The following is a 57,671-nucleotide window of genomic DNA, read 5'->3' as shown; positions in this document are numbered from 1 at the left end:
ATCAAAGAACCAGCGCCGCGCGGGGTCCGTCTCCGTCGCTTCGTAGTCTTGCTTGAGCGCACGGATCTTCTTGCGCATCTCGATCCCGAGCTTGATCGTGTCGTCCCACAGCACCTCGCCAGCGCGGCCCTTCATCATTTGCGCGCCCACATCGAGCGAGGCGAACAGCGGATAGAACGGCGACGTGGATGAGTGCTGCATGAAGGTCTCGTTGAAGCGCCGGTGGCTTACCTGACGGCGCTGGCCGTCAAGGTGAGCATCCCTCACGTGGATCTGCGACGCCTGCGAGAAGCCAGCGAGCTGCTTGTGCGTAGACTGCGTGGCAAGGATGCCGGGTGCGCTGGCATCCAGTCCCTCGATGCCCATCGCGAAACGTCCCTTGAACAACGGATGGAACTTCATGAACCCGGCCCAGGCTTCATCGAAAAGAATGTATTCGCACAGATGCCCGATCTTCTCGATCAGCATTTGCGCGTTGTAGATCGTGCCGTCGTAGGTGCATTGCTCGATCACCGCAACACGAAATGGCCGCTCGCGCTGCCACGCCTTGGGATCGGTTATGAGCTTGTTGTAACGAATGCCGTCGCGGATGCGGTCCTCGTCGAGCGCGTCGAAATCGATCGGGCCGATCAGCCCGTGCGCATTGCGCTGCGTCTGTAAATAAACGGGGATTCCGCCGCCTAGCAGCAGCGCGCCGTGATGCGCCGCCTTGTGGTTATTTCGATCGAAGAGCACCAGGTCACCCGGCGTCACCAGCGCAGTCAATGCAATCTTGTTGGACGTGGACGTACCGTTCAGCACAAAGTAAGTGCGCTCCGCGCCGAAGATCCGCGCGGCCGCTTTTTGCGCAGCGAGCGCAGGGCCTTCGTGAACCAGCAGGTCACCCAGTTCGACGACGGAGTTATCCAGGTCGTTGCGGAATACCGCTTCGCCCAGATGCTTGACGAACGCGCGGCCGACCGGGCTCTTCTGGTAAAACACACCGCCGTTGTGCCCCGGACAGGTCCACATCTGGTTCGCCTGTTCCGCGTAGTCGACCATCGCGCCGAAAAACGGCGTCTTGAGCGAGTCCGCGTACGTCCGCAAATGACTCACCAGATTGCGCGCCACGAACTCGGGCGTATCTTCTTCGATGAACACATAACCCGTCACATGCCCCAGCACCGCAACCGGAATTTCCGCGAGCAGATGGCGCTCGACCAGAATGAAGATGGGTACATCGAGCCCCCGCTCTCGTACAAAACGTACAAAGACCTCAACGTCGGTCTCTGATTCGGTCAGCGACCATTCGACGATCACACAGCCAACCGCAGCCTCGCTGCGGATGGCGGAGGACGCTTCTGCCACCGTGACGGTGACCGTGGTGGCGTACCCCATCCGTTCGAGTTCGTCGACGAGGCGCCGAAAGCGTGACGACGGCAGCGCGGGCGGCAGCGGTAACGCACAACAAAACAGGAAGCCGAACATCTGGTCATACAGCATCTTGATCCTTGTATCGGGAATCGCGACGGGTCGTCCGCGATCTCAGCTGATCTTCACCAGGCCCCGGCTGAACAGGACGACAGCAACACCGGCCACGACGACGAGCAAGCCCGCGACCGACGCCTCCCGTCCCGTGAACACCCGCTCGCCGGCCGCATGTTCACGCCGTGCCCACCAGAAGACGGGGAAGCCGAGTGCGAAAAGAATGGTGGACATCAAAAGGAACTGCAGTCCGGCGGCATAGACGAGCCAGAGGGAATAGACCGTCGCCAACACGCCGGTCCAGATCGATTCTTTCGAGGTTTCGCCCGTGGTCGGTGCGTACTTTGACTGTGTCGCGAAACGCCACAGGAAGACCGTGCTCGCCAGATACGGCGGCAGGATCATGATCCCGGTGATCGAGATCAGCCACATCCACGCGTCGTTGGCGAACAGCACCACGAAGATCACGAGCTGCATGGTTGCGCTTGATATCCACAGCGACGGCGCCGCGGCATGGTGACGGTTTTCCTTAGCCAGGAACTTGGGGAATACACCGTCCTTCGCCCCTTCGAACGGCAACTCCGCGACAAGGATGGTCCAGGCAAGCCAGCAACTCAGCAGTGACACCAGCAGCGAGACGACGATGAACACCGCACCCCAATCGCCCACCGCGGCCTTCAGCACATAAGCCGCCGACGGTGAAGCGAGCCCCGCGAGCTGGGCCTGGTGCATCACGCCAAACGGCAGCGCCGACAACAGGAAATAGAGGATCGTGCAGACGGTCAGCCCGAGAAAAGTCGCGACGCCCACCTGCGAGGTCTTGCTGGCGCGGTCCGACACCACCACCGCGCCCTCGATGCCGATGAACACCCACAAAGTGACGAGCATCGTGCTCTTGACCTGTGCGAGGAGGCTGCCCAAATGCTCCTGGGCACCCCAGAAGTCGTAGGAGAACATTCCGCCCTTGATTGCGACCGCCATCGCACAGAGGGCCACGGTGATGGTCCCTATATTCAATACGCTCGAAATGACGCTCAGGATTGCTGCCCGTTTGACGCCGTACAGAACGACAAAATGCATGACCCAGATCAGCAGTGACGCGCCAACGATCGACGGCCAGGTGTTGCCCGCCGCGAATACTGGAAAGAAATAGCCGACCGTCTTCATGATCAGCACGGCGAACGCGACATTGCCGAAGGCGGCGGACAGCCAGTAGCCCCAGGCCATCTCGAAGCCCGCGAGCGCGCCGAAGCCTTCTTTCGCATACGAGTAGATACCGGCCTTCAGATCAGGGCGTTTATCGGCCAGCGTGCGGAACGTATTCGACAGGAAGAACATGCCGACAAGCGTGATCGTCCATGCGATCACGACTGCCGCCAATCCTGCGCCCTGGGCCATATTCTGCGGCAGATTGAAGGCACCGCCGCCGATCATCGACGCGATCACAACACCCGTGAGGAGCGGCAAGCTGAGCTTGCGGCTACCCTGTTGAGTGGCGGGTAGACCGACGACCGCATCCGCGGCAGCGGGCTTCAGCGGCAAACTGCTATGCGTCTGGTCCATGAAGCGTTTTCTCCCTGCTGCTGGTGTGCCGGCGATATTGCATCTGCGCGCGTGCCAAGGTTCTTCGGCGTTTGACCTGTTTCAGCATAGGGACTGCATGGGCCCGCTCGTTGATCTGTATCAACCCCGGTTTAAGTGAGAACGCTACCTTTCAAAGCGGTGCTTTCATGCCCATCGGTCAACATCGCTCAACACAACTTCGACGAGGGTGATTTCATGCAACGTGCGTACACGGGCGGCTCGGCCAAGCCGTTCTCCTCCGAAGACAGCAAGTTCTATCTGGTGGGGGGCGGCATTGCATCGCTGGCCGCGGCCGCCTTCCTGATCCGCGATGCCGATGTTCCGGGCCGCAATATCACGATATTCGAAGCGCTAGGCGTGGCAGGCGGAAGTCTGGACGCAGCGGGCTCGGCGCAAGAAGGTTATGTACTGCGGGGCGGCCGCATGCTCGAGAGCAAGTACGTGTGTACGTTTGATCTTTTCTCATCGATCCCGACGCTCGATGAAAACAAGACGGTCACGCAGGAAATCCTGGACTGGAATGAAACGATGAAGACTTCATCGAAGTCTCGTCTGGTACGCGATGGCCACCGGATCGACAAACCCGAGTTCGGGCTTACTGAAAGCGACATCCTTACGCTCGAACGCCTCGCGATCGAACCGGAGCACATGCTCGGCCGCAGCCGCATAGCCGACCACTTCGACCCGGACTTCTTCAAGACCCACTTCTGGCTGATGTGGTGCACGACCTTCGCGTTCCAGCCATGGCATAGCGCGGTCGAATTCAAACGTTACCTGCTGCGCTTCGTGCACATGGTGTCGGGATTCAACCAGTTGCACGGGATCATGCGCACGGTCTACAACCAATACGACTCGATGGTCCGGCCGCTGAGCAAATGGCTCGACGACCGTGGTGTCCAGTTCCAGTTCGGCACGCGTGTGAGCGATCTGATGCTCAACGAAGCCAACAGCGAAACGCGCGTGGAGGGAATCGTCTGCGAGCGCGAGGGACACAGCAAAACCATCGAGGTCGGGCCGCGCGACGCGGTGATCGTCACGCTGGGTTCAATGACCGAAGGCTCGACGCTCGGCGGTATGGATCGCGCCGCCGTGCGGGACAACAGTGCAGGCACCGGTTCCTGGGCACTCTGGAACAAAATCGCGCTGAACCGCCCCACTTTCGGCCACCCGACGGTATTCGCCGATCACGTCGATGAATCAAAGTGGCTGTCGTTCACGACTACATTGCATGATCCGGTGTTCTTCAACCTGGTCCGGGATTTCACCGGCAATGTGCCCGGCGAAGGTGGCCTCATCACCTTCGCGGATTCGAACTGGCTCATGTCGATCGTCCTGCCGCATCAACCGCATTTCGTCGATCAGCCAAGCGACGTCCAGGTGTTCTGGGGATACGGCCTCTATATCGATCGCCCAGGCGACTTCGTGAAGAAACCGATGGTCGACTGTACGGGCCGCGAGATCATGACCGAGGTACTGTGGCATCTAAGGGCTGACAACGCAACTCCGGTTCTCGACCACGCCGTGTGCATCCCATGCCTGATGCCCTTCATTACCAGCCAGTTCATGCCGCGCGAACACGGCGACCGGCCGGAAGTCGTGCCGCAGGGATCGATGAATCTGGCTTTTACCGGCCAGTTTTGCGAATTGCCGGACGACGTTGTCTTCACCGTGGAGTATTCGATTCGATCGGCGCAGGCAGCGGTCTATCGTCTTCTTGACATCGCCCAGACCCCGCCGGCAGTCTATAAGGGCAAGTTCGATCCGCGCGTCCTGTTCAAGGCGTTCGAGGCCCTGCACGACCTGTAGGGACCAGCTGCCGCGTTCATCACCGCACTACACACGGCAGGCACTGAGTAGTTTCCGAGCCTGCGCGCGTGCGGGCCATGTGGGTACCATCGAAACACACTGGCGCAGAAGGGTTTGCACCCGCGAACCTTTCTGCGCCCTATTCAACGCGTTAAAAGGAGAAGCAAATGACTGGCAACGACGTTCTGATCGCCACGTTCAATGACCACACCGAAGCCGATGCGGCTGTCCGAAAGCTCATTGAAAACGGTTTTGATATGAAACATTTCAGCGTGGTCGGCAAGGGCTATCACACTGAAGAAAAAGTGGTCGGTTTCTACAACACCGGCGACCGCATGAAGATATGGGGCAAGTACGGTGCGTTCTGGGGAGCGCTTTGGGGCGCCCTGTTCGGTGGTGTCTTCCTGACGCTGCCGATCATCGGACCGGTTGTCGTAGTGGGTTATCTTGCCTCCATCGTCGTATCCGCGCTCGAAGGGGCGGTTGTAGTCGGCGGGGTCGGCGCCCTGAGCGCCGCGCTCTTCAACGCGGGTGTTCCAAAGGATCACGTGATCCATTACGAGACCGCATTGCAGGCTAATGGATTTATTGTCATGGCGAACGGTTCGGCCGAAGAGATGGCGCGCGCCCGTGCAATTCTGCAAACGCACACGCCGGCACGCCTGGACCTTCACGAAGGCGCCGCGCCTGCGAACGAAGTGCCGGCCACAGCGGCCCTCTGATGTAACTCGACTTCCGTCGGCACATTGGATGGGGAATTAGTAGCTAGCTGTAAGACCGAAAGATCAAGGCCTCGCCTTAGATACTTTCGGTGCCGTCGTTCAGGCGCATACAGGAAGCTCACATCTAAAGATCTTGTTTGCAGCAACGGGCGTTCTGCTGATCTGCAACAGTCGGTCGTTTCGCAGGGCTTGTCGGCTTCTGACTATGACAATGCGATGTCATTTTGCCAAGCTTTCCTCATGATATCGACAACACCCCAGGCACTAAAAATGACTACCGCCGCGACCGCCCTGGAAATTCGCGACATTCTTGCGTTCATGCCTCATCGATATCCATTTTTGCTCGTGGATCGCGTGCTTGAGCTTGAGCCAGCCAAGCGGATCAAGGCCCTGAAGAATGTATCTGTAGACGAACTGTTCTTCACAGGTCATTTCCCAGGACATCCCGTAATGCCTGGCGTTCTGATCCTTGAGGCGCTTGCTCAGGCTGCGGCTTTGCTCACTATCGCACGAGAGCCCCACAAGCCAGAGAGCACACGCTACTACTTTTTAGGTATCGACAACGCGCGCTTCAAACGCATCGTCGAACCAGGCGACCAATTGATTCTTGAAGTAACAGCGGGTCGAAACATGCGTGGAGTTTGGAAGTTTGACGCGCGCGCCGATGTAAATGGCGTTCTGGCTGCCAAAGCGAATCTGATGTGCTCGGTGACCCACATCGAGGTAGAGTCCAAATGAAGGGGCAACTTGCCCCTGACTGGATCGAGCCGCTAACGTCGGTGTGGACCACACTTGTTTGCCGTACGGGTTTCATTGCAATATGCTTGAAATACGGTTTCGATTCTCAATGGACGGCTGCTTGTTGTAATTCTGTTGCATCCGTCTTACGTGTTGAGTCAGATTCAAACCTGTGGTTGCCTTTATGGCTTTTGCTCGAACGTAGAAATCCTCCCACTTCGGAATGTCGTCCTGCTTGACGCCAAAAGCGATGGTGTTTCCCCCACTCCATGCGATGCTTTGAAACATCTGGCCGCGGCAACTTGCTCTTATCCTTTGCAGGTAGCTCCGCAGTAGCAAATCATTGTTAAGCAAGTTGGCTACAATTACGCCCTGCTCACGCAACGCGACGTAGCAATTTTCATAGAAACGCTGATTCGATAGACTCATGGGTAAGCCGAACGTATCAAATCCGTCCAATAAAATGACGTCCGCAATGGACTCCGCGTCCAACATGTACTGCTCGGCATCGGCATGTACGACCTGAAATAGGTCGGAATCCTTCGGAATGTAAAAATCTTCGCGAAGCGCGATGACTCTCTCATCAATCTCGACCGTCGTTATGCGGGCCTTCGGAAATTTATCATGGCAGTACTTCGATAGTGATCCGCCGCCTAGCCCGACAATTAGAATGTCTTTTGGGTCACTGATAAATAGCTGAAACGCCATCATGGCGCGTGTGTATGACAGGTCCAGCTCGAACGGTGCACCCTTCCTCATTGAACTCTGCACCGCGAATGGATCGAATTGCAGGGAGCGAATATGTTGCTCTTCATATACAGCTGGTTCATGGCGAAAAGTCCCCCACTCCTGAATGACCTTTCGCATATTCGTGTAGTTGGCTGACAATTAGATATCCTGTATAAAATTTTCTAAATCGTGATGAGCCGCAATCACGTTGGCGTGCACCCATTTTTACTGGTGCGTACATGCAGAAAGTGCGTCCCCTTGCAAACAGATAGCCCTCGACGACTCATCTTGAAAGCGTTGCAAGGAGACTTCCAATAGCTCGGTCGCGCTTTCAAACAAGGATTCTGGCTCAAGCAGCGCCGCGGCATCGGATAGCCGCCCCTCTTCAACGGCAATGGCAACAATGAGGGCCGCCGTGTGAAAACTGGCGTGTGCAACCTGCAGATGTAAAAACGCTGGAAGACTGCTCCAGGTTTTCTCGTGAGCATCGATCCATCGTCCGAGCATGCAAGCACGATCCTTGGCAAACGCGGGCGTGATGAGATGAAGCTGCTGGTGCAAACCACCGCGCAACGAAGCGCCGGCCATCTGATGCTCTTCCAGGGTCTCCTTGAAAGGCATGTATTTTCCTTTGCGTTGCGCCGGCACTAGCCCCTCCGTGCGCCCCGACCGAGGTTGACCCGAAACATCAACCCGAAACGGCGACCAATTCTTGCGCGCGAGTCCGACGTAACGAACACGGAAACTTGTCTCTGGGAGTGCGGCTGAAGGTGCGGAAAAAGTCCAGTCCAAGCATAGCATCAAGTTACAAGCATATGGTAATTCTATTACCATAAAAGATGCGTTCCCTCGCCAACCACCACGCGGATCTCCGTCACGCTGAGCCGCGAAAACTTGCTCTTTCTGAACAGAAATCACCCATTCGGAGAGAATTGTCCGGACGCTCTCTCAGAGGTGAGGTGCGAGGCGGCGCCCACCAATGATCCTAAGAATGACTCTTGATCAACCCCATGCAAGATGATAATTTCATTATCATTGACTTATGTTTTTATTGTAATAGCATGGTCATCTTAACTGAGTTCGGCCATCGGTCGGAATACGCTGCTGTTGCATAACCAAGCATCGCCAGACGCTGGCAGGGGAATGGACGTGATCGACACGAACGTGGACCTGAGGTCGCACGATTACAAACGTCTGTACCTTGACGACGTAATGGGTTCGCGCGGTCTGATCGTAGTCGGTGTGGGGCGCGGCGGTGAACGAGGATTTCAGATGTTGTATCGGTTTTCCGATATCTGCGACCGCCTCGAGAATCAAGGGGTGAACGCCGTGTTCGTCTATCGAAAAGAGTCTGCTAGACATGTCTTCGACACTACATCGTTGTTTGGTGCCCGGTTTCGTTTGAAACCTTGTTTGCTCCTGGACGATGCAGGCCTGTTTTTCCGCGGGTCTCCGCAAGATAGATCGCTTCGCGCGGTGCACTTCAATCGCAAGATGGAACCCATCGATACGGCGATTATTCCCTTGGGTAAAGAATCGTGGGATCCGCTTTTGCGCGTTTTCCTTGCCCAGGTAATCTCCGGTTGTCTACATTGACCCATAGGTCCTTGCCACAGGCCTGGACGAAACAGAGGCGCTTAAGGTTCCGGCTGCTGCACTAATTGCGATGGAAACTGCTTGGCTCAAATGACGCAACAAAACATGTATGCAATGCGGCAACACGGCGACGTCGACTCCGAAATACTGTCGGCACCGCGAAAGAAGCGGAAAACGGCAGCCCCAATCGTCATTGAAAATGACGTTGTCGTATCCTTGTACTTTGATGCGCGAGGTGTGCAGAGCTCCATGCTTATCGCCGATCCGTATGCACTTGCGTTGGGCTACACCCGTACCATGGTCGGCTTTTTCCTGTTTCAACCTGCTCCGCGTCGCATTTCAATGATCGGGTTGGGCGGCGGATCGCTTGCGAAATATTGCCATCGCCATTCACCGGACGCGCGACTGGCTGTCGTAGAAATCAATCGTGATGTTATCAACCTGCGTGATCGATTCCATTTGCCGCCCGACAGTGAACGCCTCGAGGTGGTATGGGCAAATGGCGCGAACTACGTCAAAGGATCAGATCATCGACCGGACGTCATCCTCGTAGACGGATTTACTGCCGATGGTTTACCGCCTGAATTGGCCAGCACGGCCTTTTACTCGGATTGCAGAGCTCGAATGAGCGACGACGGCATATTCGTGGCGAATCTGGTAACCGACGAGCCCAACTTCCATCGAAATTTGCGGACGCTGAAACAGGTGTTTGGTGAGACTGTTGTCCTGGCTCCATCAGAGGGCAGTCCGAACAACATCACCGCATTCGCATGGAAAAATGATACCCCTGTTCCGTCCTACGAAGAGATGCTTAGCAGAGCGACGGTTCTCGATTCCTGTCACACAGTAAACATGCACGCTACGGCAACCCGCATCGAGAGAGGAAAGCGTTTCGACTGGTCTCGTTACCAGGAAGGTCGCTAGCCCGCTCCGAGCGCGCCGGTTGTGAACGACCTGAAAAGCAACCACAAGGAACTACCATGTACGACCGCATCCCCACCAAGCCAATCACTCTCAGTCACTCCGCAACGTGGGCACTTGAAGTTTTGTCCAGGCCACGATATGGGCGTACGCATCCTGCGTTGAGCTGGTCGGTAACGCAAGAACTCACGAGAGCCGGATTCGTGAACAATCCAGTGCAGGGCCGCCGTATCATGTCGATCACCGCTGCAGGTCAACAATTCCTGCGTACGCACGCGTTGCGTCGAGCCCTTTCCTGATTGACGTAAGCGAATAAAGAAGCGGGGCTGTGACAGGGCGAACGTCAACCCGTATGCACAGGATGATTGAAAGTGCATTGCACGCCGCGATGCATTATAATTTGATTATCATATCTACTGTTGCTTGCTGCCATGGAAACGAAAAGCGCTCGACTCACAATTCTGATCGACCCGGTGAAAAAGGAAGCGTTTGAAAAACTGTGCTCGTCTCAGGATCTGACACCGTCGCAAGTGGTCCGTCAACTGATCCGTGACTACCTTGAAGAGCACGGTGTCACCTACAAAACGCAAAGCGCGGCCAGCACGCGCAGCCGTCGTAAAACTGCGTAGATTGTGGGCACCCTGGATTGAGGACACGGGCAGGCATACTGGTCTGAAATCCGCAGTAGCGCCTGCAACAACAGCGCATGGAAAAACGTTTTTTTGCCCGGCTCTGGGCTAACGCGTCACCCCTCTTGCACATACCAGAACAGGTTGCTGAGTGCGCTGGTATTTCAGGTTTCCGCAAAGCCTGCGTGATATCGAAGAACTGTTGTTCGAGCTCGGGGTTAGCGTCAGTTACGCCTCGAAGAAAGTCACGTAGGGACGAAACTGTCCGACTCCGTTGCAATAAGTTCGGTGCGTGCTTCGCACATCATGTGAAAGCGACGCCGTTATTGAACGTTTTACGCAGGAGCGCGGGTTGTCGCTCACGCTCCTTCCGACGACTCACCAAGCTTCGGTTAGAACATCGGGTACTCCACCGGGTAGAGTGCCGCTCTCAAAGCAAGTCCGCCAAGCACGACAAACAAGGTAGAGGCGAGAATATGAACGGCTCTGGTCGGCATACGGTTGGCTAACGTGTGACCGAGGTAAATAACAGGGACGTTTGCCAGCATCATGCCCAGTGTTGTTCCTGCGACAACCCAATAAAATTCGTGAAAGCGCGCCGCCAGTGCGATCGTGACGATCTGGGTCTTATCGCCCATTTCAGCAAGAAAGAACGTAAGCGCCGTTGTACCGAAAATGCCCAACGGAAGCTTGGTCGACACCACGTCCGCGTCACTCAGTTTGTCGGGAACGAGGATCCAACCCGCCATCATCACAAACGAAGCAACAACCGCCCACGTCAGGATGGACGGTGACAATACCCTTGCCAGCAAGACTCCCAGTGCCCCGGAACCCGCGTGATTGGCGAGCGTCGCAACGAAGGCTCCCAGAACAATGGGAACTGGCTTGCGATATCGCGCGGCGAGCACCAAGGACAAGAGTTGCGTCTTATCCCCGATTTCGGCAAGGCCCACCACACTGGTTGAAACGAGGAAGGTTTGCATGATTTATTGTGGCTGGGCCTCACCGTTAAGAACATGCCGACACGCGTTCCAGCGCGGCGTGGGATCTATGGAAGAGCGGGAATTTCTTCCATGCAAATGCTCGATTGCACTTTGCTTCGTCAATGCAGACCTCAATGCACTACGGCCACGCGATCCCGCATTGCAACGTCGGTATCGTTTCGCGCCTGCTGCTCTCCTGTCGGCCTCTGGTTCTGCCGATAAAAGACCTCGAAATTTATCCCGGACAAGTGCACCGGCGGAAAACCCGCGCGGGTAATGACGTCCGCGATATTCGCGCGAAGGTACGGATACACGATGTTGGGGCAGCCAACACCGAGAAGAGAATCAAGCTGCGTGGAAGGTATATTCCGCACTTCAAAAATCCCGGCTTGTTTTGCTTCAATGAGAAAGGCCACCTTGCCGTCGATCTTCGCCGTGATCGTGATGGTGACCATGCTCTCATAGATATGTTCGTCGTGTTTCTCGGCAATCGTGGAAACAGCAACTTCAATATCCGGGGATGCTTGTTCAAGAAAAATTGCGGGCGAGTTCGGTTGCTCAAGCGACAAGCCCTTGAGATACACACGTTGTATCTGAAATAGGGGCTGCAAGTTCTGGTCAGACATGGCGTCCTCTCATCAGAGTTGGAGATAAACGGAAAGCCGTTTAGTGAAATGGTATGCGTGGCGTTTTCGCATAGATGCGCATGCGAGGCTTGAGTTTAAGAAGCCAGCTCCGATCACATCGACGCAAACCAGTTGCGTGTCCTGATTGCAAGGAGCTGGGGAAGGTTCCAGCCCCTCGCGTGACTCAGTTGGTTTTTTCGGGCAATGGCAGGTGGACCCAATCGTTGTAGAACGCTTCAATATCCGGTTCGAATTCGTGAATCACCGGATACCAGGGAGTGGGCGCCTCGACGTCATGCATGGTTCCGCACTCAGGGCAATAATATTCGCGGTATACCTGCCAGTTCGTATCCGGCGCCATGAGTGTCGGATATACCTCGTGCATTGCTTCGGGCGTGTCACGAACGTAGACCAGGGCTTCCAGTTTCCAGTTCTTGCGATAGTCACCAAACTCGTGACCGCAGCTGCATTTGGTGACCCAATTCTTGGTCGCCTTATTTTGGGCGACATAAAGATGCAAGCTGATCGGCAGAATAATCTTGTCATCCCATGGCACCTTGGACTGAAGCGCATTCAAATACATGCGGAAACGGTCGTCGTCCTTGGGCATGGAAAGCATCCGCATGGTGGTCTCCCAGTCCAGCTTGCCCTCCACCAGATAGTTCACTTGCTCTTGCGTATAAACAGACATTTGATATCTCCGATAATTTTTGCGTCGACCGGGGCCACGCCCCGGCATCAAATCACTCCTCGACCAGCGTGACGGTGCGGACATCCGGCAGCTTCGACAGGTCCATCCGATATTTGGAACCGAATGAAGGAACGCCTAACTCAGACTCCGGCAGATCCCACGCGTCCGGCAGGTCCCAGAACGCCTTGAACTCGTTCTTGAACTTGACGCTAAGGTCAAAGCTGGTTGCGAACATATGACGCACCTGAATCGACGCATGTTTGGTCAGGATGCGCGCGCGCTCTTCCTTCATCCACTCGCGTGTCGGAACGGCTCTTGCAATACGTTCCTTTCTGACCTGCTTGCGGCGGACAGCTGTCTTTTCAACGTCGACTTCCCATACCTGATTGCTGTCTTGCGCGATCACCACGCCGTAGACCTTTTCAGCGAACTCGGGCAACACGAAACGATTGTTGAGATCGTGTTCCAGCGCAGCACAATCACGATCCAACGGATCACCAAAGCCTGGACCACCTCGCATGTAGTTCAAATACAGGTCATGGTTTTCGAAAATTGCTTCAGTCGTTGTACATTGCTGATCACGCTTTACACGAGCGGTGGCACTGATGTGACGCTCGTACTCCGTATTCTCCGGATTACGATCGGCGCCCAGTGGCAGCGACAAGCCCTCGCGGATACGGTTCTGGAGATCGGTTTTATGGGCTTCGAAACGATAGCCGGTCGCCGAGGGGTAACCACCCATCAAGCCCCAGTCGCTGTTCATGTAGCCATTGCCCATGAAATACATGCTCCAGTCTTGCGCTTTCCATACCATGCGCAAGGTCTCGAAACCACAGCCGCCACGGAACTTGCCGTAGCCACCAGAGTTGGTCTTGACGTTGCGGCCCAGATACAGCAACGGCTCCGCCATTTCCCAAATTTCGATGTCACCCATGTCGCCCTCAGGATTCCACACGGCAGCGGCGTGGTTCAGGCCATCCTTGATCGCGCATGCGCCGGTCCCGCATGCGGCAGGTTCAAAACTGTTCACTGCATGCGCTTCGCCATCCTGATTGATCCCTCCACCCTGTAGCCAATTGGAGGTGTTGGCATTCCCAGCGTTGACTTCCTCGAGATAGCCACGCGCGAAGTAGGATTGGCTCATGCCGCGCCAGATACCGCTCCATCCCGAAACCAGAAAGTGCCATGCGTATGCATGCGCAGTACGACGGTCGTCCGGATTCATCCACGTGCCCTTCGGCAGTTTGAATTCGGTCGCGTAGTAGGCACCGTCGTTGATACGCGCAGTCGGAACCAGAGTCTGTGTCAGCATGACCCAGATGCCGCTTGTGAAGGCCACCTGGTTGGCATTGAAGCTGTGCCATCCCCATCGACTGGCCCCCTCGAAATTGAGTCTCCAGGTCGCGTCCGGGCGAATCGTCATTTCACACGGTGCATGCATGATGCTATTCATCTTGCCAAACTCTGAAGCAAGGCTCATGTCCTCATGATCATAAGGAATGTCGACAAACGCGACCCTGCGGTACACACCTGGAACGGTCATCGCCTTGATCCGAGCCTGCAGGCCGCGGCGCCCTTCTTCAATGATCTCGTGCGCAAATTTCGTGTAGTTCTCGATCCCTTCTGCTGCAAGGACTTCCTCCACGAGCGCACGAATCATATGGCAACCGGCAATGCGGGTACATTCGTCCAGGATCCAGTATTTGGTCGTACGTACATTGCGCTGGCTTTCGTGGAGCCAGTCGCGCAGGGGGGTGTCGTTAATGCCGGTCTTGCGGCATGTCACCTGCAGGCCATCGCCGAAACGCGAGACCTGGCCTGTCGACATGGAACCTGGTGTCATTGCACCGAGATCGATGACGTGGGTTACCCCCCCCTACCCAGCCGATCAGATTCCCTTCCCAAAAGATTGGCACGATCGTCGCAATATCGCAGGGGTGCACATTGCCGATCGAGCAATCGTTGTTGGTGAACATATCGCCGGGGTTGATGCCTGGATTGATCTCCCAGGCATTTTCAATCATGTACTTGATCGCCGCACCCATGGTGCCCACGTGGATGATGATCCCCGTGGACGTCAGTATGCAGTCTCCTGCTGCGTTATACAGCGTGAAGCACAATTCGCCTTCTTGTTCGACGATAGGAGAGGCAGCAATTTTCTTCGCAGTCTCGCGGGCATGCACCAAGCCCCCACGAATCCTCGAAAATAGCTTTTCGTAGGTAATCGGATCGGCTTCCTTGAATTCGAGCTTTTCGAGACCGTTATAAAAGCCAGTTGTCTTCGTGCGTTCGAGAACCTCGTCGCGATGCTCCTTGAGGGTCTTTCCATTGCCGAGCAGATCGGCCAAACCCATTTCTCTTCTGGACATTTCCGTCATGATCAGTCTCCTTACTTGACTTCTTTGAGATGGAATAAGCGATGCGTGTCACAGTAGGTTTCGAATCCAAAAGGCACGATGAAGGTGGTCGAAGGCGACTCCACAATTGCCGGACCCACCACCCGGTTGCCCGCCTTCAGCGCTTCCATTGACCATATTTGTGCATCCTGCCATTTCTTATGGCGATAGAAAGGACGGCTACCGATATGCGCTTCCTTCGGCGGGACGGGACCTGCATCCGGTTCTTCAGGAAGTTCCGGCTTGGACGACACCACACTGCCGCGCATGATTGCGCCGGTCACGCCAAAACCCAACTCGGGCGAACTCGCTGAACTGGCATATACGCGTGCATATGTCTCGTCGAAGGCATGCGCCATCCTCTCCCAATCCGCCAGCGTGGATGCATTGGTTACGGGTGAATTGATCTCGAGATCATTCAATTGCCCCATGAATTGCATGCGATAGCCCGGACGCAGCAACACATCTTCCGGCTTGAAGCCGTTGATGATGAATTCTTCGATGACCTTTTCGCTCAACTCCGCCCATGCTTCGGTCAGCGTCGCGCATGCCTGGACCTTCTCTGCGTCCGTGGCTTTCGGACCAACGCCAATGTCGACGCTCTTGTCGTACCGATATTCGTATTCCGCGCAGGCACAGCCGAAGGCGGAGAAGCCGGCAGCCCATGCGGGCACAACCACGTCCTTGAAACCGAGACCCTCCGTATACCCGTAGGTATGAACGGGACCCGCGCCTCCATACGAAAAGCAAACGAAGTCAGCCGGGTTGTACCCCTTGGCGCTGATGACGGAGCGCATGTATTCGCGCAAGTTCAAGTCCAGCAGTTCGATCACCCCGGCGGCGGCATCTTCGACCGTCAAGTTAAGCGGATCGGCAATTTGCTCCTTCAGATACTTGCGGGCACGATTGACGTCGAGCTTGATCGCACCGCCGAGGAAATTGTCAGGGTTGAGGTAACCCAGCACGACGTGGCAATCCGAAACCGACACTGTGTCCAGGCCGCTGTCCGCCCAGCACATGCCAACGCGATAACCCGCGCTGTCCGGACCAAGTTTTATCGCTTTGCTGTACGGATCAATGCGGATAAAACTGCCTGCACCGGCACCGACCGAATCCATTGCGACCAATGGCAACGAAAGTACCAGCCGCGCCATGTCCGGGTCGGACTGGATCGCAAAGTTGCCCTTGGTGATGATCGCCATGTCGAAGCTGGTGCCGCCGATATCGCTGCACGCGATATTCTCGTACCCCAGTTTCTCGCCCAGGAACTTTGAGCCGATCACGCCGCCGATGGGACCGGAAACAATAGTACGGGCAAGCTCCTTGGCTTTCCAGCCGATGGTGCCGCCATGGGTGGCCATCACGCGGAGATCGAACTTCGCGCCATGCTTCTTGAAGCGGTCGCTCACCTTTTTCAGCGTTTCGCGTGAAGGCTCGGCTGCGTAGGCTTCAAGAATGGTCGTGTTAGTGCGGTGACTTTCCTTGCGCGACGGATAGTAGTCGACGGTAGCGAACACCGGGATATCCGCGCCAATCTTCTTCAGTTCTTCGCGGCAGATATCGCGTGCACGTTGCTCGCTCTTTTCGTTCTTGTGCGATTGCAACAGGCTGATAACGATCGCTTTTGAACCACGCGCCACCAACTCACGAGTCGCCACCCGAACTTCCTCTTCGCGCAGCGGAATCACGACCTGCCCCTGGACGTCGGTACGCTCGGTGACTCCGCGTGTGCGGGAAAGCGGTACCAATGGTTCGTCGTAGCGATGACAGTTCAAATGGATGCGTTCTTCGAGCGCATATCCAAGGTAGCTCTGAACTGCACGCCCCATCGAATGAATATCCTCGAAGCCGCGATTGCACATCAAACCCACGTCGAGCCCCTTGCGCTGCACCACCCGGTTCAGCATGGCAGTACCTGAATAGACGCAGGTCAAAAGCTCCGGAAAAACATCATCGACATTACGCTGCCATTCGGCGAGGGCATCGACAGACGACTCGTAGATTGCTTGCGACTCATCCCCCGGATTACTCTGTGCTTTGCCAACGACGAATGACCCATCCTCCCTGACGAAGAAGGTGTCAGTCATCGTGCCGCCGGCATCGATGCCCATCACCTGTACTCGTGACTGTTGAACTTGCATGTTTGTCTCCTCGATGAATAACTGGTTTCTCAAATGCAGTCACCTGCCGTCAACTCGACAGTGGGTAGCCGCGCATCTTGTAGCGAAAATAACAAGAGTGACCGCACACCGGATAGTGCAAGGAGCATGCCAATTTTATGTTTAGCGTTAAATTAGTACGTTATACGAATCAAATAGATCATTGAACATGACTCGATTTTTTGGTGATAAGAAGAGTCAAATGGCCAGCCGTACATCACGCATCTTCAGCTCGACCGGCGCGATGCATGAGGTACGTTCAAATCGCCCGGCGTCCCGTCCCAACTGCCACAGGCGTGTTTGATTGTACTTGCCGGAGGCGATTCTGATACTTGGGTTGGCACATCGAAACCGACATATAAGCCTGTCGATAGCGTCCTCGCAGCGGTGTTAGCCATGTCGCCTGCCCCCGCAAGAAACTGGATAATTCGATCGATCGCCATAAGGCGGCAACTCACGACACCGTTCGCTTTTCGGACGGTCATCCCGAATGCGACCGAGAATCACACGCCTCTCGGCGGCGACATGATGAATCATTCTTGCGTAGGTAAGAACCCGCATGCCAAAGCAATCCACATGGACTGTACGACAGTCTGGACGGGACAAGACTGCAATCAACTTTTGGTATCGACTTCGAACATCGCTACCAGGTGAACGGGCAGCAGACGTGATTGAAACGCGCAATGACGCGAAGATGGCGACGGCACTATGGGCCCGGCGTTCCCAACGTTGCGCCATCATTGAAAGGCCTAGTCAGCTAAACCTCTGACACCATCGAGAACCTGATTCAGACCGTATTTCTTGAGCTTGACGTACAGCGTGCTCTTCGCAATCCCGAGATGCTTGGCCACCAGGGTAAGGTTGCCTCGGTCCGCTTCGAGCGTGTCGCGGATGAACGCCCGTTCCACGCCTTCCAGCTTTCCGATGGCTGCGTGACAGTTCGCTTCCGTTTGCCCGTTACCGTGAACCGGCAGTCGTTCAATTTCAGGTGGCAGATCATCCATGCCAAGCGAATCCGCGCTACTCGTCAAGAGCATGCTTTCGACCACGTTGCGCAACTCGCGTACGTTTCCCGGCCACGCGTGGCTTTCCAGCGTAGCAATGACTTCCGGCGAAATCTGCTTCGCGTCAGCAGCGTACTGATCGGAAAACTTACGGAGAAAATGCGCTACCAGTGGCCCGATATCTTCTCTACGCTCTCGCAGCGGAGGGATACGGATGCTGGTCACCGATACCCGATAAAAGAGATCCATGCGAAATCGCCCCTCGACAACCTCGTGCCGGAGATCCCTGTTGGTAGCAGCGATCAGCTTGAAGGAGATCTTTCGCGGTGTAGTTTCACCGATTCGATAAATCTCCCCCGCCTCCAGAACTCGCAAGAAGTGCGGCTGCAACTCCAGTGGCATTTCGCCGATCTCATCGAGAAACAGCGTGCCGCCGTTCGCCGCCTCGACCTTGCCAACCATGCCACCGCGACGTGCGCCGGTGAAGGCGCCCTCGCAATGGCCGAAGAGCTCGCTTGCCAGCAGATCCTTGGACAACCCGCCGCAATTGAGCACCACGAACGGACGTTCAATTGGCTGTCCGGCTCGATGGATTCCTTGCGCGAAGTTTTCCTTGCCCACCCCTGTCTCGCCGAGGAGCAGGACCGGTACAGGTGTTTTGGCAAGCAGCTTCGCCTTTTGCACCGCCTGGGCGAGTGTGTGACTGCCGCCCACGATACCCGCGAAACCCATTACTTCCGCGCCTGTCGCAGCTTTCTCTATTCGTTCCTTCCTGGCAACGTTTGAAGAGCCGCCGGCCTGCCGCGGTCCGGGGATCGTCAATAACGTCCCGATCCGGTCCCCCTCGTCGACAATCGGCTCAAGCCAATCCTCGCAGAGCCATTCAGGAGCCAAGGCGCTCATGGCGTCGGCGAACGTGCCCACGCTCAGGCTCGGGATCCGGGCGGTAATCTTAAGGTCACATTCAATGCCACGCGCGAGCAGTACCGCAGCCGCCCGTTCGTTTGCCTTGATGGGATATCCGCGACGATCGCAAATGATCACGCCGTCCGTCGCACTGAACATTTTTGCCATGCTCCGTTCCAGCAATTGATATCGGATGCCCATCTCCCGTTTCGCCAGTTGGCTTTCGATCCGGCTAGCGGTAGTAACGGCCAAGGCGAGGCTATGAGGGCTAAACGTCTTGCCCAGGCCCGAGACATCGATTGCACCGACGATCTTGCCGTCATACGGATCGCGGATGACAGTCGCCGAACACGTCCACTGTTTGATTCCCGCGCAAAAATGCTCGGCTGCGTGGATCTGTACCGGTAGGCCAATTGACAAGGCCGTGCCGATTGCATTGGTGCCGCAGATCAGCTCGCTCCAGCTGCTTCCCGCAATAAGGTGAATGTCCTCTGCGGCTCCCAACGCACGAGGATCGCCTTCGACACCCAAGATCATTCCGTTGGGGTCGCTCAGAATCATGATCGTCTCGGTTTCCGCCAGGAAATCCCTGGCCATCGCCATGATCTGTTTGCCGGCGGTCAACAATTCGCGATGTTTGTGCTGCAGGGAATTAAGCGTTGCCTCATTGACCGGAGGCAATGCCTGCTGGCGTGCGGGATCCACTTGCACGTCCAGACAGCGCCGCCAGGAATCATCGATCATGCAACGCAACGCATTGGCCTGTGGCGCATTCCCGCTTAGAAACCCCTCCCAGGCGGCCATGATCTTGAGATTATTTTGGGGATTGGATAACCGCTGATATTGCTCTTTGGCAAACATTGTCGTCTCCTACTGGCTCTTCGCCTTATGCCCACAGGGCCTAACCACTTATTGGGCGCCGCTTCTAGGGCGGGCTCCTACCGGCAACATGTTTACCTGGTCTTCGGACTATACACTTTTGATTTGCGCTGGAATCTGGCGATGGCGACCCGTTGGGGAAATCTCCAGAGTTACCGCAGATCTATAAGACGAGCCCTTTTGAGAGATCGTCAAGCGCGGCGCATTTTCTCTGTCCGTTTATTGGCGAGCAGGTGGCCGTTCAACGCAGTATGAGGCCGGTCCAACGTGCGGCCGCAGACGAACGGTCTTCCGCGACATCAGCGCTTGACGCAGTCTCTTGCCAGAGGTTTCGGGGCCAACGGAACTTCGCAAAGCCTTCGCGAGATTGCCGGTGCAATCTCCACGCCTGAGTAGTTTCCGAACCTTCTATCAATCGATATTCGCAGATACCATCGAAGGATCGCTGGCATCGGCAAGCTTGAGCTTGCAGTTCCTGGCGTGACCTTGGCACGAGCAACCAGATAGAGCATTCAAAAACTTGATCAATGACTTTCTTGACTGCAGCTTTTCATCGCTATCGCGATGTTGATGCTGTGTCTGGCGCAATTGCGACGGTGCGGCATGAAGCGCTTGCCCTTGATCTGAAGTGCTCGTTCGCGCACGAAATCCCGCTTCGACCACGTCGCATTCTTGCCGGATCGAGCGTCGGTTCGCTTGCCAACGTCCTAACCTGCAGGGTACGCAGTCGCTCTGCGGACCCATGGAGCCTCTAATGATTCCATCGTCGACCAAATCGCAAGCCGGCGACAATTCCGGTCCTTCAGCGGGACATGACTCGAGCGCGCTGGTCGACAACCACCGCCCGGTCCCGCCAGCCGATCGCCAGGACCATTCAGCCACCGCAGCGCTGCCTGGTCTCACGACCGATGAGGCCGGGCGCCGTCTAAAGACCGAAGGCGCGAATGCGATTGCAGATGTTCGCCAGCGTCCTCTTTGGATGGCTGCCAGGAAATTATGGGCGCCTGTGCCCTGGATGCTTGAAGTCGCCATTATTCTGCAGCTGGCGCTGAAAGACTACGTCGGAGCCAGCATCGTCCTGCTGCTCTTGCTCTTCAACGCGGGGCTCGGTCTCTTCCAGGAGAGCCAGGCTCAGGCGACGGTTGATGCGCTCCGGTCGCGTCTTGCGTTGCTGGCCGCCGTCCGTCGCGACGGCAAATGGCAGACTCTGCCCGCTGCCGGCCTGGTGACGAACGATATCGTCAAGCTCTCCCTTGGGACGGTCGTCCCGGCCGATGTCGATTTGATCGACGGTTCCGTGCTGCTGGACCAGTCGATGCTGACCGGCGAGTCGGTGGCAACCGAATCGGGCGCGGGTGCTCACGCGTTCGCGGGCGCACTCGTGCGACGTGGCGAAGCCCTGGCCAAGGTGGTCGCAACGGGCGAGCGCACCAAGTTCGGACGGACAGCGGAACTCGTTCGCACCGCCGCGGCGGAGAGCTCGCAACAGAAAACCGTATTGCGAGTCGTGCGTAATCTTGTGCTGTTCAACGGCGCCGTGACCGTTCTGCTTGGTGTGTATTCGTTCTCGGTCTCCATGCCGATCGGTGAGATGGTGCCTCTGCTTCTGGTTGCGATCCTGTCTTCAATTCCAGTGGCGCTGCCTTCGATGTTCACCTTGGCCGCGGCCGTGGGCGCCCGGTCTCTCGCTAGCCAGGGCGTTCTGTCGACGCGTCTTTCGGCAGTCGACGAAGCAGCCGGTATCGACGTTCTCTGCTCCGATAAAACCGGTACCCTGACGCGCAACGAACTTGCGGTCATGTCGGTCAGCCCGATGCCTCCCTTCAACGAAGCTCACCTGCTGGCGCTGGCTGCGCTCGCGAGTTCGGACGGCGGCCAGGATGCTGTCGACGCGGCCATTCGCGGCGCCTCCTCCGGCAAGCCGATCCCGGACCCGCCCGCGTTGGTCAAGTTCGTGCCGTTCGATCCGGCCTTGAAGCGCTCCGAGGCCACGCTGCGCGCAGCGAACGGCGCGCCGGTGCACGTTGTAAAGGGGGCCTTTGAGACGGTCTCTTCGTTGACACCGCCCTGTGCGGCCGCTGCATCGGAAGCGGAGAAACTCGAGGCGAAGGGATTGAGGGTGTTGGCCGTGGCCTCAGGCCCACCCGGCGCCCTCGTCATGGCGGGTGTGATCGGGCTCAGCGACCCGCCCCGCGAGGACTCTGCGGCGTTGATCACTCAGCTCGCCGGGCTCGGTGTAAGAACAGTCATGGTAACGGGCGACGCTCGCAAGACCGCCGAAACCGTCGCGGCCCTGGTCGGCATTACCGGGAGAACCTGGGCCGCCACGCCCTTGCCCGCGGACATCGACGCACAGTCCTATTCGATCTACGCAGGTGTCCTGCCCGAGGACAAATACCAGCTCGTCAAGGTGCTGCAGAAGCACGGCCATATTGTCGGGATGTGCGGCGACGGAGCGAACGACGCGCCGGCGCTCCGGCAGGCGCAAATGGGAATTGCGGTGTTGAGCGCCACCGACGTGGCGAAGTCGGCCGCAGGCGTTGTGCTGACCGAAGCGGGCCTGGGCGGCATCGTCGCCCTGGTCGAGGAAGGCCGCATCACCTTCCAGCGCATCCTGACCTATACGTTGCGCTCGATCATCCACAAGATCGTCCAGGTTCTGTTTCTCGCGGCCGGCCTGCTCATGACCGGTCACGCGATACTGACGCCCGCACTCATGGTGCTCATGATGGTGACGGGAGACTTTCTCGCCATGTCGTCATCCACGGATAATGTGCGGCCCTCGCCGCGACCGAACATCTGGCATATACGCAACCTGACGCTGGCGGGCATTGCAATGGGCATGATCGATCTGCTCTTCTGCATAGGAATCCTCGCGACCGGCAAGTTCGTGCTCGGTCTCGATACAAACAGCCTGCGGACCGTCGCCGTCGTCACGTTGGTGTTCAGCGGACAGACCGTGTTTTACGTTGCGCGAGAACGGCAGCGTATGTGGAGCTCTGCGCCCGGACGATGGCTGGTCGTGTCCTCGATCGCAGACGTGGCGATCATTACGGTGCTTGCGTCCAGCGGACTGCTTATGACTGCGTTGCCGCTGCAACTCATCGCAGGCATCCTGGGCGCCGTTGTCGTGCTGGCCCTGGTTCTGGATAGCGCAAAGCTTGTGCTCTTTCGCCGCCTGGCCGTTACCTGAACCCGGACAGGTCCATTGTCGCTCCGTCCCACTACCCCACCACTTCAATACACTCGCCACTAGCCCGCCAGGAGGTCCGTGACGGCGTCTCGCGAGCCGGCCGGCGGCACTCGCATGCCGTACAGGCTCAATAGCCTATACAGCGTGACCCGGGAGATCCCGAGCTGCTGCGCGGCGTCGGCGAGACGGCCCCGGTTGCGTAACAGCGCGAGTTCTATGGCCCTGCGCTCGCCCACTTCGCGTGCCTGCGCCAGTGACATCGACGCGATCTCCGCGTACTGGCCAAGCTCGAGATCAGACGCACTGATCTGCCGCGCATCCGACATCACGATCGCGCGCCGCACGCGGTTGATGAGCTCCCGAACGTTACCGGGCCAGCCGTAGTTGTAGATTGCCACGATCGCATCGGGAGCAAAGCCGCGGACACGTCCGGCCGCGTCGTTCTTGAAGCGGTTGAACATATGTTTCGCGAGCAGCTCGATGTCGGGTCCGCGCTCACGCAGCGGCGGTTCATCGATCCGCAACACGCACAGGCGGTGATACAGGTCAGCCCGGAACCGGCCATCGATCATTGCCGCCTCCATGTCGATATGCGTCGCGCAAATAATGCGCACATCGACCAGGGTCGAAGCGGTACCGCCCAGGCGTTCAATCTTGTGTTCCTGCAAAAAACGCAGCAGGCTTGCCTGGCTTTCCAGCGGCAAGTCGCCAATTTCATCGAGGAACAGAGTGCCCCCGTTCGCGGCTTCCACACGGCCGATCTTGCGTTGATCGGCGCCCGTAAAAGCGCCCCGCTCGTAGCCGAATAGTTCGGACTGCAACAGATATGCTGGAATGGCACCACAGTTGATCGCGATAAACGGCTGATTGCGTCGGGCAGAGCGCTCATGGATCGCCACTGCGGTCAGCTCCTTGCCTGTACCGGATTCGCCCGAAATGAACACCGGGGCATCGGTCATTGCCACCTTGCCGATAGAGATAACGAGTGCAAGCATGGCGTCGCATGAGCCGAGCATGTCGCGTTCAGGACCGGGCTCGTACGATCCCGTTTCGTGCAGGGAATCCATGCCATAAGCGTGGTGGACGGCACCGACGATCCGGTCACTCTGGATGGGCAGCGTGATGAAGTCGAAGCAGTAATCTCGGATGAGTTGCCTCACCGCCTCATCTTCAATCTGGCCGGGACTGACAATGGCGACCCAGGCAATCTGTGAGCGCGACAGGAGACCGGATAGAGAGCCGATATCCTCGGGCAACTGGCAGGTCGAAAAATCCACGACTCCCGCTGATGCAGGCGACGAGCGAGGCATCCTTTTTTCGGCGAGCTGGGGCATGACTATTTCGATATCCCAATGTTCGGCTTCAAACCGCGCGCGCGAAGGCACCGTATTGCTACGGGACACGTAAAACAACTTCCGGACGTCGCGAATCATCGTTCATTCCTTTTTGCGCAAGAATTCACGCGCATCCGCGACGGCGGTTCGGTGCGACAGCTAAGCGTATTGGGGTAATCAAGTACATGAAGAGAGTATGGTCGCCGCGCCAAAGCCGCAACAAGACGCAAACGTTTGCCGTCAGAACAAATATATTGATCGATACCCGAGTTGCATTGTAGAAATTGAGGGAAATTCTCCGTGCTCTGCCATTTCAATCAGTGAGCAGGTAAATGTTGCTCCTTTGAACAGCCTTGGCACAGGTATGGCCGAAAAGCGCCCGCTAGTCAGCGAATGCGTCTTTCGCGGCACAACGCGGCCAGGGCGTTCAACTGGCTGCGGTCGGCCGGCTTGATCAGGGGGTGGTCGAACCCCGCCTGGGTGGCCCGCTGAAGATGCTCCTCCTCGCCGTACCCGCTATGGGCAATCAGCAAGGTGTCGTGCCGCTCCGGCATGGAACGTATGCGACGTGCGACCTCGTAGCCATCCATTTCAGGCGGGCCGATATCGAGCAAGACCACCTCGGGTTTGAATTGTTTACACAGAGAAGCGTGGACGGGCCGCATGTGGCGGGTGGCGATGGCATGGAAATTATTGAATCGCTGACGCGGGGCACACTACCCGTCCTGACCATGGTGTTGGCCAGTCATTCTGGAACCGGCGTTTCGTGCGGCGTGCCAGCGCGCGGGCGTCCGCTATTTTCTGGATCGACGCGCAATACAGCGAAGTCCCGGACGGTATGTCGATCCAGTGCCGAGTTCAACTTTCGTTGCCGAACATCGGCATCCGCCTCAGGATCCATTCGAGCAGTTCCTGAGCGCCTGCCGCAAGCGGCCGCCCGGACTTGACGAGCAATCGCGCTTTCGTGCCCTGAAACAGAGGGTGCGCGATCGGCACAATACACAGGTCACCGGCCGCGATCTCGCGATACGCGGCGAATTCGCCAATCAGCGTCACGAAATGCCCGGCTGAAACAAAGCGCTTCAGCGCGGCCAGTGAGTTCGTGGTCACTGCCGGGCTGATTTTGATGTTCTCGGCGAATTCCAGCATCTTGACGACATGGCCGATGCCGAACGTCGCGGGCATCAGTGCGAGCGGCCAGGCGAGCAGATCGTCCACATTCGCCGGGCCGCCGCGTGTCGCCAGCGGATGATCGCGGCGAACGAGCAGCACAACGGGTTGTGCCGAACTCGCGCGATATTCGATCCGCGGATGCGGCGGCGGGTTGTACGCGAGCCCGATATGCGCGCGGCTTTCCGCGACTTCATTCAATACATCGTCGACGGGCAGCATCTCCACGCCGACGTCCAGCTTCGGATACTGCGTACAGAATGGCGCCAGCACGTCGTCAACCAGCGTGTCGACATAACCTTCGCTGACGGCCAGCTGAATATGCCCTTGCTGAAGGCCTTTCAGTGCATGCAACTGGTCTTCGAACTTTTCCTGTTGCGACCGGTACCCGCGCCAGAACTCCAGCAGATGCGCTGCCGCCTCGGTCGGCCTGACACCGCGCGCCTCGCGCTCGAAGAGCATCGCGCCCAGTTCGTCTTCCAGCAGCTTGATCTGCCGCGTGATGACTGACGGCGACGTGTTGAGGTTGTCCGCGGCGCCCCGAATCGTGCCGCGGACCAGCACTTCGTGGAAATAGCGCAGCCGTGTCTGGTTGATTTCGCGCATTGAAAGGCTCCGATTCCTTGTGTTGCTCACAGAGCAACGATACGTGAACATAGTTGCTCTTGCTAGCAGATCTGTTCCACGACACGATGCTCCTACCCAACGAGCCGGGCAAACACAGGGAAAACGGAGACGCACATGTCAGCGATTCAGACCTTGAGAGCCGAAGATGCCGTTTCGTCTCTCTACAGCAAGCTCAACTGGCGGCTGTTGCCGTTTCTCGTCGCCTGCTACATGTTCGCGTATCTCGACCGCGTGAATGTCGGGTTTGCCAAACTTCAGATGCAAAGCCAACTCGGATTCTCCGATGCCGCTTACGGCGTCGGCGCGAGCATCTTCTTCCTGGGCTACGGTGACGCGCTCACGAAGGCGATCGACACGCTGTACGCGAGAATGCTCGCGGAGGAATCGTCATGGGGAGTGCCGTTCCTGACACCGGACGATGCCGTTATCGAAGCCATGCGGATCAGCCGGTTTTCGTGCGGATTTTCAGGCTATCGCAGAGACTATTCTCGTCGCGAAGGCGCCCGGACCGATGGCTGCGGACCCGGCCGATCTGCCGTGGCAGCGGCTTGATCCGCACATCCGGGTGCGTCCGAAGGAGCCTTCCCTCGACGAGATTCGCTCAGCCACCGCATGACGACACACCCGGCCACGCGAACTTTGCGTGCATACCAGCGCGATTCAAGCTCGCGCACTCATGAATGAAATCAACCTGAGTGGAGAATTCACATGTCAGATCAGATCAACTCCCGGCGCCGTTTTCTGCGGACCACGGCGCTCGGTATCGGCGCGATGGAATTCAGCCTGAGCGGGCTTGTTCGCGCCCAGTCGAATCAGCCTGCGCAAGGCGTAGCTGCGACGAATGGCACGACGTCGGATGCGTCGTTCGGGCAGATCAAGCAGATCAACGCGGGCACGCTCAACGTGGGCTATGCGGAAGCCGGGCCGGAGAACGGTCCGGTCGTCATCCTGTTGCACGGCTGGCCCTACGACATCCATAGCTTCGTCGAGGTCGCGCCGATTCTTGCCGCGGCGGGTTATCGGGTCATCGTTCCGTATCTTCGCGGCTACGGCTCGACGCGTTTCCTGTCGAGCAAAACGATGCGCAATGGCCAGCAGGCCGTGGTCGCGGTCGACATCATCGCGTTGATGGATGCGTTGAAGATCCAGAAGGCGGTGTTTGGCGCTTTCGACTGGGGCGCGCGGACCGCGAACATCATCGCGGCGCTGTGGCCCGACCGTTGTGCGGGGCAGGTTTCCGTCAGTGGCTATCTGATTGGCAGCCCGCAAGCCAACAAGGCGCCGTTGCCGCCGAAGGCTGAATTCGCGTGGTGGTATCAGTTTTACTTCGCCACGGAGCGCGGACGGCTTGGCTACGAGGCCAACCGGCATGATTTTTCGAAGCTCATCTGGCAGCTTGCGTCGCCGAAATGGAGCTTCGACGATGCAACTTATGACCGGTCCGCAGAAGCCTTCAGGAATCCCGATCATGTTGCAGTCGTGATCCACAACTATCGTTGGCGGCTGGGTCTCGTGAAAGGCGAGTCACAATACGATGCTTTGGAAAGGCGTCTGGCAACGGCGCCCGTCATCACGGTCCCGACGATCACGATGGAAGGCGATGCGAACGGCGCGCCGCATCCTGATCCTGCTGCGTACGCCAAAAAATTCACCGGCAAGTATGAGCACCGGAATATCGATGGCGGCATTGGTCACAATTTGCCGCAAGAAGCGCCGAAAGCCTTTGCCGGTGCCGTGATCGACGTAGCGCGCATGTGACCCGACTGCGCATCATCTCGCTCCGGTCACAGGCTGGGAACTGACCGGGCCAGATGCTTGTGTCGCGCTAAGGGTGCAGGAGTAAATCCAGGCCAAGGCTGCCGCGTGCCGCTACTTCGAGAAAGGCATCGACCGGAACAGCGCGCGGCTAGGCCTGAGAGATCGTTGGAATTTCTTCGGGTTCTCATGCTTGAGTGGCAGACCGCTGCTGCGTATTGGCTGATTTCGCCTTGATTTTTACGCCATATTAAGTGAGATGAAATCGTTCCTTACCGCTCGTTAGACTGTCTGGTCTACCTTGTCAGGACCTTCGACTGAAAACTCCTTAAAAAAATCTTGAGGCACCCGGCGATGGCCGCGAACAACAATCAAAAAAACGCGATGGACTCCGCGAACGCTGCTCTTGCCGGGGTCATTGAGAAGGAGATCGAGCAGATCAGGATCACTCGGCACTTGAGCGGACAACCAGCCGATCGTCCGGTACCGCCTCAACCTCCGACCAATGGAACCGTCTGGCAGCAAGCCGATAGTATGAAGCTCACCGGCCTCGCACTTTCGGGAGGTGGCATAAGAAGCGCGACTTTCTGTCTTGGCGTGATTCAGTCGCTGTGCGAGGGCCGGCTCCTGCGCCAGTTCGACTACCTCTCGACCGTTTCCGGCGGCGGATATATCGGCGGCTGGTTGTCGGCACAGATCTATCACCGCTGTCCCTCGGGTACGCCGCTGGAAATTGAGGACCGTCTCAGTCCCAACGAGACGCGCGACGGTCCTCCCAAAGGACCGGAGGACCGCTCTATCGGCTTCCTTCGCGAATACAGCAACTACCTGACTCCCAAGCTTGGCCTGCTCAGCACCGATACGCTGGCGGCGATCGCGGCGTATCTGCGAAATCTCGTGCTGATCCAGTCGATCCTGATTCTGATGCTTGTCCTGGTGCTGTTCCTTCCAAGGCTCCTGTTCCTTGGTGCGCAGCAGGCCAGCACATGTTGGTCAGGATGGTCGTTTCTGATCGCCACGGTCGTGCTGTTGTTTGTCAGCGCCTTCTCCATCATGTGCAACCTCAAGGTGGAGAAGGATAGTTGGTTCGCGAAAACGCGCTTTGTACTTCCTGGCATCATTTTGCCTGCGGTCATCGCGGCGCTTGTGCTGGCTATCGGGTTAGCACAGGCCGATGGTCCGCTCGGCATTACAAGCATCGTTCGATGGATCGCCGTCTCGGGAATCCTGTTCGGCGGCGTGGCGGCGATGATGCCGGCGCATATCTCGAAGGAGCCCTATGGACCTCCCGTCGGTGCGCCGCTGCCTGGCAATGCTGCAAGCGCAGGTACAGAGCCCGGCGGGACGCGCGTTATCAAGCGTGCCGCCATCATCGGTGCGGGCATGATCGCCGGCGGGATTGGCGGTGCATTGTTATGGCAAGTGCAAGCCGCTACACAGGCCATGTCGCACGACGCTGCGTTATGGTTCGCCGTCTCGATCGCGCCATTCCTGATCCTCGGCGCACTCTCGCTCATCATCGTGCTGCACCTCGGACTCGTGGGTCGCATTTTCGAGTACGAAGTGCAGGAATGGTGGGCCCGCTACGGTGGCTGGCTGATAGCGCTGACCGTATTCGTCGGCGGGACGTTTGCGGCCGGCGTCTATGGCGCCGCGTTGGTGGAGTACGGCAAAGGCCGGCTGGTGCACGCAGGCGGCGTTGCCTGGCTCGCGACTTCGCTTTGGGGCGTGGTCAAGGGTGCGTCTTCCAAGACGAGTGGCGAGCGCGCCTCGTGGACCGAACGTGCGCTTGTCGTTGTGCCGTATATATTCATCGTCGGTCTGGTGATCACGCTTTCGTACGGCATATACCACTTCTTACCGTATGACCAGGAGACATCCCGTGCGTGCCCGGCGAAAACCGGCACCGCCGCTGTGCTATGTGAAATGGCAAGTCAGACCGGCCACACACTTTCGATCGCAGCGCCCTGGGCGTACGAGACCTGCGCTCTTTTCCTCGGATTGCTGCTCGCGTGCGGCTTGCTGGCGTGGCGAGTGGACGTCAATCTCTTTTCGCTGAACAACTTCTACCGGAATCGCCTGACCCGCTGCTACCTGGGCGCGCCTCGTGTTGCGCTAGGGGAACGCAAGCCGCATCCTTTCACAGGCTTCGACATGGCCGACGATATCCCGCTCGACCAGCTTGCCGCACGCGTGAAGCCAGCCGGCCCGAACGGGACATTCGCCCAGCGCCCGTATCACCTCCTCAATACGACGCTCAACATTACTTCTGGCGAGAATCTGGCGTGGCAGCAGCGCAAAGCCGCGTCCTTCTTCTTTTCTCCCCTCTTTTGCGGATTCCTGCTGCCGCTCGCCTATACCGAGAACGGACAAGCGGGACAGTTTGTGGGGACCCGCGACTACATGCGTACACGCGGCATCGGGACCGCGCGCGACGTGGGGCCAATGCTTGGCGGCACCGTCGCAATCTCAGGCGCTGCGGCAAGCCCGAACTCGGGGTTTCATACTGATCCCGGCGTGGCTTTCCTGCTCACGCTGTTCAACGTGCGACTCGGACGCTGGTGCCCTAACCCGGTGCGGCGTCCAGTGCCGTCGACGCCTGCGCTGGGCGGCGGGCTCTATATCAATGAACTGTTCGGGAACGCCAGCAGCCAATCGAAGTACGTCTATTTGTCCGACGGTGGCCACTTCGACAATCTCGGCCTCTACGAACTGGTCCGCCGGCGCGTTCGGATAGCCGTTGTCTGCGATTGCGGCGAGGATCCGCCGCTGCAGTTCGACGATCTCGCCGATACGATCCGTAAATGCTCGTCCGATTTCGGCGTGGACATTATTGTCGACGTGGATAAGTTGCGGCATGTGGCTGGCGACAAACAACCGCCGCACAGCCACGCTCATGTCGTGGAGGGGATCATCCGCTACCCGAAGACGACGGGCGTGGACGGAAACTCGGAGGCATTCGAGGGTACGCTGATTTTGGTCAAGCCGACGCTGACGAAAGAGATCGCGAACGCGTCCGACCTCATCAACTATGCGCTATCGAAACCCGCATTCCCTCAGCAGACGACACTCGACCAATGGTTCGACGAAGCGCAATTCGAAAGCTACCGCAAGCTCGGCTATCTTATTGGATGCCAGCTTCAGCAGACGACCTTCGAGTCCGGTGGAACACTCAGCAGCCTTCTGCAAAGCAGCACGGGCATCCAGTAGTTGGGAGGTCGGCAGAAGACCCGGCGGCTTATACAGTTTGGATGGCGCTGGTCAGGCGTTCACTCCCGTTCCTCACATATCGGCGGAACGTCATCTTCCGTGAAATCAGCGCTCGCAACCGGCGATTCAGGCACATGTTCTGTGGAAGAGAAATGTTCGACCGCTCTTGACCTGCTTGAGTTGAACAGGAGGCGGGTCACGTCCGGCCGCGCATAGTGGCCGGTGGGATCGGCAACGGACTTCGCGACGGAAATCAAGCTCAGGTCAATATCCGCGAACACGAGCCCCTCTTCGCTCTCGGCCAGCTTCCCGCTCAAGGGCATGCCATTGGGTCCATAGATGACAGTGTGCCCACCGCCCGCTCGAATAAGTTCAAGCTTGTCCGGCGTGTCGCATAACGTCTCGATCATTGCAGGCGAAACGACTGCGCAAGGGGCGACGACAAAACACGAGCCCTCAACCGCATAGATCTGACTTGCAGCGTTATTGACCTCAGGACCTAGCGAGTACGCGAATTCGTACATGGAAAAACTTGGCCATGCTGCGACATGAACCTGTTCGTTTTGTGAGTACATTGCGTACTTGGTCAGCGGCTGAATATGTTCCCAGCAACATAACGCGCCAAGCCTGCCGAGTTCGAGATCATGCACGGCAAGGTCACTTCCGTCGCCCTCGCCGAAAACGGTCCTTTCAACATGAGTCGGTTTGAGTTTGCGCCGCTTCGCGATGGTCTTGCCGTCGGGTCCAATCAGCCATTGCGCGATATAAAGACTGCCGCCGCTTCGTTCGGACAGGCCCAGCACAACCGTAATGCCGCTCTGTCTGGCCGCGTCGCGTATCCGCTCCGCTTGTGAGCTGTCGTAAGCGAGGGAGTTATCGAAATAACGCTGCACAAACCCCTTGCCAATCGCCCATGCCGGCGTGCCGAGCCAGATGTACCACGGGTATCCGGGCAGCCAGGTTTCGGGGAAAGCGATCAGCCTCGCTCCCGCAGCAGCCGCTTCGTGAATGTAGGCGATCGTCTTGTCGATCGTGGCATCGAGGTCCAGGTAGACGGGTGCGGCTTGTACTGCGGCTACTTTGTATGCCGGATGCTTTAGTGCCATTACCAACCTCATAAAAATAAAAGGATCTCTGTTCACAAGCTCCAGGAAGAGCTTATGCAAGTCAAGCGCCGACCGCCCCGGCTAAAAAAGCTTGGCTAACCGAAGATTGATTCGCAAGTCCTCCTTGAATCCCTGCGATGCCGAAATGTCCCGACCCAATTCGCCCTGAATCTGCCAGCTCTTGCCCACGAACTGCGTGAGCGAAACGCGCGTATATAACTCGTGCTGCATATCGGGTTGCAACTGGCCGGCAAGCGAATCCCTGCCTCCCAGCACGTATCCGAACCCGCCTCCGATTGTCGTGGCAGGCGTCACGTTGTAGCGCAGATACTCCTGAAATTCGTATCGCGGCCGCTTGCTGCTCGACTGCCCGAGCGAGTTCGCCTGATTATTGTTAGTGCTGAAGTCCACATCCGCGATGTTGTCCCAAGCCCAGTCGCGCGCGAAGTGCTTGATGTACGCCAGTTGAAGAAGAAATTGCCAGCGATTTGCGCCGAGGTTAAGAGACTTGTCCTGGTTGTAAGTCCCGGTCGGAAAATACACATACGGACCGAGGGACAAGACATCGCGTGCCTGATTGATGACGACTTTCACCGGCGCGCCCAGGATAAGATCACCGACGCCCGAATTGCTCCCAAGGAAACTTGCGTCGCCGCCGGCGGCCAGATGACCGAACGGCAGGATGGCCTGCGGTTCGATGACGGCGTTGGGCCCCAGCGCGAATGCGTGAATGTAGCGAAGGAGTCCGATTTCCGACTGGAACCGGAAATTGCTCGAAACCTTGTTGCCACTTGCGTAAAAATCAGTGCTCTGAGCATACTGGCCGTAGAGCAAGAGCGCGTTGCCATTCGGCGGCAAGGGTTCGTAGTCTCCGGGGGCGGTCTCCAACGCCATTGTTTCCCCATAACTTAGCAAGACTAAGGTTGAAACACACAACTTGATGATTGAACACAATGCTGCGCTTTTGCGATTCATGATTGATTTGGTATCCGAAATATTGTGATAACACCTGTCAAACAAGCGTGGATCGAACAGCGGGTTACACGCCGCGCATCAAACCGGTTTTGGAATGGCAGTTGACATACTCAAAATCCTGCTGGCCGCTCTCCAGTACCGTTACCTCGTGGTACAAGCGCAATTTCAGTTGAAAGTTCAACTCCTGCACGATCCTCATGAACGTGCCGAATATTGCCAAATGCGTCGGATGCGATTCCGACCATCGCTCCATGTCCGCCAGCGAACGCCAGTAGCTCAGGCCAAAGCTTTTTTCAAGTACTTGCCCGGAACCCTCGACGTGGCGCATGTATCGGTTCGCGTAGCAGCCGATCGATTGGCCTTCATCTCGTAGAAAATCCATCCCCGCGTGCAGGATCGGCTCCATCTCCCCAAGATACAGATCCCGCTCTTTCCCCTCCGTCTCGGTCCACTCCTGCCCCGAGCGAATCACCGCCAGGTTCTGATGACCGTTGATTTTGGTGCGACGGCCAGGCCCCGGTGCGAGATCACGCACCGAGAGTGCGCCGGACGGTTCGATGGAGTCTGTTTGCGCGATCGGCAGACGGTCCCGCATCGAACCCCAGTACCCGTGCTCCTGGATCTCCGCGCTGGTCCCGCCCATCAATGCGCCCACGCCTTCCTTTCTGTCCGCCGTGCTGAACAGGGTTTCGAAGCGCTCGGTGCCCGGCGACAGGATTTCCCGGAAATAACCAAGGCCGTCGCCAAGCCGGGCTTCGTCGCTCCACCACCCATCGATCGCCGGAGACGCTTGCCAGCGCGCAAAGCCTGGCTGATTGTCCCAGTAGGCAATCGCAATCAGGTTGTCATACCCTGCTTCATCGACATAATGCGCAAGGTCGTGACGACCGGGTCCGTCCACCAGGGAGAATCCCCTGACAATATGCTGCAGGGCCGCGCGAGCTTTGGGGAGCGCGGCGGGTCCCTTTGACTGGACCCCGAAATAGCCCATGACGACATCTTTTAGCGACGCGTCGGCGCGAGCTACCCAGGCGGGAAATGGCGGGACAAAATCGTCGTCAATACGACGCTCTCGCGAACGCGGACAGGTCAGATGCCCGGGAATTGCTGATTCCATGTTTGCCTCTCAAGGTGCTTGGCGGCTCGGTCGGACGTGACAAACCGGGTCGCCGATATACGAAACGCCGCCGTTGCGAAGCGGCTCGTAGGCCCGCGCTTGGCCTGTTCTCATCGACGCCCCGATGATATAGATCGCAAAATCGACCGCGTTGCCTCAAAAACACCCGGTTTTTGTTCCAGACTCACCTGCCGCCGTGGCAGCTATCGATATTATTTTTGTCGTTTTACAAATAGGTCTGGTCAGCAAGCAGGAATAATCATGGACAAGTTCTTAACGACCAACACCGTGCCGCGCGATCGGCGGCTTGAATACTGGACCGATCTGATTTGCGACTCCTACGTCAATCTGAGTTGCTCGCGAACCGGCGACGGTGAGTTCGACGGGTCGATCCGAACGCGCGAAGTTGCGAGTCTTAATCTGTCCGTAGTCGCGTCGAACACACAAAGTGTGCTGCGAACGCAGGGGCACATCGCCAAGGAATCCAACGATTTCTTCCTGGTCAGCATCCAGAGTCTCGGCGTGGGCGTGGTTCGGCAAGACGGCCGGGAGGCGATGCTGTCGCCGGGTGACTTTGCGTTGTACGACAGCACGCGCCCTTACGAACTGTACTTTCCGGACGACTTCGAACAGATCGTGCTGAAACTGCCGGGGATGCAACTCCGCCACGCGTTACGCGAGACGCAAAGGCTGACGGCAACGGCCGTCTCCGGGAGGGAAGGCGCGGGTCATCTGCTGATCAACATGATCAAGACGCTTTGGGAGGACTCCAAGTCGCTTCAGCCGACGTCTGCGCTCGCCATTGCAAACGGTGTTGTCAGCGTGTTGGTCGCGGGGCTGCAGACCATATCGCCATTCGACCCGCCGCCATTGAGTAGCCTGGCCAACTATCATCTGGCTCGCATCAAGGCGCTGATAGACACGGATTTGGGTGACCCTCAACTGTCCGTTAACAGCATTGCGGCGAAGCTGACATTGTCGACCACGCATATTCATCGACTATTTCAAAACGAATCCGTGCGGCCCAGTCAATATATCTGGCTAAGGCGGCTTGAGGCCTGCAGCCGCGACTTGCTTGACGCAAAGTTCGCCGCCAAACCAATTGGAGAGATTGGGTACCTGCGGGGATTTAGCGACGCAGCTCATTTCAGCCGAGCGTTCCGCGAACATTTTGGCTGCTCGCCGCGCGACTGGCGGCAACGCGGCGCGCAAAGCGCAATCGACGCACCGTCTTAGGCGCTCTCGATACACGACTAGCTGACCGTAAGCCCGTTGATCGACTACGGATCAATGCGCATGCTCGCGGCTTGAACCTTCTGTTAGCGCAGCGCTTACAACGGCGTGCACAGGAATCGTGGCCACGTTCTGCCTGACGTGCGTGGCCCGGTTAGACCCGTTTCTGCCACTCGCCAATCAAGCTCAACACCCGCTCCAGCTTCTCGATATGCGGGAAGTGCCCGGCTTCCGCGATCACCTCAAAGCGAGCGCCCGGTATGCTGTCCGCGTAGCGGCGCCCATATTCGACATCCACAATCCGGTCGCTCTCGCCCCAGATCACCAGCGAAGGTATTTCAATCCCTGCCAGACGCGCCCGCAACGCCGGATCATGCATGAAAGCCTCACCCGAGTAGGACAGCATGGCTCTCTGATTCGCGGCCACCATCGCCAGGCCCTCCTCGGTGGGTGGCACCGCTGCAAACTGCCTCGGATCGTGGAACGCGAAGGCCGCTCTGTCGGCTGGTGGCAGCGTCACCGGATTCACGATCGGCCGGCCACCCGGCCCGGTATCGATCCCCGCTGCGCTGAGCAGAACGAGTCCGGCTACGCGCGGCGAATGGCGCAGCGCCATTTCGGCCGCGATCCAGCCACCGAACGAATTGCCCACCAGAACCACGTCCTTGGCATCTACGCGCTCCAGCAGGGCAAGATAGGCAAGAGCAAGCTCGTCGACGCGGTGGAACCACTCCGGTTGCGGCTGACCCGCAAACCCGGGATGCGTGGGAACGATCGCCCGCCCGCTCTCGGAGAGTGCGTCGGCCAGGCCGGAGACAGAGGCTGGGCCAGCGCCTCCGTGCAAAATAAGAAATGTTCTCCCACTGCCTTGATCGCAGATGGCAACGGGTAATGCTTCCGCAAAGAGATTCACAGTTTGATCGGCGTTCGCCATGGTGTTATCCTCATGTTCGTGTATAAACATAGTTATATAAACATATTTACATGTCAAGAACATTGGAAGAACTTGGACTGAACCTCAAGAAAGTCCAGTCGCGTCATCATCGAGCGCTGGATGCTCAATTGCTGCGTCTCGGCGTCAGCCTGGTCCAGTGGAACGCCCTGCGCGAGATTGATCGCAACCCCGGCAGCACGGCCCACCGGCTGGCGGAATTGACCTTCAACTCCGATCAGGCCTTCGGCACGCTTACCACCAGACTGCTTCGGCTGGGCTTCATCGAACGCCAGCCCGGCCACGGACGCGCGAACACCCATCAGCTGACGCAAAGCGGAAAAGTGATGCTTGCGAAGGGCCAGGAAGTCATGCAAGAGGTGTTGACGGCCTCATTCGCTCCTCTCAGCCAGGCGGAGCGGGCAACGCTCTCGAGAATCCTGACCAAGCTGCTTGCTCATTCTCCGGACGAGGTCGATCCTTCCTAGATCAGCCATATTCGGCGGATCCTGAGGCGAATCGGCTTTCAAGCCGGCGTCGCGTATCGGCGACTGAAACGAATGTATATACGCGAGCCAACGAATACAGCAAGGCTACCGCGCGAAGCGAATATTTCTCACATACATGTGAAACTTCATCGTTTCGCAAGGCAAGGCGCCGGGCCTACCATATAACCTCCTAAGGCTATTTGCGTTTACTGAAGCGCGGCGGGAGGCTCCATGAATCACGTCCTGTTCGAGATTCCATCGGTTATCTGTATTCTGCTGTTCGTCGGCTTTGTTGTTTTCAGAGCATTCACTTCACCGCTTCCGGGAGAGGAAGAACGTTTTGACTTGTTTATGAAACGGCACGACATCAGCCGGTCGCGAGACACGCTTCGTCACTAATCCCTTGTTTGGCAACGAGGCACCTCGACCGTGCCGGCCCGGTGGTGCCATCTTTTTTAGACAACTCGGGTTGTTGTGTTTTTCATAGAGGAATACTGACGACTATTGATCATCGTGAGGCGAGAATATTTTCCGCAAGTCTGACCCGGTACGTTGCGCCGACCGGGGGCAGCTCGTCGTTAAAATCATAACTTCCGTTGTGCAGTGAACATGGGCCGAGCGCACGTCCTGGATGCCGGTGAACACCGCTGCCATTTCCGATGAAGACATGGCAGCCGGGCATCACCTGAAGCATGTGCGCGAAATCCTCCGCGCTCATGGTTGGCCGCACGTTCGCCTCCACGGCATCGGCTCCAACCAGGTCCTCCAGGACGCTCACACAGATCTTCGTCTGCACCGCATTGTTCACGAGCGGAGGGTAATCCTTGGTCAACTCGATCCTCGCCGTGCAACCAAAGCTCGTTGCGATGCCATTCACTATATCGTGCATCCGTCTTTCCACGAGTTTCGTCACATCATCGGAAAAAGTGCGTATCATGCCTCCGAGCCATGCAGCAGATGGGGTCGCAGTGAGTGATTCTCCAGCATGCAGGCACGTTACGGAGATAAGCGCATTGTCGAGTGGGGCAATGGGTAAATGTCCTTCGTGAGGTGGAAGTGCTCTACTTCCGCAATCTTGAGAACAAGTGCAAGCACCGAGGTGAACACGGCGTATGCCGAACCTGCTTCATACGGGCCGTTAGTGGAGAATCACATTCTCAGGATATCTACCTAATTGATTCATGAATGATCGGACCACGCCGCGCTGTTCCCAAGCAAGACCGGTGAGGCTGGTGATCGGCCTTGATACGCGTTCCTAGCAGATAGTGGTGAGCGCGTCTTGCAGTTTGCCGAGTCCCTGGCGTATGTCGCTGGCGCCATCAAACAACAAAGCTTGCAGATGATCGCTCAAGATCCGCGTTAGATCGTGGTATCGCGGCGTGGCCGGACAAGGAAACGCCTGGATACCACCGGCCTTCGCTAACCGATCCATCACCGCAATGACTCGATTGCGCTGCAGCACGTAGCGGTCTTCGGCAACCGAATGGCGCGCATTGCCCGCGGCTCCATGTAAAACAAAATACTTCATCAATTCAGGCGATGTCAGCGTTTCGACCGCGTTCCATGCCGACTTCGCGGCGCGTTCAGCGTTTCTCGACGGGATTGCCAGCAGCGCACCGCCAAGCGGCGAGACCGGCTTCATGCCGGGTGCGAACGTCGGATGCAATTGCAGTCCGATGCGACCGCCTTTCTGCAACAGCGCGTGGCTGTCGAGCATGCCATACCGATTAGACCAGTGATAACACATGGCCGCCCGTCCGGAGCCGAAGATCTGCGCGTTGCGCGCCCAATGCAAGCTGCGCAGTTCAACGGGTGAATAGGGAATCAGCTCCCGAAGATATTCGATGACGCGCCTGCCGGCTTCACTATCGATATGGAGGACATTTTCGTCGACAGAAAGCGCCCCTTGCGCGCCGAGAATCTGCAGGAATGATTCTGCAAGAGGCAGCCCCGGCGCTGCGCTCCAGGTGATACCGGCACGCTCCTGGCTTGGCCGCTGCAGGCGGCGCGCGCAGTGAACGACGTCCTCGAAGGTAAGGGGCGGGCTGAGACCTTCGGCCTCGAACAGATCCTGGCGGTACCAGAGGAAATCGAGGGTTGGCTGCAGCGGGATCGCGTACAGATGTCCGTTGCTCCACCCTGATCGCCAGACTGCATCGTAGAAATCCGCCCCGGAAAAACGCCCGCCGGCGTGCAGCGCCTGCAGTTCGAGCAGGTGTCCATGACGCGATGATTCGGCCAGCCACGGGAAGGGAATGGCGACGAGCAGCGGAGTCGTTTCTTCGACGCGAGGCTCGCCCGCGAGGGCCTCGTCGAGCACCTGCCGGTACGCATCCTGCGGATAGGTCAGCACCCGAAGGCGGACGCCCAGGAAACGTTCAATATCGGCGCGGTTGTGCTTGACGATGTCGAAGACCGGGTCCTCATAGGCGATCAGCGTCAGTTCGATCGCATCGTTGAAACCCTGGAGCGCCGCGCGTGGCCATGCAATATCCGGCGCAGGTGCGAGGCTGGCTGCGGCGAAGCGATCGACCGAATGCGTGTGGTTAGCCCCCACTATCAACCCGATCGTCTGCTCGGTGATGCTGTCCAGGCGCTCGAGCAGCGCCGGGGACGGGATCACCGTAGCGCGGTTCCCTGTGCCGGAAAGTGGACGAAATTGAAGCCAGCCCCGGGCCTTCAGTGCAAACACCACGCGTCGCGCACTTGTGCGAGGCAGGCCAGACAGGTCGGCGAGCGCGGTGATCGTTGTGTACTTGTCGCTCAGGTGGTTCTGCAGCAGCGCGCCAAGCACCGGCCACATGGCGTGAGCGTCGTCGCCAAGTTCGTGGCGCAGTACCTCCGATAGCTTGTCGATGACGGCTATTGCGGCGCGGCAATCACGTGCATACATGGACAGGAACTCCCATAACCGCCTCGAAGGTTTTATCGCGGAGCAGCATAGCATCTCCTATCCATTGATTTTATTGAAAATAACCAGAATGGACATTTCTGCGCACCCTCCCTGCGATGACTCCGCCATAGGATGCAACCACGCGGCGTCCCATGAGGCGCACGCGGAAAAAAAAAACAGGAGACGACGTATGAGACGAGTGGCACGCCTGATAGCGGCATTGGCCGTACTGGCATTCAGCCTGCATGCAGCAGCGGATGCACGATTCGTTGTGGTGACGCACGCACCCGATGCCGATCCGTTCTGGAATGTGGTCAAGAGCGGCGTTCGAGATGCCGAGAAGGATTTTGGCGCGTCGGTCGACTATCGCAATCCTCCCAGCGGCGATCTCGCCGACATGAGCCGCCTGCTTGAACAGGCCGGTGCACGCAATTACGACGGCGTAGCGACGACGATCGCCGACCTTGACGTCGTCGGGCGTCCGGTGAAGGCAATCGTGGCCAGAGGCGTGCCAGTCATCACCTTCAATTCCGGTACGGCCAGGCAAAGCGAATCGCTCGGTGCGTTATTGCACGTCGGCCAGCCCGAGTACGAGGCCGGCAAGGAAGCGGGCCTACGGGCGAAGGCGGCAGGCGTCAAGAGCTTCCTGTGCGTCAACAACAACGTGACCAACCCGCAGTCTTTCGAGCGTTGCAGAGGCTTTGCCGAGGCCATAGGCGTGGACTTCAAGAAGGCGACGCTCGATTCCGGAAACGACCCGACCGTAGTCGAAAACAAGGTCTTCGCCGCGCTGCACGAACGGCCTGAGACACAGGCTGTACTGGCCCTCGGTCCAACGTCTGCCGTGCCCGCGCTGCGCGCGGTCCAGAAGCTCGGGCTGACAGGGAAGATCTATTTCGCGACGTTCGACCTGACACCCGAAGTCGACCAGGCGATCGAGGCCGGAACGGTCGCGTTCGCAATCGATCAGCAGCCATACCTGCAAGGCTATATCCCGATCGCGTTGCTGGCGATCATGAAGCGGGACAACACCCGGGACGTCAGCCGCGCATGCGCGACGCTGGCAGCCGATCCGAAGTTCAAGGGGCATTTGGCGACCTACGGCCTGACACCGCACTTCCAGACCGCCGGCGTGGATACCGGGCCGGGTTTCGTCACGCGCGACAACGTCCGGACGGTCGAAAAGTATGCGGGGCAGTATCGATGAACGAGCATTGCGCCGCAATGAGGATCACGCGGGGTCGCGCGGCGACATGAATCCCGGTAGTGGATGATCAGGAGGATCACGTATGTTTCAACTGGCAGTATGTGCAGAAATGGTTTTTCGTGACCTGCCATTTGTCGAGCGGGTCAAAAAGATTGCAGCGATGGGCTTCCAGGTCGAGATCTGGGACTGGACCAAGAAGGACATTGACGCGTTGGTCGATACGGGCGCGACGTTTTCGTCGATGACGGGTTATATCGAAGGCGATCTGATCACGGCAGAGGGTGCACAGGCGCTCCTGCGCACCGCCGAGGCGTCTATCGAAGTAGCGCAGCGGCTGCGTTGCCCGCGCCTGAACCTGCACGGTACCGGACTGGACGGGACCGGCATGCCTGTGAAACCGGTGCCGGTGGTATCGGGCGCGATGTGGCTTGCAGCGCGCAGTACGCTCGCAAAGGTAGCCGACCTCGGGCAGCGTGCTGGTGTCACCTTCTGCCTTGAGAACCTGAACACCGCGGTAGACCATCCCGGCGTGCCGTTTGCACGCGCTGCCGATACGCTGGCGCTGGTCAAATCAGTTGGTAGTCCGAATCTACGCTTGAATCTGGATCTTTATCACGCGCAAATCGGCGAAGGCAACCTGATCGAACTGGTTCGCCGCGCACTCCCGTTCGTTGGCGAAATCCAGGTTGCCGATGTTCCCGGACGCTGCGAGCCTGGCACCGGCGAGATCAATTACCCGGCGATTGCCCGCGCGCTGGCGGACGCCGGTTACCGAGGCATGGTCGCCATGGAGGCCTGGGCGAGCGGAAACGACGAACAGGCCCTGCAGCGATTCCGGGACGCCTTTTCGGTGCCCGCGAGCGTGACTGCCTGAATTGACAGTTCGACCATCGGCCGACGCAATCTTCATAAACATAGGAATACATATGAATTCTCAAAAACCTGTTCGCGTAGGTCTTATCGGGGCTGGCGCCATCGGTTCATTTCATGGCGAGAGCATTGCTCGCCGACTGCACAACGCGCAGCTTGCGGCAATTGCCGACCCTTCCCCCGGTGCCGCGCAGCGGCTTGCGGAGCGACTCGATTGCCCCGTCGCGGTGACGCAGGCCGAAGAGATCATCGCGAATCCGGATATTGATGCGGTCGTCATCGCCGCGCCGGCTCGCTTTCATGCCAGCCTCGTCGTGTCGGCCGCACGAGCGGGGAAAGCGGTGTTCTGTGAAAAACCGATGGCGTTGACGCTTGACGAAGCCGACATGGCGATCGAGGCCACACGTGCGGCGGGCGTCCCGCTGCAGGTCGGCTTTAACCGGCGCTACGACACGGCGTGGGCTGGCGCTCGCGACGCCATTGTCTCGGGTGGACTGGGAACCCCGCAATTGCTGCGCTCGCTGACCCGGGATCCGAGTCTTGCCGATCCGGCGCGCGTTCCGGTCTGGGCGATTTTCTTCGAAACGCTGATTCACGATTTCGACACCTTGCGGTTTCTGAATCCAGGCTCTGAAGTCACGGAGGTTTATGCCATCGCGGACGCGCTCGTTCGGCCGGATTTCAAGGAGCGCGGCCTGCGGGACACCGCGCTCGTCAGCATGAGGTTCGACAATGGAGCGATGGCCACCGCGGAAGCGAATTTCCATGCGGTGTACGGCTACGACGTTCGCGGCGAAGTTTTCGGTTCTGGCGGGATGGTCACGATGGGCGACGTCCGAAGCTCGAACATGACCCGGTTCGGGGCGGATGGCGTTTGCAATGCCACCACGCGGCTGAACACGGACCTCTTCCACGACGGCTACACTGCCCAGCTTTCTTCCTTCATGGACGCGGTGAGATCCGGTGTGGTCAGCGGGCCAAACGGGGAGGATGCACGCGCCGCGTTGGCGATCGCGCTTGCATGCGTTCATTCAGTGAATGTTGGACGGCCGGTAAGCCTGGTAGAAATTTTCGAATCACCGCCCGTTTTAGCGCCGTATGGCGTCGCTTGATTGTCAGCCAGTGGGTCACGCCAAGCGTTGCGCATCGCCAGTTCGGTATAGACGTAACCAGGAGGTCGCAAGCGCTGTGGAGATCGCCCGCATTCATGACGTAAGCGTCCTTGAACAGAACGCTGCGGCGCGCCGGGGAGAGCCTTGAGGTGGAAGCAGAGGTCGGCGCCTCGGTCGCACTGGCGGGAAGATCGTGAGAATGCCGCAAAGGCCCGTTCCCGGTTGTAGGAAACGACGGTGGCCTTTGGAGATCTTCAACATAAGGTCTCCATTAATCATGTACTTTGAGAAGCAGCTCTCAGACCTTAGGTAGGTTCTAGCAGACTGTGCGCCCGATCAACGCGCCTTCCTGGATACCCCGCTTGAAGATGTGATGCATTTTTAACATCTGTCCCGGACACAACCCACAACTCCTCGCGCGGACAGGGTCGGTCTCGCCAATAAGAGCGACGATCGTCGTTCGCCTATGGCAATGAAAGTTGCCGACCGGTTCTCCCTACCCCCGCTGCGCACGCCGACAACGCCGCGTCTGAACACGCTCACGGACCAACATCTGGATTTGGGACACCAACACCGTGCAGCCGTTTGACGAACACGAAACGGACAACCCAATGAGTTGGGTCGCTGGATTAACCAGGCAACAGTATTTTCGCCGAGCGAGTTATTACCCAGGATTCTGACAATATCGTTACAGCCATGCCACTCTGGAAGAGTCACAGCATAAGGCGCGCTAATAACTTGCAGAAGCATGGCGGCACCTTTCGGTGCAGTACCGCACCAGATTCAGTAGACGATGCACCGCCGTTAGCGCACGAAGCGAATGAATCTGGCTGATATCGAATACCGCAGCCCGTTTGGAGTTTAGTAACAGGAAGTTTTGATTCATTTGAATAAACTTGGCACAGTCATTGCATTTGTCTCCGTGGGGGATCGAGACGGAACTGCTGGCAGACCAGAACCGCCGGCTAATCGAGGTCGGCTTACATTGGGTAAGGTCTCGATCTTGAAGTTAAAAACCTTATAACGCAAGCTGCGGACGATGCCATGTGATTAGGATAACTTGGCAATAGGCGAGCTATGGTAGACGGTGTACTCGCGAACGGTCGCGCCCGGGTAATGCTCGAGCGGATGCGTGTGACCGTCCGCGTTTTGCTCATTGAAAACAAAGATTGGCAGACCAACTGGAAAGCGAACGGCGTTGGTGTGCTCCAGATGTTTCCTCCTGGAATATCCGTTGTCTGCGACGAAGTGTGATGCCCCTGCTGACGACGTGCCTCACAGCATCTCGAAAGCCGGCCTCCTGGGGCCGTCGAATAGCTGGGGTCTGCGGCACCTGATGTCCTGAACGCGCGATCCATGTTGTGCCAAAGAAGTGGTGATGAAGCCCAACGATGCGGACCTGGGCAGATCCGCCACTTTGCCAGTACAGAGTAAGGGCAATGCGTTTCGATATTTGTACCGCAAGGAAGTTGATCGCGGTGCATTCGACTTTGATTTACCAATCTATCAGGAGCGCAACATGAGCACCCCGCAAAGCAGCACTCAAAGCAGCACGCCAGCGGCGCCGGCACAATCCGGCGGTCTACGTGCCGGCACTTTGGGGTTTTCCGAGGTCATCGGCCAATCCATCGCGAATCTTTCACCCACTTTCACGCCGTCGATCAACGTGACCGCGATCGCAGCCCTGGCCGGCGCGGGGACCTGGTTGATTTATGGTCTTTCGACGCTCGGGCTGTTGCTGGTGAGCATGAGCATCATCGCGCTCTCGAGCCGGATCGCCTCGGCGGGTTCGTTCTTTATCTATATCGCGCGCGCGCTTGGGCCAATGGCGGGTGGCATTGCCGGCTGGGGGCTGATCGCGGCTTACGTGGGCACTGCAATGGGGGTGGGCGCCGCAGGCGTGGTGTTCGTGCAGAACGCTTTTACGGCGTGGGGCATCAATATCCCGTCGTGGGCGGTCTACACGATCTTTATCGGCCTGGCCTGGTTCTTCTCGGCACGTGACGTGAAGCTTTCCTCGCGCCTGTCGCTGGCAATCGAAGCCGCTTCGGTGGTGATCGTGGGCGGTGTGCTGATCTATGTGCTCGCACTGCATCCGGACCATATCATCGACCATACGCAGCTGGGGTTGCAGGGCGTGAGCGGCAAGGGCATGGCACAGGGCATGGTGCTCGGCATCTTCTCGTACGTGGGTTTTGAGAGTGCGGCCTCGCTCGGCCAGGAGACCAGGAACCCGCTGCGCGTCATTCCGCGTGCGGTGGTCTGGTGCGTGATCCTGTCGGGCCTGTTCTTCATGTTCGTGGCCTATTCGATGACGATCGCCTACCACGACGACGTAGCCAAGCTCGGCGGCGATTCAGCCGTGCTCAGCACCTTGCTCACGAGCGTCGGCGCCTCACCGCTCGGTCCGGTTTTTTATCTGATTGCCTCGATCAGCGCGTTCTCGTGCGTTCTTGCGTGCATCAACTCGTCCAGCCGCCTGTTGTATTCGATGGGCCGTTATCAGTTTGTGCACCGCTCGATGGGCATGGTGCACCGCACGCACCAGACGCCGTACCTGGCCGTTGCGTTCTCCTCCATCGTGACCTTCGTGGTGTGTATCGCGATGCTCGGCACGGGTCCGCTCAACACCTTCGGCTATACCAGCACGTTTGCGACCTTTGGCTTCCTGGTCGTGTATTTCCTGGTCGCAATCGCAGCACCGGTTTATCTGAAGAAGCAGGGCGAGCTCAAGACGAGCAACGTCGTGTGGGGCGTGCTCGGCGCGCTGGCAATGGTTGGCGCGGTGATCGGCAGCGTGTATCCGGTGCCCGATTATCCGTATAACATCCTGCCGTATCTGTTCGTCGCGTATATGCTGGTTGGCGCAATCTGGCTGTTGATGCTCAAGAAGCGCTCGCCGCAAGTGCTGGAGAAGATCGAGCACGATCTGGAAACAAGCGACGTGATGACCCACGGCAAAAAGTAAATGACTGAACCCTTCTCCCTGGATAGCTTGCCCGCACCGGACACCACCCGGATGCCAGGCGATCCAGAGGGAAGACCTGCTGCCCGTCGCGCAATGGCAATGGGCAGCGAAGAAATCAGCTTGCAACTGCGGCCGGAGCGCGGCGAGTGCGCCGTGCTCGAGATTGGTTGTGTCTCCAGCCCTGCCCGCACCCGCGGGCATGATCACATCAACGAAGACTACGTTGGCGTGATGCTCGGCAACCTGGCCGAGCGCGCCGCACGTGGCAGCGTGATCGCCCTGGCCGACGGCGTGAGCGGCAGCAAGGGCGGCCGGGTCGCGGCCGAGCTCTCGGTGCGGACCTTTATCGACGCCTACTACGGGCTTCCCGACACTTTGCAGCCCGGCTTGGCCGCTGCGTGCGCGCTCGAGGCAATACACGGCTGGCTGCATCAGATCGGCCGCGTCGACCCCGCACTGAACCACATGGCCGCATCCTTTGCGGCGCTGATCGTGCGCCGCGCTACCGCGTATCTGGTGGCGGCCGGCGACGTGCGGCTCTATCTGCTGCGCGATGGCCAACTGACCCAGCTCGGCGACGACGACGTGATGCCGGTCGCCTTCGGTTCTTATGTGGCACAAGCGGTCGGCATGCACCCGACGCTCGCGACTCGCATCGAAACCCTTGAGCTGCACGAGGGCGATCGCTTGCTGATGTGTTCCGACGGGCTGTATCGCCGCGTGCCGATGCGCGAGCTGCAGACGGTGCTGGCGGCGCGCGACAATGCGCTCGACACTGCACGCCGGCTCGACGCGCTGGCGGTGACACGCGGCTCGCAGGACGACGTGACGAGCGCGGTGCTCGATGTGGGCACCCTGCCTTTGCTCGATGTCGGTTACCTGGAGCGTGTGGTCGGCGCCTTGCCGATTCCGGCGGTGCCCGATGCCGGTAATGTTGTCGATGGATATCTGCTCAAGAGCGTGTTGAGCGATGGCTTCTATTCGCGGATTTTCGCCGGTTACGATCTGGCCGATCCGAACACGCCGCTGGCGCTCAAGTTTCCCAAGCCGCGTGTCTCGCAGGACGAGAACGTGCGCCAGTCGATCGTGCGCGAGCGCTGGCTGGCAGGCAAAATTGGTGACGAAGGCGTGCTCGCACCGATGCCGGTCGATGCCGACCGGCAAACCCGGCTCTATGTGGTGATGCCACTCGGTGCAGGCGTCACGCTCGAAAAATTGCTGACGGCGCCGCAACCCATGGCGTTGCCGCGTGCGCTCGAAATCGCGCGGCGTCTGGGCCGTTCGATCGCCGCGCTGAATCGCCGCAATATCATCCATCGCGATATCAAGCCCGAGAACGTGCTGGTGATCCAGGGCGACAACACACGCCTGCTTGATCTCGGTTTCGCTTATATGCCGGGCATGGACGTGCCGGGCCCCGACGCGGCGCCGGGCTCACCCGCTTACATGGCGCCTGAGTTGATGAAGGGCGCGCAAGGCGATGCACGCTCCGAGGTGTTCGCGTATGGCGTGACCCTGTACCGCCTGTTCAGCGGCGGCAAGCTGCCCTACGGCTTTAATGGCCGCGTGCCGCTCTATCAGTACCGACCCGACGCGCCGGAATGGCTCGACCTCGTGCTGGAGAAAGCGCTGCAGCCCGATCCGACACGCAGGTATCAGGACGTGCTTGAAGTCTGCGCCGATCTTGAACGTTTTTCGAGCGGTCGAGACGCGATGGCGCCGGTTCGGCGCAGACCCCTGCTCGAGAGCGATCCGGTGCTGTTCTGGCAGTTGGTCGCGGTATTGTTGTTGGCACTGCTGACGTGGTCCCTGATGCGGCATTGAACGAGGTTGGTGGCTCGACCCTGCCACGCTCTCCGCACCGGTCGAACATCATTTCCCACTAGCCGAATTCTCTTCGTCATCCTGATCGTTATCAAGGTAAGTCGTCGAATTGAGTCAGGGAGAAACGGGAGACCGCTGTGTGTGAGGGCAGCGGTCTTCCTACGACACAAGCCAGACCTGTCGATGTTTCTGTTACTGGCCGGTGGCCGGCGATTTCACGCTCGGAGTCGCCAGCGTGTTGTTGCTCGTGGGAGCACTGGTGCCAGACGTCGAGCTGTTCGTGCTACTCGGCAGACCCGAGTTCGGCGACTTGGCGCCCATGCCGCTGTCCGAGTTGGTGGTGCCTGGCGTGCCGTAGCCGCCCGTTGCACTGTTCACCGGGTTCATCTGGTTTGCCGGGCTAGCCGTGCTGCCCGACGAACTGCCGCCGCTGGTGCCGCCACCCGCCTGTGCATAAGCGCCGCCCGACAGTGTGAGTGCGGCGACAGCCGCGATTAACATGCTGGATGCCTTGTTCATGATCCGTCCCTCCTTGATTGGACTGGAAATAGACGCAGACGTCATCGCCTGCTTGACCATGAATGAAGCAGTTGCCGTGCCGCGTACAATTTCGACCCCGCAATGATCCGTCCCGGGCCGCTCTAACGCGAGCCAAAGCGCTTTTTGGCTTCACCGGTGGCCGGCATGTACAGAGAGACAGCTGTGCCTTCGGGATCACGGAACTGGAACGTCTTGTTGCCCCAAGGCATCATCTTCAGCTCGTGCACAAGCGGGACCTTGTCCTTCAAGCGCTCGTAGTCCGCGTCGATGTCCTCAACCTGAAATTCGATGTGAGCGGTGCGATTGGCGCCGGGTTCGGCGCTGCCTTCCTTCCAAAGAGCGACCGTTTCAACGCTGCCGATGGCAAGCGTGGCAGCCGGCGTGACGATCTCGGCGAAGACTGGAGCAAGCCATTCGGCGGATAGCCCCGTTACTATTTCGTAGAAAGAAACCATGGCCTTGATGTCGGCCGCGATCAGGCGCGTGGAAGCGAACTTCATAAGAATCTCCTTTGTGTGCGCCGTATGAATTTCATACCAAGGATGGTTTAGTCCTCGATTTACGCTACGATACGGTATCGTGGCGATAATGTCCATTTCGTCTGTGCCAATGCAAAAAAAACTCATATCGACCGAATCAGGCGCTCCGGCTATTGCCGGCAGTACCGGTGTGCCGGTCAACGAAAAGGTCCGCCGGTCACGGATGACCGTGCTCGCTGCCACGGCAGAGCTACTCTTCGAGCGGGGTTTTGCCGGCGCAAGCGTCGATGAAATCTCACGTCGCTCGGGCGTCGCCAAGACCACGATCTACAGGCACTGGCCGACTCGCGTCGACCTTCTGCGCGACGCCTGCTCGACCATAGGCACGCCCCAGAAAGTGCCGGACACCGGCAGCTTCCAGACAGACATGACCGCCCTGATGACAGACCTCGCCCAACTGCTTCGGACTGCCAGATGGACCTCGGTGCTGCCCTCGATCATCGACGCCGCTGAGCGGGACCCTGACATCGCCGACATGTACAGCAAGCTGCAACACGGCTATTCGGCGCCCTTTGAGACAGTCATCCTGCGGGCGATTACGCGAGGCGAACTGCCGGACGACACAGATGTGGCCATGCTGATCGCGGCGCTCACGGGCCCGCTCTTTTATCGCCGCTGGTTCTCCCGCGATCCTTTGACGGACGCCTTTGCGAAACAGATTGTCCAGCGGGTAATCCGTTAGGAATTCGTGTCCATCCGGCACAAGGCGGGAAGCCTCGTGCATGGCGTGCCCCAATCACGCCCGACGCGAACGGCAGCCCTCCTCGCCTCTCAGCTCGTGGTCGCACAGCGCCCCGGCCGTTATCTTTACGTTTAGGCACCAAACGTGCTGCAACCGTTAAACGCCTTCATCCAACCGCATTTTCGACACGGCTTTCACACCATAAAGGCCAATCTCGCCAGGGACCTTCCCATCAATGAAGCGACTATCTTTTGCCACTCAATTGGTGCTTCTTTGGCTGCTGGTTGCGGTGGTCTGTTCCGTGCTCGCCGGGGTGATCTGGCTTCTGATCCAGTCAGACCAAAGCCGGCAAGTTTCATTGGCGAGCCAGCAGTCGGCGAGCGCCTGCGAGCACGTCGCGTCTCGCTATTCCCTTTCCGCGCAGTTGAATACAGACCCGAACAACGTCGATTTGATGCATGCAGTGCTCGACGCCGTCCTGGTTCAGGTACCCACCGTTGAAGGCGGATTCTGGAATTCACGGGCAGCGGTCCGGTCCGGCTCGGTGCCGGGAGCGGCTAGTTCAACTGACCACAACGGCTTCGCCTCAGCGAGCGCAACCAACCCGAACGGTTTCCTTGCATACTCATTTCCCACGTATCAGGGCAGTGGTGTCAAACGCGACATTCCAGAGGCAGAAACACCATTGATACTTCGCGCTTTGGGGCGCGCCTCGGCCGCGCACGCGCCGGTATCCGACTCGGTGCGCGCGGGGCAAGGCGCAACGGTGGTCTCTGCATGCGCGGTGAGCGGCGTCACGGGTTTGTACGCCTGGACGCTGACGCGCGCTCAGGCGCCCCTTGGGCCTTACGGACAAATCCTGATTTCATCTCTGGCGGTCGTCCTTGGCGGCATTCTTGTGGTTGCCGTCGTTCTGGGTTTGGCGCTACGCCGGTGGAAAAACAACCTTTTGCAGCTTGAACGCGGACTCGCTCCGCAACCGGACACCTCGTCCACAATACGATTACCGTTGCCCGGTGAGCCTGACCTCGACAAGATCGCCCACGCGTTTAACACCTACGTAGCGCATTCCGAGTCGCTCCAACAGCGCGCTGTCGCCCTGGGAGACCAACTCATGCAGGCCGAGCGTTTCGCCTCCCTCGGGAGACTGGCGGCGCAGGTAGCCCATGAAATCCGAAACCCTCTTGGCGCCGTCAGGCTCAAGATTGAAAACGCTATCGCCAGCGATGGTAGCCGGCAGCGTGACTCGCTCATGTCAGTCCTCGTCCAGGTTGAACGCATCGAAACTCAGGTATCCAGCCTTCTCGCATTGACGCGACCGGTGACTGTCTCGAGGAAAGCGACGGACGTGGGCGATTGGCTGGAGAAAACCGTCAGCGCGCATGATGAGCAGGCAGCCTCGAAAAACATCGATCTAAGCGTTGACCTGGAGGCGTTGCAATCGGACATACAAGAACCCGGGAGTTGCTGCGCTAATATCGACCCCGCGCAAATGGCTCGCGCCGTCGACAACCTGGTTTTGAATGCCATCAGGCATGCACCGCGCGATGGCAAGGTCGTCGTAGAAGCACGCAGGATCGTCACGCCCGAGGGCGCGAGTTTGCGATTGGCCGTTATCGACAACGGCCCGGGAGTTCCCGCTGCTGACCGGGAACGCATCTTCGAGCCCTTCGTCACCGGCAGGCCTGACGGCTCGGGACTCGGTCTGGCCGTGGCCCGGGAAGTTGCTACCGCACATGGCGGCCGGGCGTATGTGGCGGACTCGGAACACGGCACCTGTTTTGTCATCGATATCCCATGGCACACATACTCGTAGTCGACGACGACGAAGGTTTCCGCGAAGGTCTCGTTGAGACCCTGGTCGACCTCGGACACCATGTCGACGAAGCGAACTCAGGCGAGCAAGCGCTCGAACTGCTTCAAGCTGCGCGGGCGTTCACCTGCGTCTTTCTCGACTTCCGGCTTCCCGGCATGGATGGCCTCGCGGTACTGGAGGCCATTCGAGCCGAGCCCCGGTGGCAACTGCTCCCGGTCGTGATGCTCACTGGCTTCGCGACCAGCGACAACACCATTGGAGCCATGACGCTGGGTGCGTTCGATCATCTGACCAAGCCTGTCGGCAGGCTGGCAATTCAGTCGCTGCTCGAACGCATTGTCTCGTCCGAAGCGTGTTCAGAGGCGGTTGATGAGCCAGCGCCCTCCTTCACGTCCGAGACCGCCAGCAAGAAACCTCGCCTGCTCGGGGTCAGCGAAACTCTGCGCGAAGTACAGAAGCAAATTGGACGTGCAGCTTCATCGGACGCCACCGTTCTCATCACCGGGGAAACAGGTACCGGCAAGGAAGTCGCCGCCCGGGTTCTTCATGACGTATCGAAGCGCCGCGGCAAGCCTTTCGTCGCCGTGAACTGTGCGGCGGTGCCTGCCGACCTGCTTGAAAGCGAACTGTTCGGACACGTCAAAGGCGCATTCACCGGCGCAGCCAATGACCGGGTTGGATGTATCGCCGCAGCCGACGGCGGGACGTTGCTGCTGGATGAAATCGGCGACATGCCATCGTCCATGCAAGCCAAGCTGCTGCGGGTCATCCAGGAGCGCTATGTCACGCCCCTAGGCACCCTTCGTCAGGTTCCGGTGGACATACGGCTCGTCGCGGCGACTCACCGCGATTTAAAGGCAATGGTCGAATCGGGCGAGTTTCGTGAGGATCTGCTCTATCGCTTGAGCGTCATTCCGATTCACCTGCCTCCGTTGCGGGAACGCCTGGCGGACATCCTGCCGCTGGCCGAATACTTTCTTGCTGACGCCGCATCTGCTAGGGGGCGCCCAATGCGGCTCTCGGGGCCGGCTCAGCGGCTATTGGTCACTTATCGATGGCCGGGAAACGTCCGGGAGCTCAAGAACGCAATTGAGCGCCCAGGCGCTCTCGCGCCTGGGCCGGTGATTACCGCGGACGACCTGGCGTTTCTTATCCAGAAGCCGGACGAGACGGTCTCGTTCCTGCCGTCCCGGTTGCTCGATATGGCTCTTCCGGAAGCCGTGGAAACGATCGAACGCACGTTGATACGCAACGCCCTGACACTCGCCGGGAACAACCGTGCCGATGCCGCACGCCGACTCGGCATCAGCCGGCAAACGCTCTACACAAAGCTGGCCAGCCTGGGCATTGAATAAGGTGTCCGGAATGCTGACACCGGAGTGTCGGGTTGCTTGACACTCGCATAACCCGTGCGGCTGAGAACCCTTACGGGCCGTACTTCGAGTGCTTGGCATAGGGCTTGCAATTGTCTTCGTGTCGTTCAACGGAGAGAACCATGCCCTCGAAGTCAATATTTCGCACCGCGAACCTATGCGGGCTCGCGCGCGCCGCGGCGGTTTCCAGTGTTGTGGCCGCCACCGCATGCGCCGCGCAAACAGCGCCTGCGCCGCCACCCGGAAACCTGCCTGCACCGCCGCCTGCCGCTGCGGCGCCCGTGGGGAGTACCCCGAGCATGACACCCCCCGCCCCACCGCATGCGCCGGTGTCCTTTATGGTGCAACGACAATCGCCTGTCTCAATCGGAAGCATAAGCGGGAAGATAAGCCGGTTCGTCACCAATCCCGAAGGCGATGTCGACGGCTTCATCCTCGCCGACGGGACACTCGTTCGCTTCCCGCCACACATGAGTTCGCAGCTGGTCGCGTTGGTACGTCGGGATGACTTCGTTCGAATCGCCGGCTCGCGAGATGGCACGGGCAATTTCAACGCGCAGCAGATTACCAACGACCGGACCGGGCAACAACTCAGCGACCAGCCACCGCCCGCGGATGTGTCACGCGTACCGCCGGCACTGCGTGGTGCAGGCCTCGTCAAGCTCAGCGTCAACGGGACCGTCATGCGGGTCACCACTGCGCCGCGAGGCGAACCCGATGGCGTGATTCTCAAGGACGGGACCACCATCAAGATGCCACCACCCGTCGCTCAGCAGTTCACGAACCTCTTGCGTCCCGACGCTGTCGTCGCTGCCCGCGGCTATGGCACACGCAATCAGTATGGGGAAGCGTTGCAAGCAACTGCGTTCGGCACGCCGGACAACATCACGCAGCTATACAACGACCTCCCCAACTAATTTTCCACTTTTTGGAGTAAGACCATGCATTGGATTGACCCTGACTGTTTGCAAGAAACACGCGGCACCGTGACTCAATTTCTGCTGAACCCGCATGGAGAACTCGACGGCTTCGTTCTCGGCAAGAACAAACAGGTGCATTTTCCACCGCATATGTCGAAGCAGGTCGCCAAACACGTCCGTATTGGCGAACAGGTAAAAGTGCGCGGTGTGAAGCCTCGTTCAGCGAACATGGTGGCGGCCGTCCTGCTGACATCGGGCTCTGGTGTCGCGATTCTTGACGCAGGCCCACATTACGATGGTGAGAAGCACGAGAAGCCTCATGTGGAAAAACGTCCGATAGAGATCACAGGTGAGGTCAGGCTCGCCCTGTACGGTCCGAAAGGCGAACTGCGCGGTGCACTTCTCACCGACGGAACATCCATTCGCATGCCGCCTCATGCCGCGGCCGAACTTGTCAGCTACCTCGAACCCGGCGCACATATCCAGGTCTGGGGTCACGGTGTGAAGAACAAGTATGGCCACACCATCGAGGTCGATGACATCGCTCAATGGGTCGATGCGGACAGCGCCGAGGTCCGGTAACCCCGACGTACCCCAACCGCCCTTTTCCCATGGAGAGCGAGATGGCACGATCGCAACGGGAGAAAGTCGTGAGCGCTCGCCCAGGCGCACCGCCGGCCGGCGACGAACCGGCGAAGTCACCTTCCGGTCGAAGCCTGCGGGGCCTGGATGGCCTGAATTTCCTGATGGCCGATGTGCGTGATGGCTTAGGGCCGTTTCTGTCGGTCTATCTCAAGGGCACTCAACATTGGGGCTCAGGCGACATCGGCCTTGTCATGGCGGCAAGTGGCATCGTGGCGGCCCTATGTCAAATCCCCGCAGGCTTGCTGGTTGATGCGGTTCGCGCAAAACGCCTGCTCATTGCGATTTCAGGGCTACTGGTTGCCGCGGGGTGCCTGCTCATCGCGTTCTTCCCGAAACTGCCCACGGTGCTCGCGGCGCAAATCACGCTGGGCGCTGCGTCGGCCATCATTCCTCCCTGCCTTGCCGCACTGAGCCTGGGCATCGTAGGGCATCGCTTACTGCCCGCCCGGATAAGCCGCAACGAGGGCTTCAATCACGCAGGCAACTTTACAGCAGCGATATTGGCCGGCGCACTGGGTCAGTATGTCGGGGTCATCTGGTTGTTCTACCTTATCTGCGGATTTGCAGTGGCGAGTGCCGTTGTGGTGCTATTCATCAAGTCCAGGGAAATTGATCACGACCTTGCACGAGGCTCGGAAAACCCGGGAGGCGATGCCCCGCACCGCCCCATAGCTTTCCCGGAGCTTTGGAAAATTCGGGACCTCAAGGTTTTCATCCTCTCCGTGGTCCTTTTCCACTTCGGAAATGCGGCGATGCTGCCTCTTGCCGGGCAAGTCATCGCGAAGGTTCACCCGGGCATGGATGTCATTGCATTGAGCGCGTGCGTGATCGCTGCACAGTTGGTGATGGTCGTGGTTGCTGCGGTGGTCGGGCGTGCGATGCGCAAGGGCATTGGGCGAAAGAAGATTTTCCTGGTCGCGCTCGCGGTGCTGCCTGTCAGAGGCATCCTCTTCTCGATGACCAGCAGCCCTTATGCAGTTGTAGCAATTCAACTGCTCGATGGCGTAGCCGCCGGCATCTTTGGCGTCATCGCCGTCGTCATTGCGTCGGATTTAATGCGGGGGACGGGCCGCTTCAATCTTGCTCAAGGATTGATGGCGTTGGCCGTAGGAGTGGGCGCGGCGCTAAGTAATGTCACGGGAGGGTACGTCGTCGAGAAATTCGGCTTCACGGCAGGATTTCTCACGTTGTCTGCCATCGGTGGAGTCGCACTTATATTTTTTGCCATGTTCATGCCTGAGACCACACCCCGCGAGGACCATATCGCAGCCCCGGGTAGCCGCTCAGAGGATTTAATTCCTACGTCTCCTTGATTGCCAAATTAATAAACTAGCAATACTCACCATTTTCCATCTGGACTATCGCGGCAGCATATCCACGCCAGCAGTCCTCACTCGACCATTCAAACTCCCGGATGTCACTTTGCCCTGAGCGCTCACAGGTCACGCGCCCAGATTTGCCCGACCAGATCAGCGCGGCTATTTCACGAGGCTTGCTCACAGAACCGCAGGATGGCGCCCGCCATATTCTCCGGCGCCTCTCTTTGCGGAAAATGCCCGACACGCTCGAGTACAACGCGCTCATACGGCCCGGAGAAAAAGCGTTCCTTGCCGGTCGAGCTGTCCGGATGATTGCAGGTATCAGCCGCTCCATGCAGCACCAGTGTGGGAACCGACAAGACCGGCGCCGGATTCAGGCTGGCTTCGTCCGCCGCGTACGCGGGGTCGCCGGGCGCAAAGCCCCATCGATGTCGATAGGAGTGCAATACAACGCTGGCCCAGTCGGGGTTGTCGAACGCAGTTGCTGCCTGATCGTAGTCCTGTTCGGTGTACCAGTTGGCGGGCGCCCACGTGTCCCACATCATGCGGGTAAAACCTCGCCGATCCTGCTCGACGGCATGCTGCCCTCGCGGCGTGGCCATGAACCAGTGGTACCAGTAGTTGCGCGCCTGTACGTAGGTGAGCGTCTGTTGCGGATCGTTCGTGCCATAGCCAACCGAGAGCATCACCAAATGGGAGCCTGCGCGATCGCGTAAGCCGCATGCATTGGCGACAGCACGCGCTCCCCAGTCATGCCCGATCAGGGCCGGCCGATGGATATCCAGCGCGTCGAGAAATTCCAGCAGGTCGCGCCCAAGCGCCGCAAGCTGACTGCTGCGCGGGGTCTCTGCGCTGCGAAAGCGCGTGGGGCCGAACCCGCGCAAAGCAGGACACAGCACTCGATAGCCGGCACCCGCCAGATGCCCGGCAACCTGCTGCCATCCTTCCGGGCAGTCCGGCCAGCCGTGGACGAGTACGGCGGTACGCTCTCCGGACGGGTTCTATTCCAGGTAGGCCACATCCAGCAACCGCGTGCTGACAAACGAGTATTCCATCATCGCGCTCTCCCTCGACCGGTGTCGAAGCTCAGTATCGAAGAGTCCACAGTAAGGTATTTCACCATGCCAATTGGTGAAGAATTAGGTGATATTGTTAACGTTTTAAAATGAATGGTGGTGCGACCGTGAACATGGAATCAAACGCCGCCGCGCTCGACATTGTCCTGTTGAGAACCTTTATCGAGGTTGTCGATACAGGCGGTTTCGCGCTCGCAGCGGAACAACTGGCCTTGACTGCGCCCGCGGTGAGCGGCCATATCAAACGCCTGGAACCGGCTGCAGGAACGCGTTTGCTTTCGCGCACCACCCGCAGCTTCCAGCTGACGCCGGCGGGCGAAATGCTCTATGTCTACGCACGCAACATCGTCAATCTGGAGCGTGAGGTGCGCGCCCGCCTGCGCCAGGCGCCGACTGCCGAGTGCATGCGGATCGGCGCCTCGGAAGACTTTACGGGTGCATGGCTGCCGCGTGTCCTGCAGGCGTTCCGGCGCACCCATCCAGGGGCCTCCGTCGAACTGAAAGTGGGCGTGACAGCCAATCTCGTGGACGATCTGCAGCGCGGCGACTTCGATGTCGTGTTTGGCAAGCAGTGTGCACGCGTGCCGGGAAACGGCACGCTGCTGTGGGAGGAGGAACTGGTCTGGGCATATGACGCGGACAGCGTCTTCGACTCCGATAACGAAGTGCCCGTTGCGGTATTTCCGGAACCCTGCGTCTATCGCGAAGCTGCTATCGCGGCGCTGACCCACGCCGCGAGACCATGGCGCCTGGTGTTCGAGAGCAGCAGCATGGCCGGCTGTTTGTCGGCCGCGCAGGCGGGCTTCGCGGTGACGCCTGTCGCGCGCAGTCAGTTGCGCGAAGGGCTGCGTGTACTGGATCTGTCCGATTGCATGCCAACCCTGCCCAATGTGCAGTTCTACGCGTTCGCGAACA

The 57,671-nt window shown here is 58.6% G+C and carries 45 protein-coding genes and 4 pseudogenes (2 of these 49 cut by a window edge); 26 read left to right on the top strand and 23 right to left on the bottom strand.

Annotated elements, in window-relative coordinates:
• A protein-coding gene (speC, locus tag ABH944_RS19460) for an ornithine decarboxylase (protein WP_404608358.1) crosses the window boundary here: on the bottom strand, positions 1 to 1,482 show its 5' portion. Its footprint begins 855 nt before the window's first position; only the first 1,482 of its 2,337 coding nucleotides appear in the window; it begins with the start codon at positions 1,480 to 1,482; its stop codon lies beyond the left edge, outside the window.
• A gap of 42 nt (positions 1,483 to 1,524) precedes the next feature.
• A complete protein-coding gene (locus tag ABH944_RS19455) occupies positions 1,525 to 3,027 on the bottom strand; it encodes a basic amino acid/polyamine antiporter (RefSeq protein ID WP_404608356.1) in 1,503 nt (500 codons plus the stop codon).
• 216 nt (positions 3,028 to 3,243) lie between these two features.
• On the opposite strand from ABH944_RS19455, the gene ABH944_RS19450 reads away from it, so the two are divergent.
• The 3 genes from ABH944_RS19450 (at position 3,244) to fabZ (ending at position 6,314) form a co-directional block, all read left to right on the top strand.
• Positions 3,244 to 4,854, top strand: a complete 1,611-nt coding sequence (locus tag ABH944_RS19450) for an oleate hydratase (RefSeq protein WP_404608354.1) — start codon at positions 3,244 to 3,246, stop codon at positions 4,852 to 4,854.
• 167 nt (positions 4,855 to 5,021) lie between these two features.
• On the top strand, positions 5,022 to 5,576 hold the full coding sequence (locus ABH944_RS19445; RefSeq protein ID WP_404608352.1) for a general stress protein: 555 nt from the start codon (positions 5,022 to 5,024) through the stop codon (positions 5,574 to 5,576).
• 270 nt (positions 5,577 to 5,846) lie between these two features.
• Positions 5,847 to 6,314 carry a 3-hydroxyacyl-ACP dehydratase FabZ gene (gene fabZ, locus ABH944_RS19440; protein WP_404608350.1) on the top strand — a complete coding sequence of 156 codons (468 nt, stop codon included), beginning with the start codon at positions 5,847 to 5,849 and terminating at the stop codon, positions 6,312 to 6,314.
• Positions 6,315 to 6,386: 72 nt separating this feature from the next.
• Here the strand turns inward: fabZ and ABH944_RS19435 are convergent, their stop codons facing one another.
• Positions 6,387 to 7,202 (bottom strand): spermine/spermidine synthase domain-containing protein, encoded by an 816-nt coding sequence (locus ABH944_RS19435; protein ID WP_404608349.1) that lies wholly within the window; start codon positions 7,200 to 7,202, stop codon positions 6,387 to 6,389.
• Between the two features lie 66 nt (positions 7,203 to 7,268).
• Positions 7,269 to 7,664 carry a hypothetical protein gene (locus ABH944_RS19430; RefSeq protein ID WP_404608347.1) on the bottom strand — a complete coding sequence of 132 codons (396 nt, stop codon included), beginning with the start codon at positions 7,662 to 7,664 and terminating at the stop codon, positions 7,269 to 7,271.
• A gap of 528 nt (positions 7,665 to 8,192) precedes the next feature.
• On the opposite strand from ABH944_RS19430, the gene ABH944_RS19425 reads away from it, so the two are divergent.
• From ABH944_RS19425 to ABH944_RS19415, 3 genes are all read left to right on the top strand, one after another.
• Entirely contained in the window at positions 8,193 to 8,639 is a 447-nt protein-coding gene (locus tag ABH944_RS19425; RefSeq protein WP_404608346.1) for a hypothetical protein, read from the top strand.
• A gap of 90 nt (positions 8,640 to 8,729) precedes the next feature.
• Positions 8,730 to 9,563, top strand: coding sequence for a fused MFS/spermidine synthase (locus ABH944_RS19420; protein ID WP_404608461.1), 834 nt, complete (start codon positions 8,730 to 8,732; stop codon positions 9,561 to 9,563).
• Between the two features lie 428 nt (positions 9,564 to 9,991).
• On the top strand, positions 9,992 to 10,189 hold the full coding sequence (locus ABH944_RS19415) for a CopG family transcriptional regulator (protein WP_404608344.1): 198 nt from the start codon (positions 9,992 to 9,994) through the stop codon (positions 10,187 to 10,189).
• A 392-nt stretch (positions 10,190 to 10,581) separates the two neighbouring features.
• On the opposite strand, the gene ABH944_RS19410 is transcribed toward ABH944_RS19415, so the two are convergent.
• The 6 genes and pseudogenes from ABH944_RS19410 to ABH944_RS19385 form a co-directional block, all read right to left on the bottom strand.
• A complete protein-coding gene (locus ABH944_RS19410; RefSeq protein WP_404608460.1) occupies positions 10,582 to 11,175 on the bottom strand; it encodes a TMEM165/GDT1 family protein in 594 nt (197 codons plus the stop codon).
• Positions 11,176 to 11,303: 128 nt separating this feature from the next.
• Entirely contained in the window at positions 11,304 to 11,798 is a 495-nt protein-coding gene (gene secB / locus ABH944_RS19405; RefSeq protein WP_404608343.1) for a protein-export chaperone SecB, read from the bottom strand.
• Between the two features lie 184 nt (positions 11,799 to 11,982).
• Positions 11,983 to 12,489, bottom strand: coding sequence for an acetone carboxylase subunit gamma (locus tag ABH944_RS19400; RefSeq protein ID WP_404608341.1), 507 nt, complete (start codon positions 12,487 to 12,489; stop codon positions 11,983 to 11,985).
• Positions 12,490 to 12,541: 52 nt separating this feature from the next.
• Positions 12,542 to 14,867, bottom strand: a pseudogene (locus ABH944_RS19395) (hydantoinase B/oxoprolinase family protein).
• 11 nt (positions 14,868 to 14,878) lie between these two features.
• Positions 14,879 to 17,026 (bottom strand): hydantoinase/oxoprolinase family protein, encoded by a 2,148-nt coding sequence (locus ABH944_RS19390; protein WP_404608340.1) that lies wholly within the window; start codon positions 17,024 to 17,026, stop codon positions 14,879 to 14,881.
• A 767-nt stretch (positions 17,027 to 17,793) separates the two neighbouring features.
• A complete protein-coding gene (locus tag ABH944_RS19385) occupies positions 17,794 to 19,815 on the bottom strand; it encodes a sigma-54-dependent Fis family transcriptional regulator (protein ID WP_404608339.1) in 2,022 nt (673 codons plus the stop codon).
• 772 nt (positions 19,816 to 20,587) lie between these two features.
• On the opposite strand from ABH944_RS19385, the gene ABH944_RS19380 reads away from it, so the two are divergent.
• Positions 20,588 to 23,026, top strand: coding sequence for an HAD-IC family P-type ATPase (locus tag ABH944_RS19380; protein ID WP_404608338.1), 2,439 nt, complete (start codon positions 20,588 to 20,590; stop codon positions 23,024 to 23,026).
• 59 nt (positions 23,027 to 23,085) lie between these two features.
• On the opposite strand, the gene ABH944_RS19375 is transcribed toward ABH944_RS19380, so the two are convergent.
• The 3 genes from ABH944_RS19375 to ABH944_RS19365 all read right to left on the bottom strand — a co-directional run bounded on the left by ABH944_RS19375 (position 23,086) and on the right by ABH944_RS19365 (position 26,136).
• Positions 23,086 to 24,459: a sigma-54 dependent transcriptional regulator gene (locus ABH944_RS19375; protein WP_404608336.1), complete on the bottom strand. Its 1,374-nt coding sequence runs from the start codon at positions 24,457 to 24,459 to the stop codon at positions 23,086 to 23,088.
• Between the two features lie 287 nt (positions 24,460 to 24,746).
• Positions 24,747 to 25,025 carry a response regulator gene (locus ABH944_RS19370; protein ID WP_404608334.1) on the bottom strand — a complete coding sequence of 93 codons (279 nt, stop codon included), beginning with the start codon at positions 25,023 to 25,025 and terminating at the stop codon, positions 24,747 to 24,749.
• 193 nt (positions 25,026 to 25,218) lie between these two features.
• Complete coding sequence (locus ABH944_RS19365) at positions 25,219 to 26,136, bottom strand: LysR family transcriptional regulator (protein ID WP_404608332.1); 918 nt, start codon at positions 26,134 to 26,136, stop codon at positions 25,219 to 25,221.
• A 135-nt stretch (positions 26,137 to 26,271) separates the two neighbouring features.
• Here ABH944_RS19365 and ABH944_RS19360 point away from each other — a divergent pair.
• The 4 genes and pseudogenes from ABH944_RS19360 to ABH944_RS19345 all read left to right on the top strand — a co-directional run.
• Positions 26,272 to 26,484: pseudogene (locus ABH944_RS19360) on the top strand (MFS transporter); the annotation flags it as partial.
• Between the two features lie 115 nt (positions 26,485 to 26,599).
• Positions 26,600 to 26,773 (top strand): annotated as a pseudogene (locus ABH944_RS19355) (MlrC C-terminal domain-containing protein); the annotation flags it as partial.
• Positions 26,774 to 26,865: 92 nt separating this feature from the next.
• Positions 26,866 to 27,915: an alpha/beta fold hydrolase gene (locus ABH944_RS19350; RefSeq protein WP_404608330.1), complete on the top strand. Its 1,050-nt coding sequence runs from the start codon at positions 26,866 to 26,868 to the stop codon at positions 27,913 to 27,915.
• Positions 27,916 to 28,296: 381 nt separating this feature from the next.
• Entirely contained in the window at positions 28,297 to 31,122 is a 2,826-nt protein-coding gene (locus ABH944_RS19345; RefSeq protein ID WP_404608329.1) for a patatin-like phospholipase domain-containing protein, read from the top strand.
• Between the two features lie 59 nt (positions 31,123 to 31,181).
• Here the strand turns inward: ABH944_RS19345 and ABH944_RS19340 are convergent, their stop codons facing one another.
• The 3 genes from ABH944_RS19340 to ABH944_RS19330 all read right to left on the bottom strand — a co-directional run bounded on the left by ABH944_RS19340 (position 31,182) and on the right by ABH944_RS19330 (position 34,320).
• Entirely contained in the window at positions 31,182 to 32,228 is a 1,047-nt protein-coding gene (locus tag ABH944_RS19340; protein WP_404608327.1) for a carbon-nitrogen hydrolase family protein, read from the bottom strand.
• A gap of 81 nt (positions 32,229 to 32,309) precedes the next feature.
• Positions 32,310 to 33,122 (bottom strand): transporter, encoded by an 813-nt coding sequence (locus ABH944_RS19335; protein ID WP_404608325.1) that lies wholly within the window; start codon positions 33,120 to 33,122, stop codon positions 32,310 to 32,312.
• Positions 33,123 to 33,267: 145 nt separating this feature from the next.
• Positions 33,268 to 34,320, bottom strand: a complete 1,053-nt coding sequence (locus ABH944_RS19330) for a phenylacetaldoxime dehydratase family protein (RefSeq protein WP_404608324.1) — start codon at positions 34,318 to 34,320, stop codon at positions 33,268 to 33,270.
• 261 nt (positions 34,321 to 34,581) lie between these two features.
• Here ABH944_RS19330 and ABH944_RS19325 point away from each other — a divergent pair, with 261 nt between their 5' ends.
• Entirely contained in the window at positions 34,582 to 35,556 is a 975-nt protein-coding gene (locus tag ABH944_RS19325; protein ID WP_404608322.1) for an AraC-like ligand-binding domain-containing protein, read from the top strand.
• Positions 35,557 to 35,707: 151 nt separating this feature from the next.
• Here ABH944_RS19325 and ABH944_RS19320 read toward each other — a convergent pair whose 3' ends face one another.
• Positions 35,708 to 36,487: an alpha/beta fold hydrolase gene (locus tag ABH944_RS19320; protein WP_404608321.1), complete on the bottom strand. Its 780-nt coding sequence runs from the start codon at positions 36,485 to 36,487 to the stop codon at positions 35,708 to 35,710.
• Between the two features lie 50 nt (positions 36,488 to 36,537).
• Between ABH944_RS19320 and ABH944_RS19315 the strand changes: the two genes are divergently transcribed.
• Positions 36,538 to 36,972 carry a MarR family winged helix-turn-helix transcriptional regulator gene (locus ABH944_RS19315; protein ID WP_404608319.1) on the top strand — a complete coding sequence of 145 codons (435 nt, stop codon included), beginning with the start codon at positions 36,538 to 36,540 and terminating at the stop codon, positions 36,970 to 36,972.
• 231 nt (positions 36,973 to 37,203) lie between these two features.
• Positions 37,204 to 37,371 (top strand): hypothetical protein, encoded by a 168-nt coding sequence (locus ABH944_RS19310; RefSeq protein WP_404608317.1) that lies wholly within the window; start codon positions 37,204 to 37,206, stop codon positions 37,369 to 37,371.
• Between the two features lie 109 nt (positions 37,372 to 37,480).
• Here the strand turns inward: ABH944_RS19310 and ABH944_RS19305 are convergent, their stop codons facing one another.
• Together ABH944_RS19305 and ABH944_RS19300 are read right to left on the bottom strand one after the other, a co-directional pair.
• Positions 37,481 to 37,909, bottom strand: coding sequence for a M20/M25/M40 family metallo-hydrolase (locus ABH944_RS19305; RefSeq protein ID WP_404608315.1), 429 nt, complete (start codon positions 37,907 to 37,909; stop codon positions 37,481 to 37,483).
• 318 nt (positions 37,910 to 38,227) lie between these two features.
• Positions 38,228 to 39,865, bottom strand: a complete 1,638-nt coding sequence (locus tag ABH944_RS19300) for an extracellular solute-binding protein (RefSeq protein ID WP_404608313.1) — start codon at positions 39,863 to 39,865, stop codon at positions 38,228 to 38,230.
• Between the two features lie 190 nt (positions 39,866 to 40,055).
• On the opposite strand from ABH944_RS19300, the gene ABH944_RS19295 reads away from it, so the two are divergent.
• The 5 genes from ABH944_RS19295 to ABH944_RS19275 all read left to right on the top strand — a co-directional run bounded on the left by ABH944_RS19295 (position 40,056) and on the right by ABH944_RS19275 (position 47,846).
• Complete coding sequence (locus tag ABH944_RS19295) at positions 40,056 to 41,072, top strand: sugar ABC transporter substrate-binding protein (protein ID WP_404608311.1); 1,017 nt, start codon at positions 40,056 to 40,058, stop codon at positions 41,070 to 41,072.
• Between the two features lie 82 nt (positions 41,073 to 41,154).
• The gene (locus ABH944_RS19290) at positions 41,155 to 41,946 is read left to right on the top strand and encodes a TIM barrel protein (protein WP_404608310.1); all 792 of its coding nucleotides are present in this window, start codon (positions 41,155 to 41,157) and stop codon (positions 41,944 to 41,946) included.
• Between the two features lie 52 nt (positions 41,947 to 41,998).
• The gene (locus ABH944_RS19285; RefSeq protein ID WP_404608309.1) at positions 41,999 to 43,054 is read left to right on the top strand and encodes a Gfo/Idh/MocA family oxidoreductase; all 1,056 of its coding nucleotides are present in this window, start codon (positions 41,999 to 42,001) and stop codon (positions 43,052 to 43,054) included.
• Positions 43,055 to 44,573: 1,519 nt separating this feature from the next.
• Positions 44,574 to 46,022, top strand: a complete 1,449-nt coding sequence (locus tag ABH944_RS19280) for an APC family permease (protein WP_404608308.1) — start codon at positions 44,574 to 44,576, stop codon at positions 46,020 to 46,022.
• Positions 46,023 to 47,846: a bifunctional protein-serine/threonine kinase/phosphatase gene (locus tag ABH944_RS19275; RefSeq protein WP_404608306.1), complete on the top strand. Its 1,824-nt coding sequence runs from the start codon at positions 46,023 to 46,025 to the stop codon at positions 47,844 to 47,846.
• 192 nt (positions 47,847 to 48,038) lie between these two features.
• On the opposite strand, the gene ABH944_RS19270 is transcribed toward ABH944_RS19275, so the two are convergent.
• Positions 48,039 to 48,365 (bottom strand): hypothetical protein, encoded by a 327-nt coding sequence (locus ABH944_RS19270; protein ID WP_404608305.1) that lies wholly within the window; start codon positions 48,363 to 48,365, stop codon positions 48,039 to 48,041.
• 122 nt (positions 48,366 to 48,487) lie between these two features.
• Positions 48,488 to 48,886: a VOC family protein gene (locus ABH944_RS19265; RefSeq protein WP_404608304.1), complete on the bottom strand. Its 399-nt coding sequence runs from the start codon at positions 48,884 to 48,886 to the stop codon at positions 48,488 to 48,490.
• Between the two features lie 109 nt (positions 48,887 to 48,995).
• Here ABH944_RS19265 and ABH944_RS19260 point away from each other — a divergent pair, with 109 nt between their 5' ends.
• The 3 genes from ABH944_RS19260 (at position 48,996) to ABH944_RS19250 (ending at position 52,778) form a co-directional block, all read left to right on the top strand.
• Positions 48,996 to 49,607, top strand: a complete 612-nt coding sequence (locus ABH944_RS19260) for a TetR/AcrR family transcriptional regulator (protein WP_404608302.1) — start codon at positions 48,996 to 48,998, stop codon at positions 49,605 to 49,607.
• Positions 49,608 to 49,842: 235 nt separating this feature from the next.
• Entirely contained in the window at positions 49,843 to 51,423 is a 1,581-nt protein-coding gene (locus tag ABH944_RS19255; protein WP_404608301.1) for a sensor histidine kinase, read from the top strand.
• Positions 51,405 to 52,778, top strand: a complete 1,374-nt coding sequence (locus ABH944_RS19250; RefSeq protein ID WP_404608300.1) for a sigma-54-dependent transcriptional regulator — start codon at positions 51,405 to 51,407, stop codon at positions 52,776 to 52,778. Before ABH944_RS19255 ends, ABH944_RS19250 begins: the two co-directional genes overlap by 19 nt.
• A 70-nt stretch (positions 52,779 to 52,848) precedes the next feature.
• Here the strand turns inward: ABH944_RS19250 and ABH944_RS19245 are convergent, their stop codons facing one another.
• A complete protein-coding gene (locus ABH944_RS19245) occupies positions 52,849 to 53,097 on the bottom strand; it encodes a hypothetical protein (protein WP_404608298.1) in 249 nt (82 codons plus the stop codon).
• Positions 53,098 to 53,134: 37 nt separating this feature from the next.
• On the opposite strand from ABH944_RS19245, the gene ABH944_RS19240 reads away from it, so the two are divergent.
• The 3 genes from ABH944_RS19240 to ABH944_RS19230 are packed head-to-tail and all read left to right on the top strand — an operon-like array spanning position 53,135 to position 55,674.
• Positions 53,135 to 53,713: a hypothetical protein gene (locus ABH944_RS19240; protein ID WP_404608296.1), complete on the top strand. Its 579-nt coding sequence runs from the start codon at positions 53,135 to 53,137 to the stop codon at positions 53,711 to 53,713.
• Between the two features lie 24 nt (positions 53,714 to 53,737).
• Entirely contained in the window at positions 53,738 to 54,298 is a 561-nt protein-coding gene (locus ABH944_RS19235) for a hypothetical protein (RefSeq protein ID WP_404608295.1), read from the top strand.
• A 29-nt stretch (positions 54,299 to 54,327) separates the two neighbouring features.
• Entirely contained in the window at positions 54,328 to 55,674 is a 1,347-nt protein-coding gene (locus ABH944_RS19230) for an MFS transporter (protein ID WP_404608294.1), read from the top strand.
• Between the two features lie 170 nt (positions 55,675 to 55,844).
• Here the strand turns inward: ABH944_RS19230 and ABH944_RS19225 are convergent.
• Positions 55,845 to 56,738 (bottom strand): annotated as a pseudogene (locus ABH944_RS19225) (alpha/beta fold hydrolase).
• A gap of 131 nt (positions 56,739 to 56,869) precedes the next feature.
• Between ABH944_RS19225 and ABH944_RS19220 the strand changes: the two are divergent.
• A protein-coding gene (locus ABH944_RS19220) for a LysR family transcriptional regulator (RefSeq protein ID WP_404608293.1) crosses the window boundary here: on the top strand, positions 56,870 to 57,671 show its 5' portion. The gene runs 86 nt beyond the window's last position; only the first 802 of its 888 coding nucleotides appear in the window; it begins with the start codon at positions 56,870 to 56,872; the stop codon falls past the right edge of the window.

This window comes from Caballeronia udeis, from assembly GCF_044909315.1.
GTDB classification, from domain to species: Bacteria; Pseudomonadota; Gammaproteobacteria; order Burkholderiales; family Burkholderiaceae; genus Caballeronia; species Caballeronia udeis_A.
The sequence above is the reverse complement of the archived record's forward strand: the minus strand, read 5'-3'. Positions and strand labels throughout refer to the sequence as shown.

What these genes read in the sequence shown, in the direction of transcription:
- fabZ (WP_404608350.1), top strand. Translation starts at nt 5,847, where the DNA reads ATGACTACCGCCGCGACCGCCCTGGAAATTCGCGACATTCTTGCGTTC.
- ABH944_RS19270 (WP_404608305.1), bottom strand. Translation starts at nt 48,365, where the DNA reads ATGAACAAGGCATCCAGCATGTTAATCGCGGCTGTCGCCGCACTCACA.
- ABH944_RS19455 (WP_404608356.1), bottom strand. Translation starts at nt 3,027, where the DNA reads ATGGACCAGACGCATAGCAGTTTGCCGCTGAAGCCCGCTGCCGCGGAT.
- ABH944_RS19295 (WP_404608311.1), top strand. Translation starts at nt 40,056, where the DNA reads ATGAGACGAGTGGCACGCCTGATAGCGGCATTGGCCGTACTGGCATTC.
- ABH944_RS19385 (WP_404608339.1), bottom strand. Translation starts at nt 19,815, where the DNA reads ATGTTTGCCAAAGAGCAATATCAGCGGTTATCCAATCCCCAAAATAAT.
- ABH944_RS19280 (WP_404608308.1), top strand. Translation starts at nt 44,574, where the DNA reads ATGAGCACCCCGCAAAGCAGCACTCAAAGCAGCACGCCAGCGGCGCCG.
- ABH944_RS19345 (WP_404608329.1), top strand. Translation starts at nt 28,297, where the DNA reads ATGGACTCCGCGAACGCTGCTCTTGCCGGGGTCATTGAGAAGGAGATC.
- ABH944_RS19380 (WP_404608338.1), top strand. Translation starts at nt 20,588, where the DNA reads ATGATTCCATCGTCGACCAAATCGCAAGCCGGCGACAATTCCGGTCCT.
- ABH944_RS19340 (WP_404608327.1), bottom strand. Translation starts at nt 32,228, where the DNA reads ATGGCACTAAAGCATCCGGCATACAAAGTAGCCGCAGTACAAGCCGCA.
- ABH944_RS19350 (WP_404608330.1), top strand. Translation starts at nt 26,866, where the DNA reads ATGTCAGATCAGATCAACTCCCGGCGCCGTTTTCTGCGGACCACGGCG.
- ABH944_RS19415 (WP_404608344.1), top strand. Translation starts at nt 9,992, where the DNA reads ATGGAAACGAAAAGCGCTCGACTCACAATTCTGATCGACCCGGTGAAA.
- ABH944_RS19335 (WP_404608325.1), bottom strand. Translation starts at nt 33,122, where the DNA reads ATGGCGTTGGAGACCGCCCCCGGAGACTACGAACCCTTGCCGCCGAAT.
- ABH944_RS19245 (WP_404608298.1), bottom strand. Translation starts at nt 53,097, where the DNA reads ATGCTCGGGGTACTCCCCACGGGCGCCGCAGCGGCAGGCGGCGGTGCA.
- ABH944_RS19320 (WP_404608321.1), bottom strand. Translation starts at nt 36,487, where the DNA reads ATGGCGAACGCCGATCAAACTGTGAATCTCTTTGCGGAAGCATTACCC.
- ABH944_RS19265 (WP_404608304.1), bottom strand. Translation starts at nt 48,886, where the DNA reads ATGAAGTTCGCTTCCACGCGCCTGATCGCGGCCGACATCAAGGCCATG.
- ABH944_RS19255 (WP_404608301.1), top strand. Translation starts at nt 49,843, where the DNA reads ATGAAGCGACTATCTTTTGCCACTCAATTGGTGCTTCTTTGGCTGCTG.
- ABH944_RS19240 (WP_404608296.1), top strand. Translation starts at nt 53,135, where the DNA reads ATGGTGCAACGACAATCGCCTGTCTCAATCGGAAGCATAAGCGGGAAG.
- ABH944_RS19445 (WP_404608352.1), top strand. Translation starts at nt 5,022, where the DNA reads ATGACTGGCAACGACGTTCTGATCGCCACGTTCAATGACCACACCGAA.
- ABH944_RS19420 (WP_404608461.1), top strand. Translation starts at nt 8,730, where the DNA reads ATGACGCAACAAAACATGTATGCAATGCGGCAACACGGCGACGTCGAC.
- secB (WP_404608343.1), bottom strand. Translation starts at nt 11,798, where the DNA reads ATGTCTGACCAGAACTTGCAGCCCCTATTTCAGATACAACGTGTGTAT.
- ABH944_RS19430 (WP_404608347.1), bottom strand. Translation starts at nt 7,664, where the DNA reads ATGCCTTTCAAGGAGACCCTGGAAGAGCATCAGATGGCCGGCGCTTCG.
- ABH944_RS19400 (WP_404608341.1), bottom strand. Translation starts at nt 12,489, where the DNA reads ATGTCTGTTTATACGCAAGAGCAAGTGAACTATCTGGTGGAGGGCAAG.
- ABH944_RS19275 (WP_404608306.1), top strand. Translation starts at nt 46,023, where the DNA reads ATGACTGAACCCTTCTCCCTGGATAGCTTGCCCGCACCGGACACCACC.
- ABH944_RS19300 (WP_404608313.1), bottom strand. Translation starts at nt 39,865, where the DNA reads ATGTATGCACGTGATTGCCGCGCCGCAATAGCCGTCATCGACAAGCTA.
- ABH944_RS19370 (WP_404608334.1), bottom strand. Translation starts at nt 25,025, where the DNA reads ATGCGGCCCGTCCACGCTTCTCTGTGTAAACAATTCAAACCCGAGGTG.
- ABH944_RS19325 (WP_404608322.1), top strand. Translation starts at nt 34,582, where the DNA reads ATGGACAAGTTCTTAACGACCAACACCGTGCCGCGCGATCGGCGGCTT.
- ABH944_RS19310 (WP_404608317.1), top strand. Translation starts at nt 37,204, where the DNA reads ATGAATCACGTCCTGTTCGAGATTCCATCGGTTATCTGTATTCTGCTG.
- ABH944_RS19260 (WP_404608302.1), top strand. Translation starts at nt 48,996, where the DNA reads ATGCAAAAAAAACTCATATCGACCGAATCAGGCGCTCCGGCTATTGCC.
- ABH944_RS19230 (WP_404608294.1), top strand. Translation starts at nt 54,328, where the DNA reads ATGGAGAGCGAGATGGCACGATCGCAACGGGAGAAAGTCGTGAGCGCT.
- ABH944_RS19315 (WP_404608319.1), top strand. Translation starts at nt 36,538, where the DNA reads ATGTCAAGAACATTGGAAGAACTTGGACTGAACCTCAAGAAAGTCCAG.
- ABH944_RS19390 (WP_404608340.1), bottom strand. Translation starts at nt 17,026, where the DNA reads ATGCAAGTTCAACAGTCACGAGTACAGGTGATGGGCATCGATGCCGGC.
- ABH944_RS19290 (WP_404608310.1), top strand. Translation starts at nt 41,155, where the DNA reads ATGTTTCAACTGGCAGTATGTGCAGAAATGGTTTTTCGTGACCTGCCA.
- ABH944_RS19330 (WP_404608324.1), bottom strand. Translation starts at nt 34,320, where the DNA reads ATGGAATCAGCAATTCCCGGGCATCTGACCTGTCCGCGTTCGCGAGAG.
- ABH944_RS19375 (WP_404608336.1), bottom strand. Translation starts at nt 24,459, where the DNA reads ATGATTCGCGACGTCCGGAAGTTGTTTTACGTGTCCCGTAGCAATACG.
- ABH944_RS19235 (WP_404608295.1), top strand. Translation starts at nt 53,738, where the DNA reads ATGCATTGGATTGACCCTGACTGTTTGCAAGAAACACGCGGCACCGTG.
- ABH944_RS19285 (WP_404608309.1), top strand. Translation starts at nt 41,999, where the DNA reads ATGAATTCTCAAAAACCTGTTCGCGTAGGTCTTATCGGGGCTGGCGCC.
- ABH944_RS19365 (WP_404608332.1), bottom strand. Translation starts at nt 26,136, where the DNA reads ATGCGCGAAATCAACCAGACACGGCTGCGCTATTTCCACGAAGTGCTG.
- ABH944_RS19450 (WP_404608354.1), top strand. Translation starts at nt 3,244, where the DNA reads ATGCAACGTGCGTACACGGGCGGCTCGGCCAAGCCGTTCTCCTCCGAA.
- ABH944_RS19250 (WP_404608300.1), top strand. Translation starts at nt 51,405, where the DNA reads ATGGCACACATACTCGTAGTCGACGACGACGAAGGTTTCCGCGAAGGT.
- ABH944_RS19305 (WP_404608315.1), bottom strand. Translation starts at nt 37,909, where the DNA reads ATGATACGCACTTTTTCCGATGATGTGACGAAACTCGTGGAAAGACGG.